Source organism: Bradyrhizobium sp. SZCCHNRI1009 (assembly GCF_032487575.1).
Taxonomy (GTDB): domain Bacteria; phylum Pseudomonadota; class Alphaproteobacteria; order Rhizobiales; family Xanthobacteraceae; genus Bradyrhizobium.
This window is the reverse complement of the sequence record NZ_JAUEUL010000013.1, coordinates 1-57,549: the sequence shown is the minus strand read 5'-3', so window position 1 is coordinate 57,549 and position 57,549 is coordinate 1. Positions and strand designations below refer to the sequence as shown.

The 57,549-nt window shown below is 66.4% G+C and carries 48 protein-coding genes and 2 pseudogenes; 16 read left to right on the top strand and 34 right to left on the bottom strand.

The features are described 5' to 3' along the window. The first annotated feature begins 132 nt into the window (after positions 1-132). The 5 genes from QX010_RS21895 to QX010_RS21875 all read left to right on the top strand — a co-directional run bounded on the left by QX010_RS21895 (position 133) and on the right by QX010_RS21875 (position 3,973). Complete coding sequence (locus QX010_RS21895; RefSeq protein WP_316181824.1) at positions 133-1,089, top strand: helix-turn-helix domain-containing protein; 957 nt, start codon at positions 133-135, stop codon at positions 1,087-1,089. Between the two features lie 64 nt (positions 1,090-1,153). Next, the gene (locus QX010_RS21890; RefSeq protein ID WP_315804132.1) at positions 1,154-1,315 is read left to right on the top strand and encodes a hypothetical protein; all 162 of its coding nucleotides are present in this window, start codon (positions 1,154-1,156) and stop codon (positions 1,313-1,315) included. A gap of 25 nt (positions 1,316-1,340) precedes the next feature. After that, positions 1,341-1,679 (top strand): cytochrome c, encoded by a 339-nt coding sequence (locus QX010_RS21885; protein ID WP_315804133.1) that lies wholly within the window; start codon positions 1,341-1,343, stop codon positions 1,677-1,679. 99 nt (positions 1,680-1,778) lie between these two features. Next, on the top strand, positions 1,779-3,203 hold the full coding sequence (locus QX010_RS21880) for an MFS transporter (protein ID WP_316181822.1): 1,425 nt from the start codon (positions 1,779-1,781) through the stop codon (positions 3,201-3,203). 8 nt (positions 3,204-3,211) lie between these two features. After that, positions 3,212-3,973 (top strand): sulfite exporter TauE/SafE family protein, encoded by a 762-nt coding sequence (locus QX010_RS21875; protein WP_315804134.1) that lies wholly within the window; start codon positions 3,212-3,214, stop codon positions 3,971-3,973. 86 nt (positions 3,974-4,059) lie between these two features. On the opposite strand, the gene clpA is transcribed toward QX010_RS21875, so the two are convergent. Together clpA and clpS are read right to left on the bottom strand one after the other, a co-directional pair. Then, positions 4,060-6,447 carry an ATP-dependent Clp protease ATP-binding subunit ClpA gene (clpA, locus tag QX010_RS21870; protein WP_315804135.1) on the bottom strand — a complete coding sequence of 796 codons (2,388 nt, stop codon included), beginning with the start codon at positions 6,445-6,447 and terminating at the stop codon, positions 4,060-4,062. Between the two features lie 422 nt (positions 6,448-6,869). Continuing rightward, the gene (gene clpS, locus QX010_RS21865) at positions 6,870-7,202 is read right to left on the bottom strand and encodes an ATP-dependent Clp protease adapter ClpS (protein ID WP_008960690.1); all 333 of its coding nucleotides are present in this window, start codon (positions 7,200-7,202) and stop codon (positions 6,870-6,872) included. Between the two features lie 487 nt (positions 7,203-7,689). Between clpS and QX010_RS21860 the strand changes: the two genes are divergently transcribed. Then, positions 7,690-9,465 (top strand): pilus assembly protein, encoded by a 1,776-nt coding sequence (locus tag QX010_RS21860; protein ID WP_315804136.1) that lies wholly within the window; start codon positions 7,690-7,692, stop codon positions 9,463-9,465. Positions 9,466-9,557: 92 nt separating this feature from the next. Here QX010_RS21860 and QX010_RS21855 read toward each other — a convergent pair whose 3' ends face one another. Beyond that, positions 9,558-9,899 (bottom strand): phasin family protein, encoded by a 342-nt coding sequence (locus QX010_RS21855; protein ID WP_315718372.1) that lies wholly within the window; start codon positions 9,897-9,899, stop codon positions 9,558-9,560. 429 nt (positions 9,900-10,328) lie between these two features. Between QX010_RS21855 and QX010_RS21850 the strand changes: the two genes are divergently transcribed. Beyond that, positions 10,329-12,068, top strand: coding sequence for a serine hydrolase (locus tag QX010_RS21850; RefSeq protein WP_315804137.1), 1,740 nt, complete (start codon positions 10,329-10,331; stop codon positions 12,066-12,068). Between the two features lie 231 nt (positions 12,069-12,299). Here QX010_RS21850 and QX010_RS21845 read toward each other — a convergent pair whose 3' ends face one another. From QX010_RS21845 to QX010_RS21830, 4 genes are all read right to left on the bottom strand, one after another. Next, entirely contained in the window at positions 12,300-13,016 is a 717-nt protein-coding gene (locus QX010_RS21845) for a DnaJ domain-containing protein (RefSeq protein ID WP_316181819.1), read from the bottom strand. A gap of 105 nt (positions 13,017-13,121) precedes the next feature. After that, a complete protein-coding gene (locus QX010_RS21840; RefSeq protein ID WP_316181817.1) occupies positions 13,122-13,880 on the bottom strand; it encodes a VWA domain-containing protein in 759 nt (252 codons plus the stop codon). 148 nt (positions 13,881-14,028) lie between these two features. After that, positions 14,029-14,919: an alpha/beta fold hydrolase gene (locus QX010_RS21835; RefSeq protein ID WP_316181816.1), complete on the bottom strand. Its 891-nt coding sequence runs from the start codon at positions 14,917-14,919 to the stop codon at positions 14,029-14,031. A 408-nt stretch (positions 14,920-15,327) separates the two neighbouring features. Then, positions 15,328-16,251, bottom strand: coding sequence for a division plane positioning ATPase MipZ (locus QX010_RS21830; RefSeq protein ID WP_316181814.1), 924 nt, complete (start codon positions 16,249-16,251; stop codon positions 15,328-15,330). Positions 16,252-16,514: 263 nt separating this feature from the next. Between QX010_RS21830 and panC the strand changes: the two genes are divergently transcribed. Next, on the top strand, positions 16,515-17,366 hold the full coding sequence (panC, locus tag QX010_RS21825) for a pantoate--beta-alanine ligase (RefSeq protein ID WP_316181812.1): 852 nt from the start codon (positions 16,515-16,517) through the stop codon (positions 17,364-17,366). A gap of 172 nt (positions 17,367-17,538) precedes the next feature. Here panC and QX010_RS21820 read toward each other — a convergent pair whose 3' ends face one another. From QX010_RS21820 to mgtE, 8 genes are all read right to left on the bottom strand, one after another. Further along, positions 17,539-17,979: a DUF1489 domain-containing protein gene (locus QX010_RS21820; RefSeq protein WP_315804143.1), complete on the bottom strand. Its 441-nt coding sequence runs from the start codon at positions 17,977-17,979 to the stop codon at positions 17,539-17,541. Between the two features lie 23 nt (positions 17,980-18,002). Then, entirely contained in the window at positions 18,003-18,995 is a 993-nt protein-coding gene (locus QX010_RS21815; RefSeq protein WP_316181809.1) for a hypothetical protein, read from the bottom strand. A 299-nt stretch (positions 18,996-19,294) separates the two neighbouring features. Further along, on the bottom strand, positions 19,295-19,486 hold the full coding sequence (locus QX010_RS21810; protein WP_315718364.1) for a hypothetical protein: 192 nt from the start codon (positions 19,484-19,486) through the stop codon (positions 19,295-19,297). 239 nt (positions 19,487-19,725) lie between these two features. Then, a complete protein-coding gene (locus tag QX010_RS21805; protein ID WP_316181807.1) occupies positions 19,726-20,385 on the bottom strand; it encodes a glutathione S-transferase family protein in 660 nt (219 codons plus the stop codon). Between the two features lie 150 nt (positions 20,386-20,535). Next, positions 20,536-21,408: a hypothetical protein gene (locus tag QX010_RS21800; RefSeq protein WP_316181805.1), complete on the bottom strand. Its 873-nt coding sequence runs from the start codon at positions 21,406-21,408 to the stop codon at positions 20,536-20,538. A gap of 145 nt (positions 21,409-21,553) precedes the next feature. Further along, complete coding sequence (locus QX010_RS21795; RefSeq protein WP_316181804.1) at positions 21,554-22,372, bottom strand: aldo/keto reductase; 819 nt, start codon at positions 22,370-22,372, stop codon at positions 21,554-21,556. Between the two features lie 76 nt (positions 22,373-22,448). Continuing rightward, positions 22,449-22,724: a helix-turn-helix domain-containing protein gene (locus QX010_RS21790; protein WP_315718360.1), complete on the bottom strand. Its 276-nt coding sequence runs from the start codon at positions 22,722-22,724 to the stop codon at positions 22,449-22,451. An 81-nt stretch (positions 22,725-22,805) separates the two neighbouring features. Continuing rightward, positions 22,806-24,224, bottom strand: a complete 1,419-nt coding sequence (gene mgtE, locus QX010_RS21785) for a magnesium transporter (RefSeq protein WP_316181803.1) — start codon at positions 24,222-24,224, stop codon at positions 22,806-22,808. Between the two features lie 109 nt (positions 24,225-24,333). Between mgtE and QX010_RS21780 the strand changes: the two genes are divergently transcribed. Beyond that, entirely contained in the window at positions 24,334-25,170 is an 837-nt protein-coding gene (locus tag QX010_RS21780) for a polysaccharide deacetylase family protein (RefSeq protein ID WP_316181801.1), read from the top strand. Between the two features lie 240 nt (positions 25,171-25,410). Then, positions 25,411-26,604 carry a polysaccharide deacetylase family protein gene (locus QX010_RS21775; RefSeq protein ID WP_316181799.1) on the top strand — a complete coding sequence of 398 codons (1,194 nt, stop codon included), beginning with the start codon at positions 25,411-25,413 and terminating at the stop codon, positions 26,602-26,604. A gap of 57 nt (positions 26,605-26,661) precedes the next feature. Here the strand turns inward: QX010_RS21775 and QX010_RS21770 are convergent, their stop codons facing one another. The 4 genes from QX010_RS21770 to QX010_RS21755 all read right to left on the bottom strand — a co-directional run bounded on the left by QX010_RS21770 (position 26,662) and on the right by QX010_RS21755 (position 30,400). Beyond that, positions 26,662-27,036 (bottom strand): hypothetical protein, encoded by a 375-nt coding sequence (locus QX010_RS21770; protein ID WP_315804151.1) that lies wholly within the window; start codon positions 27,034-27,036, stop codon positions 26,662-26,664. A 222-nt stretch (positions 27,037-27,258) separates the two neighbouring features. Continuing rightward, positions 27,259-28,497: an FAD-binding oxidoreductase gene (locus tag QX010_RS21765; protein ID WP_315804152.1), complete on the bottom strand. Its 1,239-nt coding sequence runs from the start codon at positions 28,495-28,497 to the stop codon at positions 27,259-27,261. Positions 28,498-28,513: 16 nt separating this feature from the next. Next, positions 28,514-28,864, bottom strand: coding sequence for a RidA family protein (locus QX010_RS21760; protein ID WP_315804153.1), 351 nt, complete (start codon positions 28,862-28,864; stop codon positions 28,514-28,516). A 39-nt stretch (positions 28,865-28,903) separates the two neighbouring features. Next, positions 28,904-30,400, bottom strand: a complete 1,497-nt coding sequence (locus tag QX010_RS21755; protein WP_316181796.1) for an amidase — start codon at positions 30,398-30,400, stop codon at positions 28,904-28,906. A gap of 207 nt (positions 30,401-30,607) precedes the next feature. Here QX010_RS21755 and QX010_RS21750 point away from each other — a divergent pair, with 207 nt between their 5' ends. From QX010_RS21750 to QX010_RS21740, 3 genes are all read left to right on the top strand, one after another. Next, the gene (locus tag QX010_RS21750) at positions 30,608-31,273 is read left to right on the top strand and encodes an XRE family transcriptional regulator (RefSeq protein ID WP_316181795.1); all 666 of its coding nucleotides are present in this window, start codon (positions 30,608-30,610) and stop codon (positions 31,271-31,273) included. Positions 31,274-31,364: 91 nt separating this feature from the next. Then, positions 31,365-31,718, top strand: a complete 354-nt coding sequence (locus QX010_RS21745; RefSeq protein WP_316181794.1) for a hypothetical protein — start codon at positions 31,365-31,367, stop codon at positions 31,716-31,718. 1 nt (position 31,719) lies between these two features. Further along, positions 31,720-32,292 (top strand): DNA-binding protein, encoded by a 573-nt coding sequence (locus QX010_RS21740; protein ID WP_315804157.1) that lies wholly within the window; start codon positions 31,720-31,722, stop codon positions 32,290-32,292. Between the two features lie 281 nt (positions 32,293-32,573). On the opposite strand, the gene QX010_RS21735 is transcribed toward QX010_RS21740, so the two are convergent. The 12 genes from QX010_RS21735 to QX010_RS21680 all read right to left on the bottom strand — a co-directional run bounded on the left by QX010_RS21735 (position 32,574) and on the right by QX010_RS21680 (position 47,732). Further along, positions 32,574-32,786: a hypothetical protein gene (locus QX010_RS21735; RefSeq protein WP_316181793.1), complete on the bottom strand. Its 213-nt coding sequence runs from the start codon at positions 32,784-32,786 to the stop codon at positions 32,574-32,576. 655 nt (positions 32,787-33,441) lie between these two features. Continuing rightward, positions 33,442-36,030, bottom strand: coding sequence for an ATP-binding protein (locus QX010_RS21730; RefSeq protein WP_410051970.1), 2,589 nt, complete (start codon positions 36,028-36,030; stop codon positions 33,442-33,444). Positions 36,031-36,243: 213 nt separating this feature from the next. Next, positions 36,244-37,752: a glycerol-3-phosphate dehydrogenase gene (locus QX010_RS21725; protein WP_316181792.1), complete on the bottom strand. Its 1,509-nt coding sequence runs from the start codon at positions 37,750-37,752 to the stop codon at positions 36,244-36,246. Next, positions 37,749-38,495, bottom strand: a complete 747-nt coding sequence (locus tag QX010_RS21720; protein WP_316181791.1) for a class II aldolase/adducin family protein — start codon at positions 38,493-38,495, stop codon at positions 37,749-37,751. The genes QX010_RS21725 and QX010_RS21720 overlap by 4 nt, the downstream gene beginning before the upstream one ends. Positions 38,496-38,513: 18 nt before the next feature. Next, positions 38,514-39,554 (bottom strand): 2-hydroxyacid dehydrogenase, encoded by a 1,041-nt coding sequence (locus tag QX010_RS21715; RefSeq protein ID WP_316181789.1) that lies wholly within the window; start codon positions 39,552-39,554, stop codon positions 38,514-38,516. Beyond that, entirely contained in the window at positions 39,547-41,127 is a 1,581-nt protein-coding gene (locus QX010_RS21710) for an FGGY-family carbohydrate kinase (protein WP_316181788.1), read from the bottom strand. The genes QX010_RS21715 and QX010_RS21710 overlap by 8 nt, the downstream gene beginning before the upstream one ends. A gap of 2 nt (positions 41,128-41,129) precedes the next feature. Next, positions 41,130-42,239 carry an ABC transporter ATP-binding protein gene (locus QX010_RS21705; protein WP_316181919.1) on the bottom strand — a complete coding sequence of 370 codons (1,110 nt, stop codon included), beginning with the start codon at positions 42,237-42,239 and terminating at the stop codon, positions 41,130-41,132. Between the two features lie 15 nt (positions 42,240-42,254). Then, positions 42,255-43,358: an ABC transporter ATP-binding protein gene (locus QX010_RS21700; RefSeq protein ID WP_316181786.1), complete on the bottom strand. Its 1,104-nt coding sequence runs from the start codon at positions 43,356-43,358 to the stop codon at positions 42,255-42,257. A gap of 6 nt (positions 43,359-43,364) precedes the next feature. After that, positions 43,365-44,222 carry a carbohydrate ABC transporter permease gene (locus tag QX010_RS21695; protein ID WP_316181785.1) on the bottom strand — a complete coding sequence of 286 codons (858 nt, stop codon included), beginning with the start codon at positions 44,220-44,222 and terminating at the stop codon, positions 43,365-43,367. Positions 44,223-44,233: 11 nt separating this feature from the next. Further along, positions 44,234-45,160, bottom strand: coding sequence for a sugar ABC transporter permease (locus QX010_RS21690; protein ID WP_316181783.1), 927 nt, complete (start codon positions 45,158-45,160; stop codon positions 44,234-44,236). A gap of 104 nt (positions 45,161-45,264) precedes the next feature. Further along, the gene (locus QX010_RS21685; RefSeq protein WP_315804166.1) at positions 45,265-46,704 is read right to left on the bottom strand and encodes an extracellular solute-binding protein; all 1,440 of its coding nucleotides are present in this window, start codon (positions 46,702-46,704) and stop codon (positions 45,265-45,267) included. Positions 46,705-46,742: 38 nt separating this feature from the next. After that, entirely contained in the window at positions 46,743-47,732 is a 990-nt protein-coding gene (locus tag QX010_RS21680; protein WP_316181781.1) for a sugar-binding transcriptional regulator, read from the bottom strand. 180 nt (positions 47,733-47,912) lie between these two features. Here QX010_RS21680 and QX010_RS21675 point away from each other — a divergent pair, with 180 nt between their 5' ends. From QX010_RS21675 to QX010_RS21665, 3 genes are read left to right on the top strand one after another with little or no spacing between them, the layout of a single operon-like run. Continuing rightward, on the top strand, positions 47,913-49,187 hold the full coding sequence (locus QX010_RS21675) for an FGGY-family carbohydrate kinase (RefSeq protein WP_316181779.1): 1,275 nt from the start codon (positions 47,913-47,915) through the stop codon (positions 49,185-49,187). Then, entirely contained in the window at positions 49,184-50,053 is an 870-nt protein-coding gene (locus tag QX010_RS21670; RefSeq protein WP_316181778.1) for a TIGR01459 family HAD-type hydrolase, read from the top strand. The genes QX010_RS21675 and QX010_RS21670 overlap by 4 nt, the downstream gene beginning before the upstream one ends. Positions 50,054-50,067: 14 nt before the next feature. Continuing rightward, positions 50,068-51,102: a class II aldolase/adducin family protein gene (locus QX010_RS21665; RefSeq protein WP_316181776.1), complete on the top strand. Its 1,035-nt coding sequence runs from the start codon at positions 50,068-50,070 to the stop codon at positions 51,100-51,102. Positions 51,103-51,289: 187 nt separating this feature from the next. Here the strand turns inward: QX010_RS21665 and QX010_RS21660 are convergent. The 3 genes and pseudogenes from QX010_RS21660 to QX010_RS21650 all read right to left on the bottom strand — a co-directional run. Beyond that, positions 51,290-51,436 (bottom strand): annotated as a pseudogene (locus QX010_RS21660) (glycosyltransferase family 9 protein); the annotation flags it as partial. 559 nt (positions 51,437-51,995) lie between these two features. Further along, positions 51,996-55,262: a hypothetical protein gene (locus QX010_RS21655; RefSeq protein ID WP_316181775.1), complete on the bottom strand. Its 3,267-nt coding sequence runs from the start codon at positions 55,260-55,262 to the stop codon at positions 51,996-51,998. Continuing rightward, positions 55,262-57,549 (bottom strand): annotated as a pseudogene (locus tag QX010_RS21650) (hypothetical protein); the annotation flags it as partial. The gene QX010_RS21655 and the pseudogene QX010_RS21650, both read right to left, overlap by 1 nt.

Below are 57,549 nucleotides of genomic sequence, written 5' to 3'. Positions count from 1 at the left end.
GCCAGCCGGCTTTCGCGCTCGTCTCCCAGGGAACGAACATTCGACTGCGGCCGCGACGAAGGGCCCCGCCGGCCCGGAATTTGTTGCACTGCCACAGATCAAGCCGACACAGGTGCAGGGGGAGACGGAGCGATGCCGATCCTGTTCACCACCGACGAAAGCCCGGGCCACCGCCGGCTGGCGCGGTGGCAGGACATCGTCTGCGACGTCTATGTCGGGCTCGATTGCACGTCCGATCTCGGCAGCGCGTTTCGCGGCTCGGTGACCCACACCGCGTTGGGACGGGCCGTCTGCTCCGAGGTTGCCTCGGACCGCCAGCGCGTGCACCGGACCTCGCAGCGGATCTCCCGGGCGGATGCCGATTTCATCCTCGTCGCGCTCGGGCGCGAGGGAGTTGGCGGCGTCGTCCAGGATGGCCGCGACACCGTGATCCGGCCCGGGGAGTTCGCGATCTACGACACGACCCGCCCGTACGAGCTGCAGTTCGACGCCGCGTTCAAGCAGATCGTGTTCAAGCTCCCGCGCGAGATGCTGCAGCGCCGGATCGGCCCGACGGAGACCGTGACGGCGATCAGCTTCGGCCCCGATAGCCCGCTCCAGCCCCTCACCCATGAGTTCATCGTCAGGCTCTGCGAGCGCGCCGAGCACATCGGCCCCGAGCATGCCGAACCTCTCGCCAACCAGGCCGCCGACCTGCTCGCCATGACCCTGGCCGAGCGGCTGCGCACACAGCCCCTGCCCGCCTCGAGCCATCGCGCGACGCTGCTCTATCGGATCAAGGCGCACATCCGGAGCCGGCTATCCGACACCGGCCTCTCGCTGCCGGAGATCGCACGCGAGCTCGGGCTATCGACGCGCTACGTCAACGATCTGTTCTCGGACGAGGAGACGTCGTTCCAGCGTTTCGTTCTGGCTGAGCGCCTCAAGCAGTGCCGGCGCGATCTCGGCTCGCCGATGCTGGCGCATCGTCAGATCAGCGAGATCGCCTTTTCCTGGGGCTTCAATGACCTTTCGCATTTCGGCCGCGTGTTCCGCGAGCAGTTCGGCCTGTCGCCGCGCGAGTGGCGGCGCAGCACCTCGAAGCGCTAAACTGCCTTGAAACTCCCTTGCAACGCGCCGGTCGCATACGCTGGTCGGCCGGGCTGGATCTGCGATGCGCCGTTTTGCCTTGAAGGCTCTGTTTACCCTGCTGACGTTGAACCGGGATGATGACGATCCTCCCCGTTGGGATCTGATCATCCTGATCGGCTCGACGATCGTGAGCATTGGCCTGATCGGGCTTTACGCCTATGGAAAGGCCACCGGCCGCTGGTAGGCCGGATAAGTCGGGTGAACGTGACATGATCATGCGAGCAGGGCTTGGGTTGGCTTTGACGTGCCTGCTCACAGGCCCAAGCCATGCGCTGGACAGCGAGCAGAAGCGTGGAAAAGCGCTCTTGCAAAGCCTTTGCAGCCGATGCCATGCCGTAGGTCTCACGGGCGCCAGCCCGCACCCCGACGCGCCCCCGTTCAGGACCTTCGGTGACAGCAAGCTCTACGACGAGGATTTCGCCCAGCGGCTGCAGGCCGGCCTGTCGACCATTCACAAGGACATGCCGAGCTTCCAGTTCGACCGGCCCGAGGCGGAAGCCGCGGCCAACTATCTCAAGGCGATTCAGGTCCGCCCCAAACGGCGGTGACGCGTCGGCGCGCTCCGCCGGCGTGGAACGGGATATGTACCGCCGTGTTGCCCGTTCCCGTCCATTGTCCGCGGCGCGGCAGCGGCCGGAGCCCGCATGATGACGCCGACGACCCCAGGTCTGCACGCCGACGGACTGCCGCTGCCGCAGCGCACCTGGGCGATCGTGACGATCGCGCTCGGCATCGTGCTGGCCGTGGTCGACGGCGCCATCGCCAATGTGGCGCTGCCGACGATCGCCCGCGACCTGAACGCCAGCCCGGCGTTCTCCATCTGGATCGTCAACGGCTACCAGCTCGCGGTCACGATCTCGCTGCTGCCGCTGGCCTCGCTTGGCGAGATCATCGGCTATCGGCGGGTCTATCTCACCGGCCTCGTGCTGTTCACGGCGGCCTCCGCGTTCTGCGCGCTCGCCGACAGCCTGCTGCTGCTGACGCTCGCGCGCATCCTGCAGGGCTTTGGCGCCGCCGGCATCCTCAGCGTCAACTCGGCGCTGGTACGTTTCACCTACCCGCACGCTCTGCTCGGCCGCGGCATCGGCATCAATGCGATGGTGGTCGCAGTGTCCGCCGCGGTCGGTCCGACCATCGCCGCCGGCATTCTCGCCGTCGGCAGCTGGCCGTGGCTGTTCGCGATCAACGTGCCGCTCGGCATCGTCACCTTCGTCTTCGGCTTCCGCTTCCTGCCGCATACGCCGCGCGCCCCGCACATGTTCGACTGGCAGAGCGCGGCGCTGAGCGCGGTCGCCTTCGGCTTCCTGATCGCCGCCGTGGACAGCCTCGGCCATGGCGAGGCGCTGGTGACCTGCGCGATCGAGTTCGTCGTCGCCATCACGGCCGGCGTGTGGCTGGTCTGGCGCCAGACCCACATGGCCTCGCCGCTGCTGCCGCTCGACCTCTTGCGCATCCCGGTGTTCGCGCTGTCGATTGCGACCTCGATCTCGTCGTTCTGCGGCCAGATGCTCGCCTTCGTCGCCATCCCCTTCTATCTCGAAAGCCATTTCGGCTATTCGCCGGTGCAGATGGGTCTCCTGATCACGCCGTGGCCGATCGCGGTCGGCCTGACCGCGCCACTGGCGGGCCGGCTGGTCGAGCGCGTGCCGGCCGGCCTGCTTGGTGGGATCGGATTGGTGATCTTCGCCTGCGGGCTCGGTGCGCTCGGCCTGCTGCCGCGCGAGCCGTCGGCATGGGACGTCGTCTGGCGCATGGCGCTGGCGGGCTGCGGCTTCGGGCTGTTTCAGACGCCCAACAACCGCACGATGATCGCGGCCGCCCCGCGCGAGCGCGCGGGCGGCGCCAGCGGCATGCTCGGGACGGCGCGGCTGCTCGGCCAGACCACGGGCGCAGCCCTGGTCGCGATGTTCCTGGCGATCGACACGACCGACGGCACGCGGCTGTCACTCTTGACCGGCGTCGGTTTCGCGCTGGTCGGCGCATTCCTGAGCATGCTCAGGCTGTCGCCGGCCGGCGCCCGCGGCGCCGAGCGCGTCCGCGTCCAGGACGGCCAGCGGCTGAAGGGCGAGTAGCGACAGCGATGACGGACTGGACGATGCTGGCCCTGCTCGCCCTCGCCGCCTTCGGCTCGGGTATCGTCAATGCGCTGGCCGGCGGCGGCGCGTTCCTGACCTTCCCGACGCTGCTTGCGGCCGGCATCCCGGCCATCGACGCCAACGCCTCCAGCACCGTCGCGCTGTGCCCCGGCCAGTTCGTCAGCGCCTGGGCCTCCCGTGAGATCTTGAACGACGCAAAGGCGCCGTGGCGTCACGACCTCGTGCGGCTGTCGATCATCAGCCTGCTCGGCGGCACGCTCGGCGCCGTGCTGCTCCTGGTCACACCGTCGGCCGCCTTCAGCCGGCTGGTGCCCTGGCTGTTGCTGTTCGCCACGATGGTGTTCGCATTCGGCATGCGCTTTACGCCGAAGGATGGCGCGCGCTGGTTCGGGCCGCGGACCATCCAGGCGGTGCAGTTCGTGATCGCGATCTATGGCGGCTATTTCGGCGGCGGCATCGGCATCCTGATGCTGGCCGCGCTGGTGTTCTATGGCCTGCGCGACATCCGCGCCATGAACGGCATGAAGGTGCTGCTCGCCGCGCTCATGAATATGACGGCCTCCGCCATCTTTGCGTTCTCGGGCCGCGTGCATTGGCTGGAGACGCTGACGATGATGGGCGCTGCCATGGTCGGCGGCTTCGTCGGCGCGCGGCTCAGCCAGATCATCCCGCCGGCCCATGTGCGCCGCTTCATCATCGCCGTCGGCTGCGGCCTGACGGTGTATTTCTTCGTCAAGCCGGCCTGAGCCGGACGTCGCATCAAAGCACCTCCCGTCAACGAAAAAGGCCGGCGCGACGGCCGGCCTTTCGTACTCATCTCGTCGCGTCAGGCTTACGCCTTGACCAGCGGTCCCTTCGGCGCCGGCCCCTTCGAGCCGCCGCCGGATTTCGGCTTGCGCTTGCGCGCCGCCGGAACTTCGGACTTCGGCGTGACCGGGCCCTCGACGAACTCGAAGCCGATCTTCTCCTCGACGCCGGACTCGTCCTTGACGAGCACGACGCGGACGTGGCCGCCGCCCTTCAGCTTGCCGAACAGCACCTCATCAGCAAGCGGCTTCTTGATGTGCTCCTGGATCACGCGGCCCATCGGCCGCGCGCCCATCTGCTCGTCATAGCCGTGCTGGATCAGCCAGCTCTTCGCCGGCTCCGACAGCTCGATCGTGACGTCGCGATCGGCGAGCTGGGCCTCGAGCTGCAGCACGAACTTCTCGACGACCATTCCGATCACCTCGACGTTGAGGTGCGCGAACGAGACGATGGAGTCGAGCCGGTTGCGGAATTCCGGCGCGAACTGCCGGTTGATCGCCTCGTGATCGTCACCTTCCCGCTTCGAGCGATGGAAGCCGAACGCCTGCTTGGCCATGTCGGCCGCGCCTGCATTCGTGGTCATGATCAGGATCACGTTGCGGAAGTTGACCTGCTTGCCGTTGTGGTCGGTGAGCCGGCCGTGATCCATGATCTGCAGCAGCACATTGTAGAGATCCGGATGCGCCTTCTCGATCTCGTCCAGCAGCACCACGCAATGCGGATGCTGGTCGACGCCATCGGTCAGGAGGCCGCCCTGGTCGAAGCCGACATAGCCGGGAGGCGCGCCGATCAGGCGCGACACCGTGTGCCGCTCCATGTACTCCGACATGTCGAAGCGCAGCAGCTCGACGCCGAGGGTCGACGCGAGCTGCTTGGCGACCTCGGTCTTGCCGACGCCGGTCGGACCCGAGAACAGGTAGCAGCCGATCGGCTTCTCCGGCTCGCGCAGGCCGGCCCGCGCCAGCTTGATCGAGGCCGACAGCGAGTCGATCGCCTTGTCCTGGCCGAACACCACGCGCTTGAGGGTCTGCTCGAGATGCTTGAGCACCTCGGCATCGTCCTTCGACACGCTCTTCGGCGGGATCCGCGCCATCGTGGCGATCGTGGTCTCGATCTCCTTGATGCCGATCGTCTTCTTGCGCTTGTTCTCGGCCAGCAGCATCTGCGCCGCACCGGATTCGTCGATCACGTCGATCGCCTTGTCCGGCAGCTTGCGGTCATGGATGTAGCGCGACGACAGCTGCACCGCGGCCTCGATGGCCTCGTTGGTGTATTTCAGCCGGTGATAGTCCTCGAAGTACGGCTTCAGCCCCTTCAGGATCGCGATCGCATCCTCGACCGACGGCTCGTTGACGTCGATCTTCTGGAACCGGCGCACCAGCGCACGGTCCTTCTCGAAATGCTGGCGATACTCCTTGTAGGTCGTCGAGCCCATGCAGCGGATCGAGCCCGAGGCCAGCGCCGGCTTGAGCAGGTTGGACGCATCCATCGCGCCGCCCGACGTCGCACCGGCACCGATCACGGTGTGGATCTCGTCGATGAACAGGATCGCGTTCGGATGCGCCTCGAGCTCCTTCAGCACCTGCTTCAGGCGCTCCTCGAAGTCGCCGCGATAGCGCGTGCCCGCGAGCAAGGTGCCCATGTCGAGCGAGAACACGGTCGCGGCCGACAGCACCTCGGGAACTTCGCTGTCGACGATGCGCTTGGCGAGGCCCTCGGCGATCGCCGTCTTGCCGACGCCGGCTTCGCCGACGAACAGCGGGTTGTTCTTCTGGCGCCGGCACAGCACCTGGATGGCGCGGTTGATCTCGGAGTTGCGGCCGATCACCGGATCGATCTTGCCGTCACGCGCCTTCTTGTTGAGATTGACGCAATAGGTTTCCAGCGCCTCGCCCTTTTTCTTGGAGTCCTCGTTGCCCTTGGCTTCGGTCTCCTCGTCGACGCCACGAACCGGGCGCGCTTCGGAGACACCAGGACGCTTGGCGATGCCGTGGCTGATGTAGTTCACGGCATCGTAGCGCGTCATGTCCTGCTCCTGCAGGAAGTACGCGGCGTGGCTCTCACGCTCGGCGAAGATCGCGATCAGCACGTTGGCGCCGGTGACCTCTTCGCGGCCCGACGACTGAACGTGAATCACGGCGCGCTGGATCACACGCTGGAAACCTGCGGTCGGCTTGGCGTCGTCGCTGCCGTCGGTGACCAGATTTTCGAACTCGGTTTCGAGGTAGTTCACGAGACTGCCGCGCAGCTTGTCGAGGTCGACGCTGCATGCGCGCATCACGGCCGCGGCATCGCTGTCATCGATCAAGGACAGAAGGAGATGTTCCAGTGTCGCGTATTGATGATGACGCTCGTTGGCGATCGCCAGCGCACGATGCAGGGATTGTTCAAGGCTTTGAGAAAAAGTCGGCATGCGCGTCCTCTGTGGCCCCTTGCCATCATGATCGCCGCCGCCCGGTCAGGCAACAACAACCTTCGTCAAATATAGTTATAACCGAGTGCGACAAAAGACCGGCCGAGCCGCTCGATTACGGGTTCACCGGATCGTCAATGCAAAACCCGTTCCCATTGCGGCAAATCGGGCTTGCGCCAACCGAACGTCGCAGGCCGCCGAGCGGGAAGAGATAAGGACCGGAGCGGCCGTAATTCTTCGGGCGAAACGTGAAACCTGCCGGATCGCGCTGACCTCGTCTGCAGCAATCTGCGGCCTTCGAGGATCCTTCGTCCGACGCCGATTCGCGGCGATCAGTCGGGCAGCCCCCCGAGCAGCCGGAGCCCCCGCCCCCCTGGCTCGCAGACGCGCGCGTCGGCGGCTCTCTTCGCGGAGGGAGCCGGCTATTTCTTCTCCATCACACACTGCAACGGATGCTGGTGCTTGCGGGCGAAGTCCATCACCTGCGTCACCTTGGTCTCGGCGATCTCGTAGGTGAAGACGCCGCACTCCCCGATGCCGTGATGGTGCACGTGGAGCATGATCTTGGTCGCGGCCTCGACGTCCTTGTTGAAGAACTTCTCCAGGACGTGAACGACGAATTCCATCGGCGTGTAATCGTCGTTCAGGATCAGGACGCGGTAGAGGTTGGGGCGCTTGGTCTTCGGCTTGACCTTGGTGATCACGGACGTGACCGGGCCACCGGTGCCACCGGACTTGTTGTCGTTATTGCTCATCCTGGGCGCGGATCGGTTCAATCTGGAAGTTGGCTGCGACATCTTGCACGCGTTAGATATGGCTGCGAGGCTCCCAATAAAGAGTTTCCCTCGGAGGGTTGCTCTCATAAGGGGCGCCCCGACCTGTCCCCTGCCGGGCCGCTTTCCGCCACCCGGTCCTGCTTTCCAGATCGCCTGTCCCAGCCGACCGGTCCGGTCGGACCGACACCAGGAATATGGGTCAGCGACCGGTTTGCCGCAAGCGCAGGCCCAGGACGGACCGACGCTCCGGCAGGACCGATTCCCTGCCCCGGCGATGAGGCGCAAGGTTAATCAAACCGGTCGCATTTTACAAAGCCCATTCAGCGGGCATTGACAGGGAACCAGCTCGGTTGCGGGCGCGGCGCCAGGCTGCGGGCATTGGCCCGGTGTTTCGCGGTTTCGATTTACCCGGCCTTGACGAAGCTGAACCGAAAACACCTGCAGAAAACCATAATTGGTGAGCGACATGACCGATGTCTCCTTCATTCGTTTCTGCCGCCGCGCCGTCCGACGGTTCGCCTGCGACCGCGGTGGCAACATCTCCATGCTATTCGCCATCTCGCTCGTCCCCATCCTGGCCTTCGTCGGCGCAGGCGTCGACTACAGCCGGCTGAACGCCGCGCGGTCGTCGATGCAGGCTGCGCTCGACGCCACCTCGCTGATGCTGTCGCGCGACCTGGCGCAGGGCACCATCAGCGCAACCGACATCGGAACCAAGGCAAGCGCCTATTTCAAGGCGCTCTACACCAGCACGGACGCGCAGAACGTCACCGTGACGGCCAGCTATACCGCCTCGACCACAACGTCGGCCTCCAACATCCAATTGTCGGCCTCCGGCCAGATCGTCACCCAGTTCATGAGGATTGCCGGCTTTCCGACCATGGACTTCGGCGTCAAAACGACATCGACCTGGGGCGACGTGAAGATGCGAGTGGCGCTCGCGCTCGACAATACCGGCTCGATGGCGTCCAGCGGCAAGATGTCCGCGCTGCAGAACGCCGTGGCCGGCAGCGGCGGGCTGATCGACCAGCTCAGCGCGCTGGCCAAGACCCCGGGCGACGTCTACATCTCGGTCGTTCCATTCGCCAAGGTCGTCAACGTCGGCGCCAGCAATTACGCCAAGGACTGGATCGACTGGACCGACTGGCAGAATCCGCCCACGATCCAGCCTGCCAATGGTTCCTATCAGGCCGCAATCCCGAACGGCAGCTACACGCAATCGCAATGGGACATGGTGGGACCGGGATCCTCCTGTCCGTTCAAGTCCGGCAACGGCTTTCCCTACTTCTCCTGCACCAGCGACCCGGCGACCGGGAGTTCGAGCGCCTCGAGGATTCCGTCGAGCGGGAGCTACACCGGCTACGTCTGCCCGGGCTATGATTCAGCCTCGCACAGCTACTACAATGGCTGCTGGAACAGCGTTCAGACCAGCACGCGGGTGAACTGGTGCACCGGCAGCTATTGCAGCTGCCCGACCAGCGGCAGCAATCTTCCGAACAACACGTGCAGCTGCACGGGAAGCGGATCCAGCACGGTGTGCAAGGTCAACACCTTCACCCACACCTGGGTCGCCAACACCAAGAGCACCTGGACCGGATGCGTCGCCGACCGCACCCAGCCGAACGACGCGAATGCCGTGTCGCCGGCGACCTCCGACGTGACGACGCTGTTCCCGGCCAACCAGCACATGGAGAACAACATCCAGTACTGCAGCAGCACGGCCTCGACGAAACTCGCGGAGATCGTGCCGCTCAGCTACAGCTGGAGCTCGCTGAAGAGCGCCGTCAACGCCATGCAGCCGACCGGCGGCACCAACCAGGCGATCGGACTTGCCTGGGCCGTGCAGTCGCTGATTCCGAACGGCGTGCTGGGCGCGCCGGCGGAGGACGTCAACACCACCTATAATCGCGTCATCATCCTGCTGTCGGACGGCCTGAACACCGAGGACCGCTGGCCCGAATACGGCAACGGCTCGTCGCAAGCCTCGGGCAACCCGATCGACGCGCGCCAGGCCCTGCTCTGCTCGAACCTGAAGAACACCAAGGATTCGAAGGGCAACGCGATGTACACGATCTACACGATCCAGGTGAACACGAGCTCGCCCGCCGACCCGACCTCGACCGTGCTGCAGAACTGCGCCAGCAGTCCCGACAAATTCTACATGCTGACGAGTTCGAGCCAGATCGTGACCACGTTCAACTCGATCGGCACCGCATTGTCGAAGCTGCGGGTCGCCAAATAGCAGAAGCGCCGGGCCCCCGACAGCGCTCTGCCTTCAGCCAACAAAAAAGCCCGGCGCAAGCCGGGCTTTGTGCTCCCTGCGGGCGCGAACGGTCAGTGCGCGGCCGGCGGGGTGAACTTGGCGGCGATGCCTTCCAGCGGCTTGAACGCCTGCTTGGCGAGATCCGAATACAGCCCGGCGATCTTCTGCGAATCGGCGACGAAGGTCTCGTAGGCCGACTTGGCGAACTCGGTCTGCACCTCGAGCACCTTGTCGAGCGACTTCACGCCCTGGAGCTTCTCGACGAACGACTTGGTGTCCTCGAACGACTTCTTGGTGTAGTCGCCATAGGCGGTTGCGATGGCTTGGAGGCCGTTCTGCACGGTCGTCGCGGAGTTCACGACGGTCTCGAACTGCTCTTTGCCGTAGTTCTGAAAGTCTTCAACCTTAAACATGTGGCATTCCTTTCCCTGACTTTGAGCGCCCTCAGGGAAGCCCCGGCTCCCTGACGCGATCACAATATAGTGCAGCGCACAAAATCAATCAAGAATCTTGTGCAATGCACCATCCCGGGCATTGCTCCCCGATCCACCGTCAGGCGCTCCAACCCGGGTCAGTTCGGCAGAAATACCGGCCATCGCCGCAAGGTTTCTTTAATCCTTTGGCAACTCGACCGTCCTAACCTCTCCGGTGGTCCCGGCCAGCGTCGGCCGAACCGTAAAGCTGTTCTAAAACAGCGTCTTAACAAAACCTCAGTTCGGGCCCTTCGATGCTAGGCAGCGTCACGGCACGATCGGGAGGTCCGACAGGCACGGTCAAAGGGGCGTTCGGCACAATTTCGCCTTACGAGCCGGTGATCACGTCAGAAATTGGACGGGGATTTCATGCTTCGCAAAAAAATGGCTTCCTCGCGCCTGTTGCGAGTTGGCGTCTACGGACTGATCACCCTCGCGACGGCAGCAGTGGTCACGGTCGACAGCGCAGAAGCGCGCCGGCGTCATCGGCACCACCACGCGCGTCACTCGCCCCATACCGACGAAGGCAGCTACAGCCCGGCCTTCGCCTCGATCATCGTCGACGGCAATTCGGGCGCGACCCTGACCGCGACCAACCCGGACGCATTGCGGCATCCCGCGTCGCTCACCAAGATCATGACTCTCTATCTGCTGTTCGAGCGCCTGGAGTCGGGCAAGATGAAGCTCGACACCGAGATGCCGGTGTCCGAGCACGCCTCCGAGCAGTCGCCGACCAAGCTCGGCCTGCGCCCCGGCCAGACCATCCGCGTCGAGGACGCGATTAAGGGCCTGGTGACGCGCTCGGCCAACGACGCTGCGGTGGTCATTGCCGAGGCGATCGGCGGCGACGAGGATGATTTCGCCAAGATGATGACGCGCAAGGCGCGCTCGCTCGGCATGAGCCGCACCACTTATGTCAACGCCTCGGGCCTGCCCGCCGACGAGCAGATCACGACGGCACGCGACCAGTCGATTCTCGGCCGCGCCATCCAGGACCGCTTCCCGCGCTACTATCGCTACTTTTCGACCGAGGTCTTCAATTATCGCGGCCAGTCGATCCGCAACCACAATCACCTGCTCGGCAGCGTCGAGGGCGTCGACGGTATCAAGACCGGGTACACGCGCGCGTCCGGATTCAATCTCGTGACCTCGCTGCGCCGCGGCAACCGCCATCTGATCGGCGTCGTGTTGGGCGGCCGCAGCGGCGGTTCGCGCGACGCGATCATGCGCAATTTGCTCGCCGAGAACCTCGAGAAGGGCGCGACCAAGCGCACCGTCGCGGCGATCGGCGAGCGCGGCGGCTCCGATGCCGGCGACGACCGGGGCACGGTCCAGCTCGCCTCGGCGGCGCCAGAGGCCCCGGCCCCGAGCCGCGCCGCCAAGCTGATCTCGACCCTGTCGGAAGCCACCGCGGCCCTGCCGCCGGCCGCGCCGAAGGAAGCGAAGGTCGAGCCCGCGCCGATGACATCGGGTGTGATCCAGACCCAGCCGATGTCGATCGTTCCCGGTTCGACCGAGCCGATGAAGCCCGTCAAGGTCAGGACCGTTCAGGTCAAGGCCGGCGCGGTCAAGCTCGCCACGGCGGCCCCGCAGCCGGTGGCGCCACCGCCTGCCCCGATTGCACAGCGCATCGAAGCGATCGAGCCGGCGCCGCCGATGGTGCGCGCCGAAGCCGCCCGCCCCGAGATGCCGCCGCAGCCGCCGGGCCATGGCACCGGCAACGGCATTCTCGGCGTGCTGCCCGCCTCCAGCCTGCCGGCAGGCTCGTCGCAGGCCATGGCCTATGCCGCGCCTCCGGCCCAGCCGACGCAGATCGCCTCCGCGAGCGCTGCGCCGGAGCTCCCGAGCAAGTCGTCCGTCACGCGGAGCGGCTGGATCATTCAGGTCGGAGCGCTGGACAACGAGGCCGAGGCCCAGAAGCGGATCGAGGCGGCCCGCAGCTCGGCACAAGGTCTCCTCAGCAAGGCCGATCCCTTCACCGAGACGGTCGCGAAGGGCGACAAGACCCTCATCCGCGCCCGCTTCGCCGGCCTCGATCGTGATCAGGCCGAGGCCGTCTGCAAGAAGCTGAAGCGCGCCGACATCTCCTGCATGACCGTGCACAACTAACGCACCGACATCACGACATATGAGGCCCGCGCGACACACGCGCGGGCCTTTTTCTTTGCGCGCGTGCGACACCGCCGCGAACGCGCTCGCGCAAACCACTCGTCAAGGAATTGCCGCTAGAACTTTTTCACCATGTCGCACGATCGCGCCTGACAGAGCCGGGAGCCGCTGATGTCGACATGGCTGTGATGGAAGCAGTTTCGATCTGTGGCGTTGGTGGCGTTGCCGGAGTTAGCCGTGATGCGTACGAAGCAGAGTATCCTTGGCCTCGTTCACCCGGGCGGCGAGATACGTCGACCCCCCTTGGTCGGGATGCAGTTTCTTCATGAGCGCACGGTGGGCACGCCCGATCTCGTCTCGCCCCGCGCCCGGCTGCAGGCCAAGGATCTGATAGGCCTCCTCTTCCGTCATTTTGGAGCTCGACGCCGCGCGGCGCTGCCGCCCTGCCGCATCGCCTTGCGCGTGCTGACGCCAAGTGGGAAACCGGCGGTCCAGATAAGTTTCAAGTAGAGCGACGCTGTCGGCATCGAGGCTCGGTGCCATCGCCGCGAGCTGCGGCAGATCGAACTCGTCGAGCGACCGGCCGGCATGGATGCCGGCGACGAAGCGGCCCAGCATCTGGCCACTGTCGTGATCGAGCACCATCTCGATGAACTGCGAGCGCACCCGCGAGCTCTGACCGGACGAGCGCTGCCCACCCAGCCCGAACATGCTGCCGAGATTGCCGAGCCCGCCGGGTGACCAGCCGAGCAGCCCCGCCCCGAACAACCCGATCGGGATCGCCACCACCAGCTCGCCGCGAAGGCCGGTGAAAGCTGCCACCGCAAGGCAGCCGATGCCGCCGGCAACCTTGATCGTGCGCGCCAGCGCCGCCGGATTGGCGTTCCGGAACATCTGCAGCAACAGATAAAGGGTGATGACGGCGACGGCGCCAGCGATCAGTGTCATGGGCCGAATATAGAGCGTGTCGGCACAAAAAGCATGATCGGCTGCGTCCCCGACCGGCAGGCTCGAGCCGGTGCGCTTGATGTTGGCGGCGGCCGAAATCGATCTCTACTTCATCTGCCCGATCAGGCGTGCCGCGCCCGCTTCGGAGCCGGCGAGCCGGAGCAGCGCCGCGCGACCGCCCGCAGCGTAGGCCGCGGCGGCGCGCAGGAGCTCGCGCAACTGCGCGGAGGCGCCCGGATCGAACCTGCACCACGCTCCTCCCGAGAGCCGCGCCATCTCGCGAAACGCCTGCTCGGCCGCGGGCTCATGGCCCTCCTGGAACATGAACAGCGGGACCTTCAACAGCCCGAGCTCGCCGGCCTTCGCACAGAGCTCGTCGACATTCTCCTCCATCGCGTCGCCAACGAACACAACGGCGCGGATTCCGGACGCTGTCGCATGGCGCCGCGCCTCGGCAAGAACCTTGCCGATCTGGGTCTTGCCGCCGCGGCAATCGATCTTGCCCATCAGCCGGGCGAGCTCAGCGCTGTCGGAGATCCAGCCCGTGGCGCGACATTCGTTGAAGCCCCTGTAGTACACCAGCCGGATATCGAGGCTGCCGAGGGCTGCGGCCTCGCGAAACATGTCGGCCTGCAGGGCGCAGGCCATGTCCCAGGTCGGCTGGCGGCTCAGGGTCGCATCGAGCGCGAAGACGAGGCGGCCTCTGGTCCCCAGAGCCGCGGGAGCCATGGCCTTGGCCTGCGCGACGAATGCCGCAATCGCGTCTGCCGTGGAATGCTCATTGTCCGGCAAGCGCTGCTGACGCGAGCCATCGTCGGGCGAGGTGATCGGGGCAGAACCGGGCTTCGAACGATGATCGACCATGCACGCACCTTGCTCGGACGCGCATCATGTGGGCAGGCGGATGGACAGCTTCAATGACGGCAGTGACATCTGCCGGATACGCCGTTCGTTCCCGTCGCAAGGGCCGCAAGGATCAGGCGAGACCGGCGTGCGCCCCGCCCCTGCCCCCTCAATGCGTCAGCGGCTTGGCCGGCGTCGCGGTCTTGCCGACCGGCGCATAAGGCGCGACGGGACCCGGATCGAGCAACGGGGTATTGGTCTTGACCGGCCCGATGTCGCTGGTGCTGCTGTCGCTGTCGGCGAGGAATTTGTCCAGCATGGCCTGGATCGACGACTTGGCGTCGTCGGGTCCGGTGTCGCGCATGTCGTTGTGCTGGAAGTCCGTCTTGACGACGGTGATGCCTTCCTTCTCGCAGATGTCGTCGCTCGGGATCACGCCGGGATCGGTCTTGAACTGCGGGTCCTTCGAGCGGAACGACAGGATCTTGAACCTGCCGTCGGTGACGAACGGGACGCGGAGGTTGTCGAGCGTGACCACCTTCCGGACGTCCTCGGGATACTGCTTGGCGAAATACATCGAGATGTCGCCGCCCATCGAATGACCAACAATCGTCAGATGATCATAGTCGGCATTCGGCTGCACCTGGTGCATCTGCTCGACGGCGAATCGGATGTTGGCCACACCGCGCTGGATCTGCGGCAGCCGGCCGACATAGGGCTCGCCGATCTTCGTCACCATCGGCGCATCGGTCGGCAGGTCGTGCTGGATGCTGACCGCCATGTAGCCGCGCGCAGCAAATACGTTGGCCAGGAACGAGTACTCGGTGAACTTGACGGTGTTGCCGTGATTGAGGATCGCGACCGGCAGCTTGATCATGCCGGCTTCGGCCTGCATCTCCTTGTCGCGGCGGACGGCCACGGCGACTTCGACCAGACGGTTGTCGCGCGAGGCGTCATAGAACCTGATGGTCTCGTGCCGGATCGCCCACTTGCTCGCGGTGAAGTAGCCGACGGCCGCCAGCACGCTGACAGACACAAGAACGGTTATTCCACGCTTCATGTTCGTCCCTCGGGAGCACAATCAAAGGTAGTTTTGAACCTGTAAGACTCTCGCGACCCGTTCTGTTTAATATATGTAACGGCGCTGTGACAGGAAGACCAAATGTTGTGTATCCGTCGCCCGTTCGTTGTGCGCCGCACCTAGTTGCTGTGCAGCAGAGCGGGTTCCACCGCCCCCTCTTGTGACTTGAGCCCTGAACGTCAGGTTCAAATCAGTCATGAATTTGACGGTAATCTAGCGAAATTGGCGGCTGCGGCCTTGACCTGAGAAAATCTTCTTCCGTCCGGCCCAAACAGGCTGAACGCGCCGTTACTCGCCACCGCTGTCAGGAGATTGTTTAACCAGGCCGCGGGCACGTTCAACGCGCACAATGTCTCAGGCGAGGTCTCGCCTGAATGCGGACGGTATTCAGGCGCTGATGATGTCGTGCAGGTCGAGCGGCTTGTCGACCTGGGCGAACCATTCGGCGCGGTTTGCGGCGCGGCGGCGGCCGCGCTCGTCCAGCGGCAGCTTGAGCTGGCGCAACAGGCTGGTGACCTCCTCCCGGGCCGTGACGTGGCCGAGATTGGGGCGGGTGCCCAGGGTCGCCTCGTCGATGTCGTCGAGCGCGGTCAGTCCGCGCGGGAAGAACTCGCGATAGACGACGCGTTCGGCAAAGCCGTCGATGGCGCGAAAGCCGAGCCGCAGCGACAGGTCCTTGAGGCCGTCGGCGACCAGTTGCTTGTTGCGCGAGCCGAGCATCGACAGCCGGTTGCGGACCACGATCCAGTCGGTCATCGCACCGTCCACCTGGCGGCGCTTGCGCCGGACGTCGCGCACCATCTCCGCATAATGGCTCTCGCCGGTCACGGCATAGGTCGCGGGATCGACCGTTCCCAGCACGTCGAAGTCGAGGAAGCTGTCGTTGATCGGCGTGACCAGCGTATCCGCCATCGAATGCGCCAGGCGCATCAGGTAGTTGTCATTGCCGGGCGTATCGATGACGATGAAGTCGAACGAGCGTTCGACCGCGCTCACGGCCTCCATGAACTGCTGGAACTCGGTGTTCTCGTTCTCGTCGATCTGCAACGTCCGGCCGAGCTGGATGCAGTAGTGCGTCGGCAGCTCGAGGCGCAGGCCGGTGCGGCGCGCCCAGGCGCTGCGGTTGTTGATGTAGTGGGTGAAGCTCTGCTGGCGGCAATCGAGATCGATCGTGGCGACGCGCTGGCCGGCCTTCAGGAGTGCCACGGCAATGTGCAGGGCGGTGGTCGACTTGCCCGACCCGCCCTTCTCGTTCCCAAGCACAACCACGTGGGCCGAGCCCGATTGTCCTTGGCTAGTCTGCACCAGCATGTTGTCGACCTCTTACGATCATCTTCGAGTCACGGTCGTCTGCGGTCAAGTGAAATGCATCGTCATCGTGAATCCCACGGGGAGACGCATCCTCCGCTACTACTTGACGCGCGCGTTTACCAACTCCGCATCGGACGCGGAGACGTGCTAACAGGCGTATTCAAGTATGCTGAGCGGCGTGCCGCGTCCTTGTTAAGGGCGGTCGCCCGAGCGTCAAGGCCGAACAGAGCAACCGCAATTTTTCGCTGTGAGATCGAGCAAAAATGTCACGAAGCCCGCGCGTCGCCCGCACCGTTTCCGCCCTCCGCCGCGAGCTCGACAGCTTGCGCGCGAGAAAAGCCAGCATCGCGCTCGTGCCGACCATGGGCGCGCTGCATGAAGGGCACATCTCGCTGGTCCGGCAGGCGAAGCGCCGCGCCGACAAGGTGGTCGTCTCGATCTTCGTCAACCCGACTCAGTTCGCGCCGACGGAGGATTTCGGGTCCTACCCCCGGACCTGGAAGGAGGATGTTGCGAAACTTGCGGCCGAGCGCGTCGATCTGATCTGGCATCCCGACGCGAAGGCGATGTATCCGGACGGCTTCGCGACGCGGATCGTGCCGGAAGGCGCGGCGTTGGCCGGGCTGGAGGACCGCTTCCGTCCGCATTTCTTCGGCGGGGTGGCGACCGTGGTCGCCAAGCTGTTCACGCAATGTCGGCCGGACGTCGCGATCTTCGGCGAGAAGGACTATCAGCAGCTCCGCGTCGTCGCCCAGATGGCGCGCGACCTCGATCTCGGCGTCCGCGTCGTCGGATCGCGTACGGTGCGCGAACGCGACGGACTCGCGATGTCGTCGCGCAATGTCTACCTCTCGGCAGATGAGCGGCGGGCGGCGCCGACGCTGCACCGTGTCCTGAAGGAGCTGGCAGCCCGGCTGCGCGCCGGCGACGACATGCAGGCGGCGGTTGATGATGGCGCCGCCGCAATCACCGAAGCCGGCTTCGCCTTGGACTATCTCGAGGTCCGCCACGCCGAGACGCTGGCGCCCATCGCCCCGAACGAGTCGGGACCCAAGCGCATCCTGGTCGCAGCGAAGATCGGAACCACGCGACTGATCGACAATATCGCGGCGTGAGGCGCCGGGAGACCGGCGGTCCGCCAAGACACCGTGAGCGGCTCCCTCGCCCGCAAGGCAGAGGCAACGGCAGCCGCCGCCGCCTCGAACGTACGCCCTGCCCTTGCGAGCGAGGCTGAACTTCCGCCGCGCGTGAGATGCTCACGCGCAACACCACCGGCACGTCGAGGTGCTACAGCAACCCGAGATCGCGCAGCTCGCGGCGCAGCGGCTCGGGCATGGCTTCGACGCCCGCCGCACTGGCCTTGCCGAGATCGGCCGGCGCATCCTCGGCGGTCAGATAGCGCCACCCCTGGAACGGACGCATCGGCCGCGGCGACACCGCGATCACCTTCGGCTGCATGATGATGCGGCACCGCCCGATGCCGTCGCCGTCGCGGAACGGCTCGATGCCGACGATCTTCTCGCGCGCGGCGACCTCACCGCGAATCACCCAGTACAGCGAGCCGCCGGCGAGGATGTCCTCGACCCGTTTCGGCGTCATCCGCGTGACATGGACGTGCTGCTGCGGCAGGCCCTTCTTCTTGGCCGCGAGCATGCGCTCGGCGATCCACTCCTTCAGCTCTTTCACGGACTCGCAGCCGACGGCGAGCTTGATCAGGTGCAGAGGCATGATGGCGGTTCAACCAGCGGGATCTATTCGTTGTTGGCGGCCGGCTCGGCGGGCTCAGGCGCCGCTTGAGGCGCCGCAGCGGCCGGCTTCGGCTTCGGCGCGGCCCTCTTGGCCGCCGGCGCCTGGGCGTGGCTGGCAGCCACGCTCGGTGGGGCTGCGGGCGACGGCGTAAGCTGCGTCGGCGGTTTCGGCGCCGCGGCTGCCGGGGCGGCCGAGCGCGTCGAGGCCGTCGGCTCGGGATTCATGATGCTGACCGGCGGGGTGTTCGCCGAGCTGGGAAATTCCGCGGTCGTCGGCTTGCCGCTCGGCGCCGACGGCGCCACCCCTGGAGGCGCCAATCCCGCAAAGGTTCCAGCGACGGGCTGGCCCGGCGCCGCATTCCACTGCGAGGCGTAGCGCGTCACCAGGCCCTCATAGGTCCGCCCTTCCATGTTGTTCATCAGTTGCTGGCGATCGCCCACGGCACGGAACATCACGCAATCGCTCGGCGTGCAGCGGTCGCGTGTCAGCAGCACATAGGCCATCAGGCCATAGCGATCGCGCTCGACGGCACGGCGCAGCGCCAGCAGCTCCGCGGTCATCACCTTGTTGGCGCTGGCGACGTCGCCCACCTGGGACAGCCGGCTCAGCATGCCCGCCGCATAGCTGACGGCAGCGGCCGTCATCTCGGCCGATCCGAACAGGCTCTTCTCGCAATTCGCGAGCACCAGATCGCCGGCGAGATCATCCACGCAGGCCAGCGCGGGCGGCGAGAGGCCGACGGAGGCGGTCACAGCAGGATCGCCATTGGCGCCACGCGGGGTCGCATCCTGGCTCCGCATCATCGACGCCACCGCAATCCCGACCGCCAGCAGCGTGATCACCGTCAGCGCGCCGTTGGCGACCGATTTCTCGGCCCTGAGCAGCGTCGTCAGGACGACCAGCGCAAAGAAACCCGCCGCGGCAACGGTGAGCCACATCGGGAACGCCGGTGAGTTCAAGAGCTGATCCAACGAGGAAGGCCAGGTCGAGTTCATGCGCGCTTGTTCCTGACGTGGGCCAGCGAAAGCGGCCCCGATGGCGTCCCTACATGGGACGGCCGTGAAACGATCATCAAATTCAAATGATCACCCGATCGATTGCGGCCCCACCAAGACAATAAGACGATTCCATGCGCCTGCGGGCGCCGGATGGTGTGGAGCTACCCGCTATCCCCAAAAGGGATCGCGCAGCAATCGTCATCGTCTCGCGCCACGGCTCCCGAACGCGTGGCAACTCTCCCTCTCGCTTCGGCTACGTCTCCGGCGGCCGCGTCCGCCGACGCGGCACGTGGTTCTCAAGACAAGGCCAATTGGCTCTCTCTGGCAACCCGCTCAAAGGCTTCCGTCGAGCTTTTGATCCGATACTGGCAGTCGTCGTCTTCCGTCGGAAGCTGGCGGATGATCTCGTAGGTGCCTGTGGCCGCCGGACGCGAGACGTTGCTCGCGGTGAAATAGACGGTCGCCCCAATGGGGAACTTGTGTTTCAACGCCCTCTCCTGCTCGCATGCCGGCAAGAGCCCCTGGTCCCGCTGCCCGAGCCGGCGTGTCTTTATAAATATCGCGCTTATATCACGCCGCCGCCCGCCCTGACCAGCGACCTCACGACGTGGCAAACGCGGAGATTGCGAGATTCTTCAACGGGATGGGTCCGCAAACGGTATTCCTGGACGAGCGGCTCGGGGCGCGCTCGTCCACCACGGACCAAATCGCGAACAGACGAGACCGTTCAGACGTTCTCGACCCGCTCGATGACCCAGTCCTCCGCGAGGCCGTCCTTCACCCAGGCCGCGAAAGCCGGCATCGCCATCATCATGTCCATGTAGGCGCGGGTCTCAGCGGCGACCGGAATGGCGAAGCTGTGGAAGCGCGTGACCACCGGGGCGAACATGGCGTCGGCGGCACCGAAGCGGCCGAACAGGAACGGCCCGCCATGGCCGTAGCGGGCACGGCAGTCGCGCCAGATGTCCTCGATCCGCGCGATGTTGGCCTTGGCATCGGCTGACAGTTCCACCGGCCGCACCGGCCGGTGGAGATTCATCGGGCATTCGTTGCGCAAGGCCGGAAAGCCGGAGTGCATCTCGGCGCAGACCGATCGCGCATGGGCGCGGGCAGCGGCATCGGCGGGCCACAGCCCCGCCTGCGGGAAGCGCTCGGCGAGATATTCGATGATCGCGAGCGAATCCCACACGCTGATCGCGCCATCGATCAGGATCGGCACCTTGCCGGCCGGGGAATGCTTGAGGATGCGCGCCTTGTCGGCGGGATCGTCGGTGTAGAGCGGGATCACGATCTCATCGAAGGCGATGTCGCATCCGCGCAGCGCCAGCCAGGGCCGCATCGACCATGAGGAATAGTTCTTGTTGCCGATCACCAGCTTCAGCGTCATGTCGCACCGTCTCCGTGTTGGGCGTGGACGGCCCGCGCAGCCGCGCCGTCGACGCTCATGCTATCGGCGACGCATACAGGATGATCGGCCGTTGCGTCGACACACAAGCGCCCGACCACGCGCCCGCCTTCATGCGTCGCCGGCCGCAGATCAGCGGGCGAAATCTTGCGGCGTGAACGACATCTCGATCACCTTCCACTCGTCGTAGCGATCGGGAGGCAACATCGCGTAGGGCTGGCAGGCATTCAACGCCTGGACCGCGCTCTCCTTGAGCTGGATCGCCTTGGAGGCCGCGACGACCTCTATCACCTCCGGCTCTGTCGCCAGCCGTCCATCGGGTGTCATGCCGAAGCGCAGCCTGATGAGCACGTTGTCCGACAGCGACAGCGAGGCCGGCAGCCGCGCGCAGCTCCTGACCTTCTGCCGCAGGGCCGCTTCCAGATTGGCGGCGAGGTTCGTCGTCGCGGTCGGCCCGGTGTCCTTGCCGTCCTCCGGGCCGCCGGGACGCGGCAACGGAGACAATGGCTCGGGCAGACCGAGCATGACCCCATACTTCACCGTGAGATCCGGTTCGGGAGGCACATAGGTCGGCGCGGGTGCCGGCACGGGTGGCGGCGCCGGCTTGACGGCGGATCTGCTCTCCGCCTTTGCGGCCGTCTTCACCGCTTTGGGCGATGCTGCCGGCGCCGGCTGTTTCGCCGCCGGCGCGGCCGGCATCGGAGGATTGGGGGTCTCCTTGGCGTCCTGCGGGGGACTGGGCGGTGGCGGTGCGGCGGCCGCCGGCGAGGCGCTCGGGTCCGGCTGCGGCAGCACCAGATCCGGCGTCGGGGATGGCGATGGCGTGGCGACGGGCTCGGGCGTCTTCTGCGGCTCGTCGGCGTCGACGATGTTGACCTCGATCTCGTCGCTCTTGGGCAGCTCATAAGGCCGGACCGTGGTCGAGACCACGACCCCACCGGCGATCAGGAGATGCGCGAGCACGGACGCGGCGATGCCCCAACGGATGAACTGCCAACGTTCCATGCTGCTTCACTACGCCCGCGCATGAGCGAAGGCGCGGCGCGCCATCGCTCCGATCATCGGCAGGGAATGCGGCAGCCGCCGTCGTGCGGCCCGCCGGCCGCGCCCTGTCATGTCAGGCTTTAGCATAAATGCGCGGGCGCCGCCCTCAATCCCATTTCGGCGCAAAGGCGAAGTTGGTCATCCGCCCCTCGGGACTGCCCATCGCGAAGATGTCGGCCATGTCCTGCTCGGACAGCTCGAAATCGAACACGTCGAGGTTCTCGGACAGCCGTTCGATCTTGGAGGTGCGCGGGATCGCCACGACGCTCTGCTGCACCAGCCAGCGCAGGCAGATCTGCGCCGGGCTCTTGCCATGGGCGCGGCCGATCCGCGTCAAGGTCGGATCGTTCTTGATCTTGCCCTTGGCGATCGGGCTGTAGGCGACGAGCGCGACGCCATGGCGCGCGCAGGCCTCGCGGACCTTGGTCTGATCGAGATAGGGATGATACTCGACCTGGTTGCACACCAGCGGCTCCGGCGATGCCGCCACCGCCTCGTCGAGCAGACCGACCGTGAAATTGGACACGCCGATATGGCGTGCGAGCCCGAGCGTCTTGGCATGCGCCAGCGCGCCGAGCGTCTCGGTCAGCGGCACGTGCGGATTGGGCCAGTGCAGCAGCAACAGGTCGACCTCGGAGACGCGCAGCCGGACCAGACTCTCCTTGGCCGAGCGCTCGAGATCGTGCGGCGCGAAATGCGTGGTCCACACCTTGGTGGTCAGGAACACCTCGTTGCGCCGGACGCGGGACGCACGCAGGCCCTCGCCGACCTCTTGCTCGTTCTCATAGACTTGCGCGGTGTCGATGTGCCGGTAGCCGAGGGTGAGCGCCTGCTCGACGATGCGGCTGCAGGCGCGCCCGCGCAGCTCCCAGGTTCCGAGACCCAAAGCGGGAATCCTGGCACCGTTGGCCTCGATCATCAGCATGGCCGTGCACTCCAGAGCGCGTGCAACATTATGTAGGCACACGCCGAGCGTTGCCAACGCACGACCCGTGGTTGGCTTAAGTCTTGGCTAAGGCGGCAAACACCGTCTCGGGCGCATGCGCGATGACGGTGAGCAGCGCGCGCGCCGGGCCGCGCGGCATGCGCTTGCCCTGCTCCCAATTGCGGATGGTCTCGACGGGCACACCGAGCTTGGCGGCGAATTCCTGCTGGGTCAGATGCACCCGCCGCCTGAGATCGCGCACTTCGAGCGGAGCCGCGGGCGCCAGCGGAATCTCCTCGCCGTCGCGCAGCTCCACGATCCGTCCATCTGCCTTCAGCCGCAAGCGTTGCATCGTCCGACTCCGTGTCGAGCGACAGTCTCGCCGAACCGCGTTAAGGCCGGATTAACGATATAAGTCGTTCAGGCGCAGCGGTTATTTCAGGCCGAACCAGAGCGTGGCGATGCCCAGAAACGAGAAGAAGCCGACCACGTCGGTCACCGTCGTGACGAAGGTTCCGGAGGCCACCGCCGGGTCGGCGCGGACCCGTTCGAGCACCATCGGGATCAGGATGCCGCCCAGCGCACCCGCGACGAGATTCGAGATCATCGCAAGCCCGATCACGATGCCGAGCCCGGGCATCTTGAACCACGCCACGGCGGCGATGCCGGTGACGAGCGCGAAGGCCAGGCCATTGACGAGCCCGACCAGCCCCTCGCGCATCACCACCCGCATCGCATTGTTCGGCCCGAGTTCGCGCGTCGCCAGCGCGCGCACTGCGACCGTCATGGTCTGGGTCGCGGCGTTGCCGCCCTGGCTGGCGACGATCGGCGCCAGCACGGCGAGCGCGACCATCTGCTGCAACTGGCCCTCGAACAGGCCGAGCACCGAGGACGCCAGGAACGCGGTGGCAAGATTGATCAGCAGCCAGTTGAAGCGGCCCTTGGCGATGGTCCAGACGCTGTCGGACAGCTCCTCGTCGCCGGACACGCCGCCGAGCGCCTTGAAATCCTCGTCGGCCTCCTCCTCGATGACGTCGACCACGTCGTCGATGGTGATGACGCCGGCCAGCCGGTTCTCGGCGTCGACCACGGGGGCTGCGACCAGATTGTACTTGCCGAACAGCCGCGCCACCTCGGCGAGATCGTCGGTGACGGTGACGCGACGGCGGTCCTCGTCGATCAGATCGGCCAGCGGAACCGGACGGCGGGCGCGCAGCAGCGCATCGAGCGACACCGCGCCCTGCCAATGCCGTGCGTCGTCGACCGCATAGATCTCGTAGAACCGCTCGGGCAGATCCCGCGTCTCGCGCATGTAGTCGATGGCTTCGCCGACCGTCCAGCCCAGCGGAACCGCGATGAACTCGCGCTGCATGCGGCGGCCGGCCGAGCCCTCGGGATAATCGAGGCTGCGCGCGAGCGCGTCGCGCTCGGACGGCGGCAGGCGTTCGAGGATCTCCTCCTTGTCCTCCTCGTCGAGGCTTTCCAACAGCTCGACGGCGTCGTCGGATTCGAGCTCGCGCACGCCCTCCGCGACGGTCTCGGGCTCGAGCTCCTCGAGGATCTCCTCGCGGACCGCGTCGTCGACCTCGTTCAGCGCGGAGAAGTCGAAATCGGTGCCGGTCAGCTCGACCAGCCGGACACGGTCGTCCGGCGCGAGCGCCGCGATCAGGTCGCCGAGATCGGCCTCGTGCAGCTCGGCGACCTCGGCGCGCAGGAACGCCTCGTCCTCGGCGGCGATGGCCGCCGCGATGGCGGCGATGAATTCGGCGCTAATCTCGCCGGATTCGGTGCGCATCGGCGCGCGATCGCGTAGAGTTGCATCAGCATGGGCAACGTCCGATGTCTCGTTCATGACGTGCCTCACGCGCTTGATTTCAGAGCAAATGGTCTGATTTGTGCTTCACGCATTACATAATCGGCAACAGCGAACGCAACGGGAAAAGATGCGGCCTTGGCGATCGATGACGGGATGGGTAAACGCGGCCGGCGTCGTGGCGGCGCTGCTCGCGGCTGACGTCGCCGCGGCCGCGCCTGCCGCATGCCCGCGCGAAGGTACGCTCGGCACGTCGCGCATTCTCACCGTCGACGCCGCGACACATCCGCGCGTCGGCCTGAAGAGCTTCCCGGACACGCTGCCGCTGCATGACGGCGAGGTGGTGTTGACCTTCGACGACGGCCCGTCGCCGCCGATGACCGACAAGGTGCTCGCCGCGCTCGCCAGGGAATGCGTGCGCGCGACCTTCTTCCTGGTCGGCCAGCCCGCGTCGGGCCGCGCCGCGCTGGTGCGGAAGATCGCGGCCGAAGGCCACACCGTCGGTCATCACACCTTCACGCATGCGCATCTCGCGCACATCACGCCGGAACAGGCCGTCGCTGAGATCGATCGCGGCATCGCCGCCGACGAGAAGGCGCTCAACGGCGTCGAGACGACCACGCCGTCGACGCCATTCTTTCGCTTCCCCTATTTCGAATCGACACCGGCGACGCTCGACCTGCTGCAGTCACGCGGCATCGTCGTGTTCGGCGCCGACTTCTGGGCCGGCGACTGGAACCCGCTGTCGCCGCAGCAGACTCTCCACCGGTTGACCAGCCGGCTGAACCAGGCGCGCAAAGGCATCATCCTGCTGCACGACCCGCAGCCGCGCACGGTGGCCATGCTGCCGGCGTTCCTGCGCTACCTGAAGACACACGGCTATCGCGTGGTCCATGTGGTGCCGAAGCCGCCGGAGGATTTGCATCACGAGGAGCATAGCGAGCGTCCTTCAGCCGCGCCGACGCCGCCGCACGAAGGTGGTTAATCCGCCGTTCAGGACCGCCGTCTACGCTCGACTGCCGTGATTGCGGCGATTTCTGCCGCTTGCAATCCGGCAACAGCCGCGGGCAAACCGGAACCCGGAACGATGTCATCTCGCGACAGCCGCACATCCCTGCTATGTCTTGGCGGTCGCTTGCCTGCCCCCCGCGGCTGCGACACATCATCGACCGTGGAAGACCCTGGCCGAAGGAGCCGGGACGGTGAAGGGAATGTGAGCAGCGTGATGCGTGATCGTCGGTGGGCTTGCGTCGGACGGCCAATATGGCTCGCAGTGCTGTTGGGCACCGTCGCCTGCTTCGCCTCCAGTGTCGGATCGTCGGCCGCACCGGTGGCCGATTGTCCCGGGCATCCGAACGCGCTCGGCACGTCGCGCGTCCTGGTGGTTGATCCGCGCGAGCATCCGCGCATCGGCGCGATGCAGTACAAGGAGACGCTGCCGCTTCGGGATCACGAGGTCGTCATCACCTTCGACGACGGCCCGCTGCCGAAATACAGCAATCAGGTGCTGCAGATCCTCGCCGACCAGTGCGTCAAGGCGACGTTCTTCACCATTGGCCGCCAGGCCAAGGCCGATCCCGAGGGCGTGCGGAAGCTTGCGGCCGCCGGCCACACCATCGGCACCCACAGCCAGAACCATCCGCTGAGCTTCAACAAGATGACGCTCGACCAGGTCAAGCCCGAGGTCGACCAGGGCATCGCCTGGACGACGGCGGCGCTGACCGATCCGTCGGCGCTGTCGCCGTTCTTCCGCGTGCCCGGCCTGCTGCGCGGCGACGCCGTGGAGAGCTACGCCGCCTCGCTCGGCCTGCAGGTCTGGAGCGCCGACTTCCTCGCTGACGACTGGCGCAACATCTCCGGCGCCAAGGTCTACGAGCTCGCGATGAAGCGGCTGGAGGCGCGCGGCAAGGGCATCCTGCTGCTGCACGACATCCATGCGCGCACCGTGACGGCGCTGCCGAAGATCCTCGCCGAGCTCAAGGCCAAGAACTACCGCGTCGTCCACGTCGTGGCGGCGACGCCGGACCTTCCGGCGACGCCGACCGAGCCCGAGGATTGGCTGGTGCACCGCCCGTCGGACGAGACCCCGGTGGCGCATTGGCCGAGGATAGCGCCCGTCGATCTCGCTGGCGCCGATACGGGGGCCCGCGCCAGGCTGGATGATTTCGGCATTCTCGACGTGCCGGCGGCCGTCGGACGTGTCGCGCAGAAGCCGGCATGGCCACGTCCGCCGCTCGCGCGGCGGCTTGCGGCGCCGGCCTTGGCAGCGCCGGCGTCCGATCTGTTCGCATGGCCGCCTGTCGCGCCGCTGTCGGCGCAGCGGCGCCAGCTGGCCCGGCTCGAAAGCCCGGCCCCGAAGGCTGTGGCCGCCAAGCCGGCGCCGCGCCCGGTGCGCCTCGCCAGCCTCAGGCGGCGCTGAACATTCGCAGATGTTGCAGGTGAGGACGCTAAGACGATTCGCCCGCGCCGCGCGCGATCAGTTCGAGACCAGCTTGCTGACGCAGAGGATGACGGCGGCCGCCAGGAAGAACAGGTCCATGTAGGACTTCTTCTCGCCGTCCTTGCGCAGCGATCCGACGTCGGACACCACCTGCCTGCTGACCACCTGCCCGACCGGCCCGTCGCCGAGCATGCCGGCCAGACGGCGAACGTCCGACTCCATCTTCTCGATCCGTCCGAAGAAGTGGAAGGTGCGCACCACCGTGACGGCGCGCATGCCGGCATAGATCAGCACCACCAGCGCCAGCACGGCGCGGTTCTGGTACTTCTCGACGTAGTTCAGGCTGAGATAGACGGCCGCGAGAAATACGAAATTCGAGACGAAGCGGTACACGAGGCCCGTGAAGTTCATCTGCTCCCCCACATGATGTTCGGATCACTGGCCGACGACAGAACTCACGAAACGCGTTTCGCCCCCGCGTCCTGGTCCAACCGGCGTCACCCTAGGAGAGCGGGCTTGCGAATTCGTGAAGTGGAGATTTTGCAGCGCCAGAACAGGCCCGCTTGGTAAACAAGGGACTGCCCGGCGGGCGCCGCTGCAGCCTGCAATTGCAGGGCTGTAGCGGCTCCCGCACTATGCGCCGAACCGGGCCGGCGCGCAGGCGGCGACGTCGACGCTCGGCGCCTCGCCGCTCATCAGCTCGGCGAGGATGCGGCCGGTCGCAGGCCCCAGCGTGAAGCCCTGGTGGCCGTGGCCGAAATGCAGCCACAGGCCCTTGTGACGCGCCGCCTGGCCGACCACCGGCAGCATGTCGGGCATGCACGGCCGCGTGCCGATCCACGGCTCGGGCTCGACCGGCTTGCCGAGATCGATGAGCTGGCGCGCGGCAGCCTCGGCCTTGCCGAGCTGAACCGGGGTCGATTTCGCATTCGGCGATGACAGCTCGGCGCCGGTCGTGATGCGCACGCCGAGCGCCATCGGGTTCATCAGATAGCCGCGCGCCGCATCGCGCAGCGGCAGATCGAGCGGCGCGCCGCCGGTGTAGTGACGGTGATAGCCGCGCTTGCGCACCATCGGGATGTCGTAGCCGAACCGCGTCAGGAACTCCGGCGACCACGGCCCGAGCGCGACCACCACGGCCTCGGCCTCGATGCGTCCCTCCGCGGTGGTGACGGCCCAGCCGCTGCCCGCCTGCGCGAGCGTGGTCGCGTCACCGCGCAGCAGCTTGCCGCCGCGGCGCGTGAACAGCTCGGCATAGGAGGCGACGAGGCTGCCGGGATCGGACACGGTCCACGGCTCCTGCCAGTGCAGGCCGCCGATGCCGCTGTCGATCAGCCCGGGCTCGGCCTGCTTGAGCTGCTGCGCGCTCAAGAGCTTGAACTTGACGCCGAACGCCTTGCCGACCGCCTCGGCCTCCCGGGCCTCCTTGTCGAACTGCGCTTGAGTCCGATGCAGCACGCGAAAACCGTCGCGGCGCACGAGGTTGCCGGCGCCGGCCGCGAGGATCAGCGGCTCGTGCTCGGGCGCGGCGCGCGCGATCAGTTGCGCATAGGTGCGCGTCAGCACCTCGTGGCGGGCGGGAAACGAATTCCACCAATATTGCAGCAGCGGCCGGACGTGATAGGGCAGCGCCGCGAGGCTGTAGTGCACGTCGTTGGTGCGCGCCAGCGCGATGTCGAGCACGCCGGCGAGATCATAGGGCATCGCGTAGGGCCGGACGGCCTCGCTCTGGATGATGCCGGCATTGCCATAGCTGGTCTCGCGGCCCGGCTCCCTGCGGTCGACCAGCGCCACTGACCAGCCGCGGCTCTGCAGATGCAGCGCCGTGCCGACGCCAACCATGCCGCCACCGAGAACGATCGCGCTTCGCATCGTCATCACTCCTACCTCAGGTCCGCGCCGCCGCGACGACGGTAACCTCGATCTTCACATCCGCGATCATCTGCGCCTGCACCGTGGTACGGACCGGCAGCGGATCCTTGAAGTGCCTGCGATAGGCTTCGTTGTAGGCGGCGAAATCCGCCTTGTCGGCGAGGTGCACCATGCAGGACACGATGTCGTCGAGCGTCAGGCCTTCGCCGGCCAGCGTTTCCGCGATGTGCTTGAAGACGAGGTCGGTCTGCGCCGCGATCCCTTCGGGAATGCTGCCGTCATCGGCGACCGGCACTTCGCCGGACAGGAACACCAGGCCGCCGGCGCGGCGCACCAGCGAGAACGGCCATGAGGGGGCGTCGGACATCGTTAGTCGCTCCAGGATGTAGTGATCATGAGGGCCGCCTCAATCCCACGCCATGAAGCCCGGCGTCTGCGCCAGCGGCGGCAGCGACGCGAGCCTTGCGAGATCCGGCCGCGGACGGCGAAGCTCGGCGTCATCGGCAAAGGCGGCTTCCAGCGCCGCGGCCACGCCGAGCACCAGCGCATCGCCGCCGCGCGGGCCGACGATCTGCAGGCCGAACGGCAGGCCGTTGTCGTCGAGGCCGAGCGGCAGGCTGAGCGCGGGATGCCCGGCCAGGGTCACCGCATAGGCGAGCGCCAGCCAGTGGAAGTAGGACCGCGTCGGCACGCCGTCGATCTCGGCCGGATAGAGCTCTGCCCAGGGCCGCGGGCTCAAGGTGATGGTCGGGCTGATCAGCACGTCGTGGCTGGTGAAGAAGCTCTGATAGGCGCGATAGATCCGGGTCTGGTTGGCGCTCGCGCGCGAGAAATCCTCGAGGCTGTAGCCGAGCCCCTCCTCGACATTGGCGCGCACGTTCGGCCCGAGCATGTCGGGCCTTTCGCGAAAATTCCTGCCGTGCTGGGTGAGGAACAGCGAGGCGCGCAGCACCGCAAAGGTCTCGTCGGCCCCGCTGCAATCCGGCGCGCCCTCGTGCGTCTCGGCAAACAGCGGCGCGATGCGCGACACGCGCGCACGGAAGGCGCGGCGGATCAGTTGTTCGGTCGGCGCGAAGCCGAAATCCTCGGTGAAGGCGAGCCTGAGCTTGTTCAGTTCCACCGCTGGCGGCACCGCCCAGCGCGCTGGCGCGCCGCGCACGGCCTCGCCGGGCAAGGTGTAGGCGAGCGGATCGCGCGCATCGTCGCTTGCCATCACCGACAGCATCAGCGCGGTGTCGGCGACGTCGCGCGCCATCGGCCCGTCGGTCGACAGGCACGACCAGCCATGGGCGCGCTTCTCGCTGGCGACGAGGCCGTAGGACGGCCGCATCCCAACAATGCCAGAGAAGCCGGCCGGATTGCGCAAGGACCCGCCGGTGTCGGAGCCGGAGGCCAGCGGGGCCATGCCGCAGGCGAGCGCGACCGCCGAACCGCCGGAGGAGCCGGCGGCCGAGCGCGTGGGATCGAACGGGTTTCCGGTGGCGCCGAACACGGGATTGCGGGTGTTGCCCCCCGCCGCCCATTCCGGCGTGTTGGTCTTGCCGAAGATGATCGCGCCGGCCGCGCGCAGCCGGCCCACCGAGGCCTGGTCGACGGCCGGGACATTATCGGCCAGGATCGGGCTGCCATAGGTCGAGCGCATCCCGGCGGTGTCCTGGGTGTCCTTGATCAGCACGGGCAGGCCGTGCAGCGGCCCCCTGTCCTCGCCCCTGACGATCTCGGCCTCGGCGCGCTTGGCGGCCGCCCGGGCGCCAGATTCATCCAGGGTCACCACCGCGTTGACCGCCGGGTTCACCGCCGCGATCCGTTCCAGACACGAGTCGAGCAGCGCAACCGGGGAGATCGCCTTTGTTTTCAGCAGCTTGACCAGCTCGACGGCGGTCTCGTCGCAAATCGATTCCACAGGGCTTCTCTTTTCCGTTTCGGAAAACTATTTAGCATATAAGAAATCGAATGCACGACCTGAAAACGCATTGTTCCACCGCTGTCCACGCATGACCTTCGGACGTCGGAGCACACAATTGAATTTCCTGCGCTTTGGGGCGAGATTGCCCGAACTGCCCCGGCCATCGGCACGCCTGATCCGCTAACGGATTTTCCGGAGATCGCTTTGACAGACACTGCCATCAGCGTTTCAGCCGAAGGCCCGCACTCCCAGCTCGGCCAGTGCCTGAAGGCGGCCCGGCAGGCGCGCGGCCTGACGCTGAAGCAGGTCGCCGAGAAAACGGGGATGGCGCTGTCGACGCTGTCCAAGGTCGAGAACGGCCTGATGTCGCTGACCTATGACAAGCTGCTGCAGCTCACCTCGGGCTTGCAGATGGACATCGCCGAGCTGTTCAGCCCTGCTTCGCCGCGCCCCGAGCCGGGCCGCCCGGTGACCGCCCGCCGCAGCGTCAGCCGCGCCGGCCAGGGCCAGATCGTCAACACCCGATTCTACACCTACACCTATCAGTGCACCGACCTGATCGGAAAGCGCATGGTGCCGATGATCGCCGAGGTGCGCGCCCGCACGCTCGAGGAGTTCGGCCCCCTGCTCCGCCACAGCGGCGAGGAGTATTTCCTCGTCACCCGCGGCACCATCGCCGTGCACACCGAGTTCTACGCCCCGGAGATCCTCAACGAAGGCGACGGCATCTACATCGACAGCACCATGGGCCACGCCTACCTCAACGCCGGCGAAGCGGCGTCGGCGCAGGGCGTGTGCCTGTGTACGAGCGAGCAGTCGGATCTGTTCGAGCAACTGCACAGGATCGCTAAGAAAGATGCGGTGGAGTGAGGGCGGAGCGGTCTGCTGCTCCGTTGATATCCGTGTGGTGAAGTGCTACGTTGAACAACAGCAGCTTTTGTCTAACATGATCGAAGCGTCCATGACCAAATCCCCCGCAGGCAAATCACCAACCCGCCGAGATAAGGGCGCGGCAGGCAGCAGTTCGCGGATTCACCGCGAAGCGGCAACTGGCCAGTTCGCCGGGAGCGAGACGCGGTTCGAGGCGGTGATGCGGGCAGCCGAGCGGTCGGGTCTGCTGAAAGACAAACAAGGTCGTATCGGCGGCCGGGTGAGTTCTGCACTTGTCCGCCAAGCGAAGCGGCAAACGGGCATCGAGACGGATACGGACTTGATCGAATTTGCCCTCGCAACGGTCGCGCTTGAGGACAACTTCGCAGATGTGTTCAAACGGTCGCGTGGTACGGCGGATCCGAAGCTGAAGCTCGGTTTTTGACGTGGCGGCGTTCGATTTCGATGCCGCACGACGATGGGCGCGGTTCGACCCGTGGAAAACGCTGCCCCGAAGAAGTGATGACCAACTACCATTTGTTGACGCGACCCTGATCGCTGGACAGGGGCTTTTGCTCGACACCTGCGTCTACATCGACCAGATGCAGGATCGATCACCTCCGATTCTCGACGATCTGATCGCACATCGGCAAGTGAATCACTCAACAGTTGCGATTCAAGAGTTGATGCACACGGTCGGCGTATTGAACCCCTCTGATCCGCGCACAGCCCCGGTCATCGATGTGATCGGAAAGCACATCAAAGCGATGCCACCCCATCGCACCTTTGCACCTGATGGCGACACGCTCGGGCGCGCAGCACTCCTTTCGGGTATCCTTTGCCGTCTTCAGAGTTACGAACGAGACGGTAAGCTGCGCGCACTTCAGGACAGTGTGCTGTTTCTTCAGGCCCAGAAGCTCGGTTTGGTCGTCCTTACCGCGAACGTCGCGGATTACGACCTTCTGCTGCAACTCGTCCCCGCGGGTCGAGCGCTGCTTTACAGACGGCGTGAACCATAGTGGAGGCCTTCAGGACATCGCGCCAGTAGCCGGCCTTCATGGCTGAAAGGTTGCGCACGACCAGCGGCAGAGCTTCCGCGCCAGGCGGGCGCAGACTGGATGACCAGTTGATAACCTGGCCAGGCGCGATCAGCAGAGCAACAAAGAGTGCGACCTGCGCCGCGATGAGCAGGACAAGCATGAGACACTGGGCGCGTGTCAGCGGCGCCGCAAACAATGCGGTGATCACGGTCGCTCCTTTCGCGAGTGAATGGTTCAGGTGATGGGCACGAGTGCCGCCCTCACCGCATCATCGAGGGGCGTATGCGACTCGCGCCGAGCAGGCTGGCCAGCCTGCCATTGTCCAGCGCGAGGCTCTGCTTCCACAGCCAGCGCATTTCGATCGCCTCGCGCATGAAGCGCACGAACGACGCCGCGAACCAGAGCGTGATCCACGGGAACGGCTTCACCGGCAGGTCGGGACGGCCGACGACGCGGCGGACGGCGTCGATCATCTCGCGGCCGGTCGCATCGTAATTAGACGGAAGTCCGGCTGGTTTCGCGGTGGGGGTCGCCTGCGCCGAAATTCTCTTTTCATCCGCCGGCTCAATTACATCACCCCTGTCCAGTCCCCGCGCGAAAAATATTCCTCTTTCGCTTTATCGGAAATCATGATTGTATCTCCCCATCCCGCCTCGGCACGAGGGGCGTATCGCGATCGTCACGGCACGCGGGGTGGGATGCGGTGGGCGCAGCGGCTCGCAGCGTGACGAAGGTCATGCGGACGAACGAAGCCGTTGCGCCGGCGAAATCGTAGGGTCCTGGCCTCCCGGTGCTGAGGCCAAGCGCGCGACAACGCGTTCGCGTTGCGCGGGCGACGGGGGCAAGACAGCCGGTCCCCGGGGAGAGGACGTATAAGCCGTCAAAACCATCGCGCGGGGAATGCCGGGATGCCTCGGCTGAACCTGTGGTTCCTGCCGCCTGCATTCTTGTTCGCAGGCGGGCCATGGGTGCGGCCAGCACCCGGCATTCCCCGCGCCCTCGGCTTTCGAGGGCGAAACGACCGGCACAGCTCGGACGCATCGCGCGCCGCGAGGCGGAGACGACTTGCCCGGACGGCGCCGACGATCGGACGAATGATGGATCGCTCCCCGCATGATCGCCGCGGGCTCAGATCGCCTTCCGGCCGGCCAGGGCCGACACGATCGCTTCCGACAATTGGCCGAGCCGGAACGGCTTGGCGAGCAGCGCGGTCGTCGCCCGGAGTTCCTCCGGCACCAGCGAGGGATCGGCGAAGCCGGACATGAAGACGATCGGCAGCTCCGGCCATCTGCGGCGCACCTCGCGCGCGAGGTCGATGCCGGTCATGGCATCCGGCAGCAGAATGTCGGTCAGCAGCAGCGCGAACGGATCCGGCCGCTCCAGCGCGGTGATCGCGGCCATCGCATGGGTGACGACAACCGGGCCGTAGCCCATCGAGGTCAGCATGGTCGATGCCATCGCGCCGACCAGCGGATTGTCCTCGACGACGAGGATCCGTTCGCCGGTCTGCGGCCGCGCCAGCCGCGCCGCACCGGCGCGCGCGCGACTGCCGACGCCCGGCCCCGCGCTCGGCAGATACAGCGTGACGCAGGTGCCTTCCGCCACCCGGCTGTCGATCAGCACCGTGCCGCCCGACTGCCGCGCAAAGCCATAGACCATGCTGAGGCCGAGGCCGCTGCCCTTGCCGAACTCCTTGGTGGTGAAGAACGGCTCGAAGGCGCGGCGCGCGATCTCGGGCGGCATGCCGGCTCCCATGTCCGACACCGCGATCGTCACGTAGTCGCCGGGCATGATGCGCTCGTCGCCGTCGTCGAGCGGCTGGTCGAGCACGGCATTCGTCGTCGTGATCGTCAGGCGCCCGCCGCCGTCCATCGCATCCCGCGCATTGAGCGCCAGATTGAGCAGCGCGTTCTGCAATTGGGTCGGGTCGATCAGGCAGTGCCACAGCAGCGGGTCCTGCGCCAATGCGATCTCGATGTTCTCGCCGAGCGTCCGCTGCAGGATGGTCGTCATCCCGCTGACGAGCTGGTTCACGTCGGTGACCTGCGGCTGCAGCGCCTGCTTGCGGGCGAAGGCCAGCAGGCGGCGGTTGAGATCGGCGACCCGCTCCGCCGCCTCGATCGCCCGCTCGACCATGCTGCGGCGCGAGCTCTCGCCGGGCGGGAGCGCGTCGAGCAGCAGATCGAGATTGCCGAGCGTCGCCGCCAGCATGTTGTTGGAGTCGTGCGCGATGCCGCCCGCCAACTGGCCAATGGCCTCCATCTTCTGCGCCTGCCGCAGCTCGTCCTCGATGCGCTTGCGCTCGGTGATGTCGACCGACAGCACGAAATAGCCGCGCACCGTGCCGTCCTGGCTGCGATCCGGCACCCGGATGGTCTCGCACCAGCGTTCGCGGCCGTCGGGAAACGCGATCTTCTCCTCGCCGCCCGCGGTCCGGCCGGCCAGCGCGGCCTCGATCTTCGGCCTCACCTCGCCGCGCCGGGCCGGATCGATGTAGTCGTCGATCCGGCGGCTGCGGCCGATCCCGCTGGGCGGCTGCGCATACCATTCGCGCGCGACGCGGTTGGCATAGCGGATGTCACCATCGGCGCCGACCTGGACGATCAGCGCGGGCACGTTCTCCGTCACCAGCAGATGCTGCTCGAAATTGTCGCGCAGCGCCTGCTCGGAGGCCGCGCGCAGCCGCCATTGCCGCGCCAGGACGAGGCCGAACCCCGCGATCAGCAGATTGAGCCCGGCGGCGATGGCGCTGTAGTACAGCGCATTGTTCTTCCAGCCGGCCAGATATTCGATCGGGTCGCGCGCCACGGTCACCACCAACGGCAGGCCGGCGACGCGGCGATAGCTGATGCTCCGCGACGTTCCGTCCGTCATGCCGCTGCCCTCGAAGCTGCCGTGAGGCGCCCGCGGCAGATAGAGACTGAACAGGCGATTGGACCGGACGTTGCGGCCGGCGAAATCGTCGGCATGCGGCGTGCGCAGCAGGATCGTGCCGTCGTCGCGATAGAGCGTCACCGTTCCGCGCTGCCCGACGTTCAGCGACAGGAAGAACTGCCGCAGATTCTCGTAGTCGACAGCCACGACGATCACGCCGGCAAATCGTCCGTCCGGCATCATAAAGGCGCGGCTGACCGCGATGAACAGACCCCTGTTCACGCGCGAGGCCACCGGCACGTCGATGAACAGACCGCTGCCGGGGTCATCGCGCTGGACCTTGTAATAGGCCCGATCGGCGAAATTGTTCTCGCGGCCGGGAACTCCGTTGCCGGCGCTGTCGCCGAGCAGATTGCCGTCCGCATCCAGCACGACGATGCCGCCCGCGGCGGGGTACGGCACCACCCTGCGCTTCAACTCGTTGATCAGGGCCGGATTGCCGGCGGTGAGCAGCGATGGGTCCTGCTTGAGACTGTCGATCGTCGTGTTCAAGAGCACGTCGACGCCCTGGATGTTGCGCAACATGTATTCTTCGAGCGCGCGGGCGAGATCGCCGTTGGCGGCCTCGGTCGTCCGATAGGTCTCCCGATAGTTGACGGAAAGCATGTGCGCCACGAAGGCATCACACAGCAGCGCCAGCACGAGGCCACTCAGCACGATGATCCAGGGAGTCCAGCGCCGGTCCATCCAGGAGCCGGACGCGAACCTCGTCCAGGCGTCGACGATGCCTGCCTGCCGCGGACCGCGCCGATGGTCGGCTCTCGCTTTGATCTGGTCCGGCATGGCGTCGCATTCAGGAGGTCGTCGGGCGGTTTGATTGTGAATCGATCGGCGCGTCAAGCATCGGCGAAGGTCCGGATTGTGCCGAATTCCGCGTCTCCAGGCGCGTCGCGATCCATATCGCGGGCGCTCGATAGCACGGTTTGCCGGGGCGTGTCATCGGCACCCGCCAGGGGCTGCGGCGGTCGCGGAGAGGCTCGACGCGTCAAGACACGATCAAAGCTGGAGCTCGAACGCCTCGCGCTCGGCGCGGCTCAGATGCAGGCCATGCTTGGTACGCCGGTCCAGGATGTCGGCGGCCGTGACGGCCCACTCCTGCTCGCGCAGGAAAACGAGCTCGCGCTCATAGAAGGAGGCACCGAAATGGCGGCCGAGATCGCCTACGTTGCGGGACGCTCCGAGCAGATCGCGCGCACGGGTGCCGTAGAGCCGCGCATAATGTGCTACCACATCGCGCGGCAATCCCGGATACGCGCCGGCGAGATCGGCAAGGAACCGATCGAACGGCGCGCCGAGATCGCCGCCCGGAAGCCGCGCGCCCGCCGTCCATGCCGGCGCCATCTGCGGAAACCACGGCGCGAGGCGTTCCATCGCCTGCTCGGCGAGCCGGCGAAACGTCGTGATCTTGCCGCCGAAGATCGACAGCAGCGGCGGCTGCCCGGGTGCACCGTGCACCTCGAACACGTAGTCGCGCGTCACTGCCGACGGATTGTCGGCGTTGTCATCGTAGAGCGGCCGCACCCCGGAGAAGGCGTGAATGATATCACCCTTGCCCGGCGCGGCCCGGAAATAGCGATCGAGCACCGCGAGCAGATAGTCGATCTCAGCACCATCGACAGCGACGTCGTCTGCGCGGCCATCATGCACGATGTCGGTGGTCCCAATCAGCGCCAGATCGGTCTCATAGGGATTGACGAAGATGACGCGGCGGTCGGTGTTCTGCAGCAGATAGGCCTGCGATCCGCTCCAGAATTTTGGCACCACGAGATGGCTGCCTTTGACAAGCCGCACATTGTGCGCGGAGTTGAGCCCGGCGACACCCTGCACTACATCCTGCACCCATGGCCCCGCGGCGTTGACCAGCGCCCGCGCGCGGACGATCTGCACCTCGCCATTCTCGGAGCGCATCTCCAGCCGCCAGGCATCGCCCTCACGCCGCGCGCTCACGGCGCGGGTGCGCGGCAGGATGATGGCGCCCTTGCGCGCAGCATCGACGAGATTGAGGATCACCAGCCGGGCATCGTCGACCCAGCAATCCGAATATTCAAAACCGCGCCGGAACTCGGGGCGCAGCGGCGCACCCTCAGGCTCATGCGCGAGATCGAGGTTGCGGCTGGCCGGCAGCTGCTTGCGGCCGCCGAGATGGTCATAGAGGAACAGCCCGGTGCGCACCAGCCAGGCGGGACGCTGCTCCGGCGAGTGCGGCAGCACGAAGCGCATCGGCCAGATGATGTGCGGCGCCGAGGCCAGCAGCACCTCGCGCTCGATCAGCGCTTCGCGCACCAGGCGGAATTCGTAGTACTCAAGATAGCGCAGACCGCCATGGATCAGCTTGCCCGAACGGGACGAGGTGCCCTGGGCAAAATCGTCCTTCTCGCACAGCAGCACCTTCAGGCCGCGGCCGGCGGCATCACGGGCGATACCAGCGCCATTGATGCCGCCGCCGATCACGGCGAGGTCCAACAGACCGTGATCGGATCCGCTGCGTGAGCCCGTCGCATTCATCGCTTGCTGCTGCGCTTCTTCTCTGGCTTGCTGCGCGCGGCCGCGCGCGCCTTCGTCGCGGTCTTGGCCGGCTTCGCCGCTTTCGCCTTGGGCTCCTGCAGGCCATAGGTGGAAAAGCCCTGCGCGGTCTCGGCGATCTCCGCGTCGCCGAGGATGTGCGGCTGGCCGAGCGCGAGCGACAGATAGTACTGCTTCGCGATGGTCTCGAGCTCGACCGCAAGCCACATCGCCTTGTCGAGATTGGCGCCGACCGCGATCATGCCGTGATTGGCCAGCAGGCAGCCGTTGCGGCCTTCCAGCGCCTCCAGCGCAAGCTCGGACAATTCGGCCGTGCCGAACCGCGCATAGCCGGCGCAGCGAATGTCGGTGCCGCCGAACGCCGCCATCATGTAGTGGCAGGCCGGGATCGGCTTGCGCGCGATGGCGAGCACGGTGGCGTAGGTCGAATGGGTGTGCACGACGCCGCCGACATCCGGACGGGCGCGCATGATGTCGAGATGAAAGCGCCATTCCGTCGAGGGCTTCAACGGCCCCTCCCAGGAACCGTAGTCCCCCTCGAGCGGCATCGCCGCGATCATCTCCGGCTTCATCGAGTCATAGGGCGTCGCCGATGGCGTGATCAGCATGCGGTCCTTGTAGCGGGCGGAAATGTTGCCCGAAGTGCCCTGGTTCAGCCCCGACGCATTCATCCATCGGCATTTGGCGATGATGGTCTCGCGGATCAGCCGTTCCTCGCGATTCATGTCGAAAACCTTTCGTCGTCAGCAGGGATTGAGCGGCGGCTCGCCGGCCAGATAGCGGCGAACCTCTTCGGCCGCCTGGTCGGCGGCAAAGGTGACGGTGCGCACGGAGGCGCCGGCGATGTGCGGCGTCAGCGTGACGTTGGGGAGCTGCAGCAGCGGCCAGTCCGGCGGGACCGGCTCGACCGCAAAGGTGTCGAGCATCGCGCCCGCCAGCCGCTGCGAGCTGAGCGCGTCATGGAGCGCGTGATAGTCGACCAGGGGCCCGCGGGCCGTATTGATCAGGATCGCACCCGGCTTGATTCTCGCCAGCGCGTCGCGATCGATGAAGCCGGTGGTCTCCGCGGTCACGCGGGCATGCAGGCTGATGACGTCGGCGCGCGACAGCAGCTCGGCCAGCGCGACATGCTCGACCCCGTCGTTGCGGTCCTGCGCGCTGAGCTGGACGTAAGGGTCGGTCACCAGGATCTTGCAGCCAAACGCCTTCAACAGCTTCACCACGCGGGTGCCGATCGCGCCATAGCCCACGATGCCGACTGTCATCTCGCCGAGCTCACGTCCCGTGCGATCGGCGCGGTAGAGATCGCCGCGCCACTCGCCGCCCCGCATCGACTCGTGGCCGCTGCGGATCAGCCGGGTCTCCGCGAGCATCGCGCCGATGGTGAATTCCGCCACCGCGCTGGCGTTGCGTCCGGGCGTATTGACGACGAGCACGCCGTGATCGCGCGCCGCCTGCATGTCGATATTGACCGGGCCGCCGCGCGACACCGCGATGAATTTCAGGCTCGGCAGCCGCCGCAGCATCGCGCGCGAGATCGGCGCGAGATGCGTGACCAGCAGGGGCGCCTCGCCGATGAACTCAGCGAGCTCATCAGGATCGCCCATGAACTCCTTGAGCCCGTCGAGCTTCGAGCCGGCATAGCCGTGCTCCATCGGCTCGTCCGGCCAGGGCTGCTCGAGCATGCGGATGTCGATGCCATCGCCGCAGATGGCGGTGATGCGCTCGGCAAACACCGAGGGCAGCATGAAGCGGTCGCCGATGATGGCGATGGAGCTAGACATGATCGGCACCCGTGCGCTGCGCGGCGAGCTGCTTCCAGACCGGCCGTGCCGCAAGACGGGCGTCGACATAGGCCGGGAACAATTGCGCATAACGTTCCGCCAGCGCCGCATCCGGCGCTTGCGGCTCATCCAGATACGGTCTCACCCACTCCTCCGCGCAATCCATCATGTCCGGGTAGAGCCCGGTCGCGACCGCCGCGATCATCGCCGCGCCCGATGCGCCGGCCTCCTCGCGACGGCAGACTCGAATCGTGCTGCCAAGTGCCGCACCAAGAATGGCGCCGAGCGCGCGGCTGCGCGCCGCGCCCCCGGTCAGGCGAATTTCCCTCGGCAGCGGTCCCATCGCCGCGTAGCAGTCGCGTGCGGCGAAGGCCAGTCCCTCCATCACGGCGCGCATCAGATCCCAGTAGCCGTGGCGGATGCGCAGGCCGACCAGTTGGGCGGACGCCTCGTGGGACACGAAGGGGCCGCGTTCGCCGGCGTCGGAGATGAACGGATGATACAGCAGCTCACCCACTTTCGCCGCGAGTACGTGCTCGTCGAGGCGCCGGATCAGATCATTGCGCGACCTCGCGATGCCTTCCATGGCGAGCACGCCGCGCGCGACGTCGAGCAGCCAGTCGATGTTCAAGGTCGCGGCCATGGTCGACTGCATCTGCGCATAGTGACCGGGCACCGGGAAGGGCATCGTATAGCCGGTCGCCTCGGCGTTCAGCTTGACCGCATCGGCGCCATTCACCAGCCGCATGTGCATGCCGGTCGAGCCGATGATGGTGCAGCCGACGTCGGGTGCGGGATCATACAGCCCGCCGCCAAGCGCATTGCAGATGACGTCGACATAGCCGAGCGACACCGGCACGCCATCGGGCAAGCCCGTCTCTGCCGCAGCCGCCGCGGTCAAGCCATGCGTCGTCATGACACCATCGACGACATCTGGAAACAGGCGCGCGGAATCGGCAATGCCGACGAGACGCGCGGCTTCGCCGTCGAAGCCGCGCCTGCGAAAGTCACCGCAGGAGAACGTCGCTTCGGACGGATCGGTCGCCCTCTTGCCGGTCAGCTTGAAGTAGAGCCAATCCTTGCAGTGGAACGCCGTGCCCGCGCGTCCCAGCAGCTCCGCGTCATGCGCCTGCAGCCAGGCCAGTTGCGGCCCCTGCTGGCAGGCGTTGAGCCCCGATCCGGTGCGCAGGTAATGCGCGGCGTTGCGCTCGCCGCCCCGGAAGGTCTCAACGAAGCCTGCCGCGCGCGAGTCGAGCCAAAGCAGCGCGGGCGCGACTGGACGGCCGTCCGCGTCGATCAGCCAGGTGCCGTCGCCCTGCCCGGTCACGGCGATCGCGGCGACGCGACGGGACAGGTCCGGCAGCGCGCCGCCCAGGCCGCGCAACGCCGCGACAGTGTCGGTCCACGTCCGCTCCATGTCCTGCTCGACACGACCACCGGGCAAGGTGGTGTAGCTGTTCGGAATCGCGAACTCGCCAAGCTGGCGGCCATCCCGCGCAAACGCGACCGCCTTGATCACCGAGGTCCCGGCGTCGATGCCGATGATCACGTCGCGGGTCGCAGCCGAGGTCATGGTCAGCGCGCCTCCGCGTGGCGGACGCAGATGCCGTCGGCGCCGAATATGTGGAGATGGCGTGACTCCAGCGCGCAGGGCACGACGTCGCCCGGCCGCGCCGCCACCCTGCTCGATGTCACCGCGACCAGCAGATGACCGGCGCACTCGCCCGCAATGTGCGACTGATCGCCGAGCCACTGGTTGGAGACCACGCGCAGCCTCGCCTCGCCGCTGCCGATCGCGATCCGCTGCGGCCGGATGCCGACCTTGATCCGATCGGCCTGCGCCAATGCCTTTTGTCCCGTCACGTCCAGCGTCTGCCGGGGAATTTCAAACGCCATCTCGGAACCCACCGCCAGGCGAAACCTCGCTTCGTCCTGCGTGACCACAGTCTCCAGCAGATTCATCGGCGGCTCGCCGATGAAGCTCGCGACGAACAGATTGGCCGGACGGTTCTTCAGCTCGCGTTCCCCAGCGAACTGCTGCAGCACGCCATCCTCCATGACGGCGATGCGATCAGCGAGCGCGCTCGCCTCGGTCTGGTCATGGGTCACGAAGATCGCGGTCATGCAGCGCTCGGCGAGCAGGCCCTTGATGCGGCCGCGCAGCACCGCGCGCAATTGCGGCTCCAACTGGCCCATCGGCTCGTCGAGCAGATAAAGGTCGGCATCGCGCACCAGCGCCCGCGCCAGCGACACCCGCTGCTGCTGGCCGCCGGAGAGCGCGCGCGGATGATGATCGAGAATGTCCTCGATCTCGACCAGGCGGGCGATGCTGTCGACGCGGTGGGCGATCTCGACGCGCGACAACTGCTGCGCCTTCAGGGCGAAGGCGATATTCTCGCGCACCGTCAGCGGCGGATACAGCGAATAGCCTTCGAACGCCATCGCGACCCTGCGCTTCGCCGGCGCCAGATCATGGATCGGCCGCTGCGCCAGCGCGATCGATCCAGAGCTCACACTCTCGAAGCCGGCGATCATGCGCAAGGTCGAGGTCTTGCCGCAGCCGGACGAGCCGAGCAGCGCGACGATCTCGCCGGCCTTCACCTCCATGTCGAGCGCGCGCACCGCGTGAACCGGCGCCTTGCCTCGGCTGTGATAGACCTTGTCGACGTTGCGGATCTCGAGCATGCCCATCTCACATCCTCACGCCGCCTGCCGACGCGGCAAGACACCAATACGGTCTCCCGTCGCATGGTCGAACAGCAGCGCCGCTTCAGGCACGAACCGCACGAACACGTCCTCGTCGGCGCCGGCTTCCAGCGCCTCGGGCGCCAGCGCCGCCAGCCACTCGGATCCGTCAGCAAAGCGCAGCAGCACCACGGCACGCTCATGAATCGGAGTGACGGCGACGGTGCGCGCGGGGATCGCGCCTTCACCGCCATGGCGCGTCACCGCGACATCGTCCGGCCGCACGCCCAGCCAGCAGCGCTCCCGCGCATCCGCCGGCAAATCGTCGACGTCGAGCCGGACCTGCGTCCCGGCGATAGCCGCTATCAACCGGCCCTGCTCCACCACCGGCACGACCTCCGAGAGATTGATGCTGGGATCGCCGAACAGGCACGCCACCGCAACCGACGCCGGCCGCGCATAGATCTCCTCCGGACGCGCCACCTGCACCAGGCGGCCATTGATCAGCACGGCAATGCGATCGGCGATCGCCATCGCCTCGCGATAATCCTGCGTCACATAAAGCACCGCCGCAGAGCTCCGGCGCAGCAGGCTCGGCAGCTCCAGCCGCATCTCGTAGCGCAGCTTGGCATCGACGTTGCGCAAGGGATCGTCGAGCAGCAGCACCTCAGGATTGCCGATCAAGGCGCGCGCCAGCGCGGTGCGCTGCTTCTGGCCGTTGGACAGTTCGCGCGGCTTGTGGCCGAGCACGTGCTCGATCTTCAGGAGCCGGCTCATCGCCGCAACTTTCGCGGCGACGTCGGCGCTCCCCGTCGCGCGCAGGCCGCTGGCGATGTTGTCGCGGGCGCTCATATGCGGAAACAGCGCAAAGTTCTGGAACGCCATGCCGATGCCGCGCTGCTCCGGCGCCGCATCGACGATCGAACGGCCCCCGACCAGGATGTCGCCCGCATCAGGCTCGAACATGCCGGCGATCATGCGCAGCAGCACGGTCTTGCCGCTCCCGGACGGGCCGAACACCGCGACGATCTCGCCGGGCTCGACCGCGAGCGACACGCCCTTGGCGCAGCTTGCGGCGCCGAAGCTCTTGTCGACCGATTGGAGTTCGAGACGGGCCATGTATCCTCAACCCTTCACTGCACCGAGCGAGAGACCTTCGACCAGATAGCGCTGCGCATAGAGCGCGAGCAGCAAGGTCGGCGTCACCGACAGCACGATTGCGGCTGCGATCTGGCCATACTGGATGCCGGACGCCGTCACGAAGGCGAGCGCGCCCACCGTCACCGGCTGCTTGTCGGCCGAGGCCAGGATCAGCGCGAACACGAAATTGTTCCAGCAGAAGATGAAGGACAGCAAGCCCGCAGCCGCGATCCCGGGTCCCGCCAGCGGGACGGCGATCCGGGTGAACGCCTCGCGCCAGGAATGCCCCGCCAGCCGGTAGGCGTGCTCGATGTCGGGGCTGATGTCCTCGAAATAGCCGCGCACGATCCACAGGATCAGCGGCAGCGCGATCAGCTGATAGACCCAGACGATCCCGAAATAGGTGTCGTTCAATCCGAGCTGCTGGTAGTACAGCGACAACGGCAGCAGCACCAAGAGCGGCGGCGCGAAGCGGAACGAGAGCAGCGTGAAGGCGATGGTCTCGCCGAGCCGGAACTTGAACCGCGCGAACGCATAGGCCGCGGGCACGCCGAGCAGCAGCGCCAGGATCACCGAGGCGCTCGACAGGATGAAGCTGTTCATGAGGTTACGCATGAACGAGATCTGCAGATTGCCGGCGGCCGTACGCAACTGGCCGGAGATCAGCGCCTCGTAATTGGCGAGCGTCGGCTCGAAGAATATGCGCGGCGGGATACGCAGGATCTGCTCGTTGCTCTGGAACGACATCATGAGGATCCAGACGATCGGGAACATGAAGAAGACGAGCACCAGCGAGAGCGCAATGCCGCGGAAGATGCGCCCGGCGAGACTGGAATGATCCATCGGCGGCCTCCTCAGGCGTGACCGTGGGCGCGTTCGCGCAGCCGCAGCCAGTTCTTGATGAAGATGTTCGACAGGATGTTGGTGATCAGCCACAGGATCATCAAAAGCGCCGCCGAGCGTCCGACATTGGTGTACTGGAAAAATTCCAGATAGGCCTGCACCTGGAACACCATCAGCCGGTCGCCGGGGCCGCCTTGGGTCATCGCATAGACGATGTCGAACTGCTGGATGGAGTCGAGCAGCCGGAACAGCGACGCCGTGATGATGTAGGGCGCGAGCATGGGCAGGGTGATGCGGAAGAACACGAAGCTCGCCGGCACGCCGTCGAGCGCCGCCGCCTCGAACGGCTGCCGCGGCAGCGAGCGCAGGCCGGCCAAGAGCAGGATCATGATAAAGGGCGTGTAGACCCAGACGTCGACCAGCACGACGGTGAACAGCGCGGTCGACGGATCGGACGCCCACTTGAAGTCGTGCGCGCCGAACAGGCCGACAAGATAGGACAGGATGCCGAAGCTCGGATTGGTCATCAGCTTCCACATCAGCGCCGCGATCGCCGGCGCCGTCATCAGCGGCAGCAGCAGCATGATCGAGACAGCGTTGTGGAAGCGCGTCGGCCGCCGCAGCAGCAGCGCGATGCCGAGGCCGAGCAGCAGCTCGGCGATCCCGGTCACCGCGGTGTAGACGAGCGAGATCCGCAGCGTATTCCAGAACGCCGGATCGGACAGGAAGTCGATGTAGTTGTCGACGCCGATGAAGCCGCGTAAGTAAGGCAGGTTGAGCCGGTAGCGCTGCAGCGAATAGATCGCCGCGGTCACGAACGGCACCAGGATGGCGATGCAGACCAGCAGCGCCGGCAGGCTCAAGAGATACGGCAGCAACCGCCCGCGCCAGCGTTTCGTGCGGCGCGGCACCGCCGGGGTCTCGATAACTTCAGCCATGCTCATGACAGACGTGATCACACATTCGCGGTGATGGGCCGGTCCGGACGCCCGTGGGGGAGCGGCCGGACCGGCGGGTGGTCGTGGAGAGTCCGCGTCCAGCCTCAGCCGAGGCCGGCCTGCTTCAACTGACGGTTGATGCTCTCGGCCAGCTTGTCGAGGCCCTCGTCGACGCTGATCTCCTTGGCCACCATCTTCTGCAGCGACGCCGCCCACTCCGTGGTGAGGTCGAAGAACAACGGCTGCGCCGTGAAGTAGATCTTCGCACCGGGGGCCGAGAGGTCATGCTGCTCGAGATAGCCGGGATAGGACTTGGCGATGCGGTCGCGGAATTCGCTGTCCTTCCACACAGAGGCGCGGACCGGATTGACGAAGTCCATCTTGCGGGCGCCGAACAGATCATGCTCGACGGAGGCCGCCCACTGCATGAACGTCCAGGCCGCATCCTTCTGCTTGGAGAAGCTCGACATCGCCAGCGACCAGATCCAGACGTTCGGCGTCGGCGCCTTGGCGGCCGGATTGGCTGCAAACGGCGCGTAGCCGAGATTGCCGCGCTCCTTGTTCTCGCCGCCGTTCATGAAGTAGCCGAGAATGTCGGCGTCGAAGATCATGCCGGAGGCGCCGGCGCCCAGATCAGTGCCGACCTGGTACCAGGTGTAGGTCGACCAGTTCTTCGGACCCGAGCCCTGGATCATCCTGACCCACTTCTCGTGGAAGTCCTTCGAGGCCTTTGTATTCATCGCGGCCTTGAGCTTGCCGCCCTCCATCACGAAATCCTTCTGGCCGAAATTGGCGTAGGCCGACAGGAAGCCCGGATGGATGGTGGCCCAGGAGCGCGAGCCGCGCACACCGACGCCGTAGGGACCGCCGGCATCCTTGGTGATCTTGGCCGCGACGTCGAGCATCTCGTCGAGGTTCTTCGGCGGCTTGACGCCGACCTTGTCGAATATCTTGCGGTTATAGGTGATGTTGTTGAGCTCGTAGCCCCACGGGATGCACCACTGCTTGGCCTTGCCGGAGCCGAGCTCGGAGCCGGCGACGCCATCCCAGGCCGTCGACGACCGCAGTCCGGGCAGCACGTCGTCCCAGGCGAACGCCGGATTGGTCTTGGCGGGATCCTTGATGTAGGTGTTGAGGTCCTCGATCCAGCCGGCCGGACCATAGGTCCAGGTCATGTAGGCGCCGGTCATGAAGGCGTCGTACTGGTCGGACTTCGACGACAGCGCCGCCGTCACCTTGTCGAAATAGACGTCCTCCGGGAAGATGTCGTAGGTGACGTTCATGCCGGTGAGGCTCTTGAACGCCTCGATGTCGCCGATCATCGCATCGACGTAAGGATGCTTGTTCAAGAGCAGCTTGACGGTCTTGCCGCTATGCGCCTTCCAATTGAAGTCAGCGGCCATCGCCTTCGACATCGCGGACGCAAAGGCGGCATTGGCGGCGACACCGGCGATGCCGAGCTTGGCGGCACCGTCGAGCAGATCACGCCGGCTGATGCGCTTGCCGGCATAGGACGCAAAGAGATTCTTCTCCCGATCGTACATTCAACCCTCCCTTTGTTTTTTGTAGAGACGTGTTCGCGTTACCTGCCCTTCCGACTCCTGTTCTTGGAGTTGCCGGATGTTTTCTCCGGCTTGTCAGTCGCCAATGCCTGAGCGGTCGCCTCGTCGATGATGAGGCCATTCAGGAAGCCGCTGCGCAGCACCGCGCGCAGGGCCGTGATCTTCGCCTCGCCGCCGCCGATGGCGACGATGCGGTGTTTCTTCAGATCGGCAGCGGCCATCGAGGTGGCCCGCGCCGAAAGATCGAGATCGAGCAGCTCGCCCTGGGCGTTGAAGAAATGCCCGAGCAGGTCGGCGCAGGCGCCGGCGCGCTTCAGGTCGACGACCTCGTCCGGCTTGATCATGCCGCTCGACACCAGGAAGCCGTCGGCATGGATCTGGCCGATGCCGACGAATAGCAGCGATGCCTTCTGCGCGAGAGCAAACACGTCGGCAATGCCGAACTGCTGCATCAGCACGCGGCGGTCGGCGACGGAGTTGGCGAACACGGGCACCGGCAGCAGATAGGCTTCGGCGCCGGTGCGCTCGGCCAGGCGATGGATCACGTCGAACGGATTGGCGGCGAATTTGCGCGTCAGGCCGCCGAGCAGCGACACGAACTGCACGTCGCGCGCCGGCGTCTGCGGCAGTTGCGCGACGACGGCCGCGAGCGTGCGGCCATGGCCGACGCCGATGATCTTGTCGTCGCCGCGCTCCAGCACCTGGCGCAGGAAGCTCGCGCCCTCCAGCGCCAGCGCCTTCAGCGGCAGGTCGCCCTCGCCGAGATCCGGCGCGACACGGCAGAAGTCGAGCCCGTAGCGTTCGGCCAGCGCGTTCTCGAGTGCGACGCATTCGGCGACGGGCCCCTCGACGAAGACGCGGATCATGCCCTCGCGGCTGGCGCGCGCGATCAGGCGATGCGCCTTGGTGCTCTGGATGTTGAGCCGGTCGGCGACCTCCGACTGCGTCAGCCCGGCTGCGAAATACAGCCAGGCGGCGCGCGTCGCCAGCGAGGCCTCGCCGTCCACCATGGGCGCCCTGTCGGAAGCTGTCGTCACGCCTGAATGCCTGCTTGCAAATTTCTTCACACCTTGCAAAAAATTGCAGACACCGATCCGGCCGTCAATCCCCCAAACGTGCTGCAGCGCGTCAGGGATGACGCGCCGGGCAAGCACAGGCATGCTCGCCGGCGCATAACGGGATGAGGTCGCATGACGGAGTTGTTTGTCGGCATCGACGTGGGCACGAGCGGTGTGCGCGCCTGTGCCATCGACGCGCGCCGCGAGATCAAGGGCGCAGCCGCCGTTCCGCTCGCCGCGCCGCGCCAGGATGGCAACGCCATCGACCAGGATCCCGAACCGTGGTGGCAGGCGACGGTCGCGGCGCTCGACAAGCTCGGCAGGATCGTCGATCTCGGCGCCATCGCGCGCATCGCGGTCGACGGCACCTCGGGCACCTTGCTGCTGATCGACGCCGACGGGCGGCCCCGCTCGCTCGGACTGATGTACAACGATGCGCGCGCGGTCGACGAAGCCAGGCGGATCGCCGCGGTGGCGCCGCCCGAAAGCGGCGCGCATGGCACGAGCAGCCCGCTCGCCAAGCTCATGCATCTGCTCGCCTCGACGGACGGCGCGCGGCACGCCGTGCACCAGGCCGACTGGATCGCCGGACGCCTCGCCGGTCGTCACGGCGTCAGCGACGAGAACAACGCACTGAAGCTCGGCTATGACCCCGTCAGGCGTGAGTGGCCGCGCTGGATCGATCGCCTCGGCGTTCCCCGCGACGTGCTGCCGAGCGTTCTGGTGCCGGGCACGCCGTTCGCCGAAGTGGATCCGTCGACCGCACGCGCGCTCGGTCTGTCGCCGTCTGCGCGCATCGTCGCCGGCACCACCGACGGCGTCGCCGCCTTCATCGCCACCGGCGCCGATACGCCGGGCGATGCGGTGACGTCGCTCGGCACCACGCTGGTGGTGAAGCTGGTCGCGACGCAGCCGATCTTCGCCGCCGATCAAGGCGTCTACTCGCACCGGCTCGGCGACAAATGGCTCGCCGGCGGCGCATCGAACTCCGGGGGCGCCGCGCTGCTCGCCCATTTCACCGCCGCCGACATGGACCGCATGACCCCGCTGCTGCGCCCGGACAAGCCCACCGGGCTCGACTACTATCCGCTGCCCAAACCCGGCGAGCGCTTCCCCATCGCCGACCCCGCCCTCGCACCAAAGATCACGCCGCGCCCGGCCGAGGATCACCGCTTCTTCCAGGCGCTGCTCGAAGGCATCGCAAGCGTCGAGGCGATGGCCTATCAGCGTCTCCAGGCGCTCGGCGCGCCGGCGCTGCGGCGCGTGATCAGCATCGGCGGTGGCGCCCGGAACGACGCCTGGACCGCTATCCGCCGGCGCATCATCGGCGTGCCCGTCAGCGTTGCCGCGCAGACCGAAGCGAGCTACGGCACGGCGCTGCTGGCGCTGCAGGGACCGCCACGATGACGGCGGCAGCGTGCGAGATCAGCGGCCTGTCCGCCATCGCCGACCGTTTCGATCACGTGCTGCTCGATCAATGGGGCACGCTGCATGACGGCCGGACGGTGCTTCCGGCGGCTCACGACTGCGTCCTGCGGCTGCGCGAGGCCGGCAAGCAGATCCTGGTGCTGTCGAACTCCGGCAAGCGCGCGAGCGCCAATGCCGAGCGCCTTGCCCGGCTCGGCCTGCCGCGCTCGACCTATGACGGCATTCTCACCTCGGGCGAGGTGACCTGGAGCGGCCTGCGCGACCGGACGCGCGCGCCGTTCACCGATTGCGGCAGCGCCTGCTTCCTGATCACCAGGGGCGGCGACTGCTCGCTGATCGACGGGCTCGATCTCGTCCTCGTGACGGATATGCGGGACGCCGACTTCATCCTGCTCGGCGGCCTCGATGACGACCTCGCCGAGCCGGACCTCTGGCGCGACCGCTTCACCGGAGCAGCGGCACGGGGCGTGCCGATGATCTGTGCCAATCCCGACCTGATGATGTTCGGTGCAGCCGGCCTCGTGCCGGCACCCGGCACGCTGGCCCGCGCCTATGAGTGGCTCGGCGGCCCGGTGAGCTTCGTCGGCAAGCCGTATCAGCCGATCTTCGCGGCTGCGCTGGAGCAGCTCGGCGATCCGGATCCGCACCGCGTGCTGATGATCGGCGACTCGCTCGACCATGACGTCGCCGGCGCCCGCGCCGCAGGCCTGCAGAGCCTGCTGCTCGGCGATGGCGTGCATCGCACGACCTTGGCCGGCGCGCCCGACCTCGCTGCGGCGACGCGCAAGCTCGCGGCTTCGCCCGGCCGCATGCCGAACTGGACGATGCAGCACCTGTCGTGGTGAGAAGGAGACGCGAGATGCGCCAGCCTGCCGAGCTTCATGAGTTGCGCCGGATGTCGGCGCGGGTCGGCCGCAACATCGAGCTGGTGCAAGGCGCCGGCGGCAACTCCTCGCTCAAGCGGGATGACGTGCTGTGGGTGAAGGCGTCCGGCACCTGGCTTGCCGACGCCGACGCGAAGGACATCTTCGTGCCTGTTCTGCTGCCTGCGGCGCGCGATGCGCTCGCCGCTGACGACGAGCGCATTCCGCTGGCCGCTCCCGGCCACTTGCGCGCCTCGATCGAGACGGCGCTGCACGCGCTGCTGCCGCACCGGGTCGTGCTGCACGTCCATGCCGTCAACACCATCGCCTGGGCGGCGCGGCGCGATGCGCGCGATGATTTTGCGGCCCGGCTGGACGGGCTCGCCTGGCGCCATCTCGACTACTTTCATCCCGGGCTGCCGTTGGCGCGCGCGGTGAGCGCCGTCGTCGCGCGCGACCGCATCGACGTGCTGATCCTCGGCAATCACGGCCTCGTCGTCGGCGCCGAAAGCTGCGATGAGGCCGAGGCGCTGGTCCATGACGTGGAGCGCCGGCTGGCGCTGCCGGTGCGCCCGGCGCCTCCCGCCGACGCAGCGGCCTTGCGCCGTCTGTGCGCCGGCACCGCCTATCGCCTGCCGCATGACGCTGCCGGCCACGGCATCGCGACCGATCCGTTCAGCCGCGCCATCGCGACCGGCGGCTCATTGTATCCGGACCACGTCGTGTTTCTCGGCCCGGGCCTGCCGACGGTCGAGGGCGCCGGCGGCCTCGCCACGCTGCTCGCGCGCGCGGACGCGAGCCGCCTGCCCGCGCCCGTCGCAGCGCTCGCGCCGGGTCTCGGTGCCATCATCCGCAGCGACGCCAGCCCGGGCGCCGAGGCCATGCTGAGCTGCCTCGCGCTCGTGACCAGCCGCCTGCCGCTATCGGCCGATATCGGCTATCTCTCCTCGCAGCACGAGCAGTTGCTGCACAACTGGGACGCCGAACGTTACCGCCAGCAACTGACGGCAAGCCGCCAGTCGTCGAATTGAAGCGGCGAAGGATCACGCGATCATCGCTCGAGACCGGCGGGGACGACGCCCTCGCCACGATCCTTTGGCGAAGTGCATCTCCGACCTGATCGATGACCTCGCGCCAATCGCGCCTTTCGCGCTGAGGGAACAGGCGAATGCGCGGATACCAGACGCTGTCGTCACGATCGAGCAGCCAGCGATAGTCCGGCGTGTACGACAGGAGCGTCCAGGTCGGACAGCCAAGCGTGCCGGCGAGATGAGCGACACTGGTATCGACCGTGATCACGAGATCCAGACATGAGATCAGCGCGGCGTTATCGGCGAAATCGGCAAGTTGACCCGTCAGGTCCATGATCCCGCTCGTCTCCTGGAGCACGGCCTTGTCTTCGGCCTTCGGCTCCTTCTGCAGGCTGATGAACGCCGCATCCTCGCGGAGCAGGCGGGAAAACATGCGCAAGGGGATGGAACGATTGTGGTCGTCGAGGTGGTTGGGATTGCCTGACCAGACCAGGCTGATCCGCAATTTCTCCGGGATGCCAAGGCGCTCCTGCCAGAGTTGGATCCGATCCGGATCAGGCGCCGGCAAATAGGACACCGGCGCTGGAATCGTGGCCAGTGTCGTCCGAAAGGCAAGCGACAAGCTCATGATCGGACACTGGACATCCACTCCCGCAAGGTCGCTGGCCTCCGCGACCGGAACACACTGCGAAATTCCTGGCATGTTCGACAACAGCGGAAGCAACGGCTCTTGAACGGCGAGGATCACGCGCGCGCCCAGCGCTGCGACCATCGGGACGTAGCGGACGAACTGGATCATATCGCCCAGTCCTTCATCGGCGGCGATGATGATGGTTTGTCCCGCGAAGGCCGGATGGCCGTCCGGTCGTTCATGATTGGACGCCTCCGGCCGGCTATTTTGCCCGATTGAACTGGTAGGAGCCCTGGAGGAAGACGCCATAGCGCTCCGTCGTATATCTCAGGACCTGGTTGAACGAATCGACAGCGTTGGTGCTGAGATGCCACCAGCGTCCACCGATGCCGATGCGGAAATTGTCGGTCAACTGGTAGTTCAGCACGGTCTCGGCCTGGAAGCCGCTTCCTTGCCCCGAGGCGGGATCACGCCCGAACGTGAAATAGTGCGTGTCGATCGCGTTCTGCGTGGTCCAGACATAGGCGGCCTCCGCCTGCCAGCTCAGCCGGTCCGACAGCCGCGTGTCGAGGGAGACACCGGCCCGTCCGCTATGCCAGCGATCCTGCTCGGTCACCACCTTGACGCCCGGCCCCAGCGCAGGAGCGCAGATCGTCGGATTGCCGCCCACCTGGGTGCAGCCGCGAGCATCCACCGTCTCCGTCCAATATTGATAGCCGACGAAGGCGCCGAGCCGGAAGCGTTCGGTCTCCAGCAGGTTGAAACCGACATCGAGATTTGCATATTGCAGCCCCCCGCCCACGCTGCTGACGGTCTTGGACGACGGATTGACGAACGGAGCGAAGTCCTCGTCGACGAGCGTACCCGAGCTGATCTTGCCCGCCCCTATATAGCCCTTCAGAAACATGTTGGTGAACGGACCGTCGAGCGCATCGATCCTGAAGAACATCTCGCCGCTGTGCCCGGTCATGCCGCCATAGGCGAGCCGGGAGACCTGAAGCGTCGCAGCCTGATCGGCGAAATAGCGGTAGCGATTCTGCCCGGAGCTGAACCAGTAGCGCACACCGGTCTCCAGCATGTAGGACGGCAGGATCGACGCGCGCGATTGCAGCGGCATGTCGCCCGAGCCTGCCCCCTGCCCGCCCTGCAACGCTGCAGGCCTGGCCCAGGCGCAACTGACGACCGAGGCGTTGCACTTGGTGACACCGTCGGCGTTGAAATCGCGCCGCAACGTGACCGTCGCGAACAGGTCCTTGGTCGTCGTCTTGACGTTGGCGAGCGTGCTGTCGACGAACCGATAGCCGATCTCCGTTTCCAGGCTGATCTCCTTCGACCAGAGATAGCTGACCAGCAGCGACGGCAGAACCGTGTACTCCTTCAGGTCGGTCCGTGTCCCGGACCTGTACCCCGCCCGCAGCCGCGGGCTGATGGCGAGATCGGGCGTGATCGGATAGCGCGTGGCAAGATCGAGAACGTAGAACTTGGAGTCCGCCAGGCTCGCGTAGCGCAGCGCACCCATGAACAGATCGCCCGGCTTGATGATGCCGTTCCCGGTCAGCTGGGCCGACAGATAATATTCGAGGCCGCTCGCCGGCGTGCCGTCGACGCCGCCGGACGGCAGCGTGCCGGTGAGATTGGTCACCGTGGCATCGGCAGCAACCTGCCAAGTCTCATTCAATGGCCGCGAGTAGCTCACCATCGCCGACTGGAACGTCGGCGTACGGTCGATCGCGAGCTGCCTGATCTCGCCCGCGGTATTGAACTTCATCATGTCGTAGAGGGTGAGGAAGGGTTGCCCCTGCAGCGCATTCCAGGTCGAGAGAAATGGCACTCTTCGATAGTCGAACGAGGCGTTGATGACCGACTTGTCCTCGAACGTATACGTTCCCGAGAACACGGCGGCGTTGAGCGCGCGGAAATGCGTGTCGTAGTCGATCAGGCCGAGCAGCGACTTGTTGGCGTCGAAATAGCGGAATTCGGCGCCGATGGCCTGGCGGTCGACGATGTTGCGGTCGTATTGCGTGATCAGGTAGACCGTGGTCTCGAGGCCACCCAGGATCTTGCCGAAGTCGATGCTTGCGCCATAGAGCGTCTTGCCATCCTTGAACGGTGCGTCGAAGCGGCTCCAGTTCGGCGAGCCCGCGAGCACGTTCAAGCGCAGCCCCGGGCTCTTCTGCCAGCTCAGCACCGCGCCGTCGAAGCGGCCGATCACGCCGCCGGTGTTGCGGGATTGCCGTCCGACGCGCAGCGTCACGTCGGCCTCCTTCAGCGTGTAATCGACCTGCGCGGTCGAGACGCCGTATTTGTCGTTCCCGGTATCGAACTGGCGCTCATGGGTGAACGCCAGCCTGAACTTGGTCCTGATGCGATCGTTATCGGCGGTGCCGAGAAAGTCGAAATTGGTCAGCAGCGTGTTCTGATGCACGCGGTGCGCGTCGGGATCCGCATTCGGATTCGGCGCAATCGCCCTGTCCTTGACGGCGCTGGTCGTGTCGTTGGTGATGAAGGTGGTCGAGAGGCTGCCCGACATCGACCAGCGGGTGTCGCCGTTCGGCCCTGCCGCCTTGGTCGGCATGCCTGCCCCCATGTCTCCGCCGTCGGGCGTGACGGAAGGCATGTCGCGCGGCCGCGCCGGCGCGCTGCTGGTTGCGGTGAGAAGCGCGGCGAGTCGCTGCCTCACCCGCTCGGCGCCCTCGCCAGTCGGATAGCGGCGCAGATAGTCTTCATACTCCGCCTGCGCGGCAGCGGTCTGGCCAGCCTTCTGCCGCGCCACGCCGAGCAGCTCCTGCGCCTCGGCGCTCGAGCCGTTCTCGGGGAGTTTCAGCACCTTCCTCAGGAGCTCGATCGCGGCGCTGAAATTACCTTTCTTGATCGACGCGCGAGCCTCGTCCATCGACGCCTCCGCAAACCGGATGTCCGCGGCGGAGGCCTGCTGCATCGTGCGATTGTCGTTGCGGACCGACGCCGCCGCACCGGGGACCGCAACCGGTTTCGGCGCATCCGGGGCGGCTACGCTCGGCACCAGGGCCTTCACCTTGCACGCCGACACCGGACCCTTTCGGGCCACCACGATCGCCACCTGCTCGAAGCTGCCGGATTGGACGATCTGATAGGTGAACTCGCCGGCAAACTGGACGACGAGGATCGGTCCCCTGTTCTGATCGAGCGTCAGATAGACGTCCTGGAGGCCGGAGCCCTGGGCATTGTCGACACGCACGCCTTCGCGCCTGACCAGGCGCCGCGCCATGATGGCGTCCCGGTCGACCAATTGCAGCGAGACGCTGAGCTGGCTGCCTTGGTCGAGCGGGAAATGCCCGGTGTAGCGGACACGAACGTGAAAATTGACCCGCAGAAGGCTGCAGTTTCCGATCGTCGTGGCATTTGCATTGGCGACGAACTGATCGATGACCGGCTGGGCCGGTGCAACGCCAAAGACCCCGTCGAGCAGGATTGCGAGCAAGCCGGCCAGCAGACCGATCAGCCATCCCGCCGACCTCGCTGCCGCGGCTTGTCTGAAGCAGCCGCGCATCACCAGCCACCTCCATTGACCCGGTGCTGCCGCTGGCGGCGGGTGACGATGGTGGTCTGCGACTTGTCAGCATAGATATGGCATGCGCCTGTGCAGTCCTTGAGCTCGGCGACGGTGTAGTCCATCGGCGCCGGCTTCATGAGCTTGGCGTGCTGCTGCGGGCGGAAATCACTGGCGTGGCAGGCGGCGCAGTCGGGCTTGTAGGCCGCGAACTTGAACAGAACGGCCTGCGAGTTGCCGCTGTGGCAGGCGGTGCAGCCGATGGCCGCGCTATGGTTCGGATAGCTCGCCGACATATGCCGGTAATTGACCGAGCTCCAGCTCACCGTCCGGTGGCAGCTCTCGCAGGGGACGTTGGTCACGAAGTGCTTCGGCGACTTTCCGGTGGCGTTGGAGCCGTTGTGACAGCTGGCACATGGCGCCGTCAGGCTGGTGTGATCCATCCGCGCGCCCGAGAACGACACGGTGTTCTTGTGGCAGCTTTCGCATGGCGCGCTGGTGACCACGTGCTTCTGGGGCTTGCCGCCCGCGGCCATGCCGTTGTGGCAGCTCGCACAGGCCGCCATCGTGCCGGTGTGGCTGAAGCGGGCGCCGCTGAACGTCGCCGTGCTCTTGTGGCAGGTCTCGCACGGCGCATTCGTCGTGACGTGCTTCTGCGGCTTGCCCGTCGCGGCCATGCCGTTGTGGCAGCTCGCGCAGGCCGCCATCGTGCCGGTGTGGCTGAAGCGGGCGCCGCTGAACGTCGTCGTGCTCTTGTGGCAGGTCTCACAGGGCGCGCTGGTGACCACGTGCTTCTGCGGCTTCCCGCTCGCGGCCATGCCGTTGTGACAGCTCGCGCAGGCCGCCATCGTGCCGGTGTGGCTGAAGCGGGCACCGCTGAACGTCGTCGTGCTCTTGTGGCAGGTCTCACACGGCGCAGTGGTCGCGACATGCTTCGGCGGCTTGCCGGTCGCGGCCATGCCGTTGTGACAGCTCGCGCAGGCCGCCGTCGTTCCAGTATGGCTGAACCGGGCGCCGCTGAACGTCGTCGTGCTCTTGTGACAGGTCTCACACGGCGCAGCGGTTGCGACGTGCTTCGGCGGCTTGCCAGGCGCGGTCATTCCGTTATGGCAGGATGCGCATGGCCCTTGCGCCGTCATGTGATTGAATCTGGAACCGGCCTCCGTGGTGCTCGATCCGGCAAGCCCTGCCCTCGGATTGAACGTCGGCAGCAGCGACGGAAGCCGACCGGCATTCTTCGCTTCCGGCGAGTCGCTGCCCGTATCGGTTGGAGGCAAGAGCCTACCGCGGGGATCATTCGGCGAGAGCGGTGATGTCGCGGATGTCATTCGGGGCGGCGTCCCCGACGGCTGCGGCACGGACGCCACCGCGCCGCCAGCTTTGGCCGAACTGTCGGGATTGGAGGAACCGGACGAACTGGCGGAGGCCCCTGCTTCGGATCCCGCTGTCGGGGCCGTCGACGTCGCAGCCGTGTTCGCCAGCGGCTTGCTGCTGAACAGGAGCGTCGAACTGGATGGCGCCGCAGGCTTGGCGGCAGCGCCGGCCTGAGATGCAGCCGGTGCAGCGTTCGTACCGGGTGCTGCATCGGGATTCGTTGCTGCCGTCATCGTCCGGTTGGCGGTCGAGGCCGGCGTCACCGCCTTGACGGCCGGGGCCTGAGCAGGAACCACCGACCGCGCCGTCGTGGAGCAGCCCGCTGCCGGCTTCTGCGGGTCGTCGTCCCAGGTGGAAAAGTTGGCGGCGGCGCGCACGTGGCAGCAGCCGCAATCCTGCGACTTCGCGCTATGATCCGGCCCCTGCGCACCCCTGCGGCCCTGGCTGCGATACGAGCCGTTGTGACAGCTGTCGCAGCGCGTGGCATGCACGGCAGCATGGCTCATGGTGTAGGTGGCGAAGCTCGCCGCGGTGTTGCTGTGGCAGTTCGAGCACTGCACACCCGTCACCGGAATATGCGGCGGGGTGGTCAGGCCTTTCGCGCTCGAACCATTGTGGCAGGCTGAGCAATTGGTGTTGGCCGCGGAGTGGGTGAACGCCGCGCCGCCCCAGCTCACATATCCGCCGCTGGCGGCCTTGCTGTGACAACTCACGCAATCGGCTCCGCCGGTCGCGACGTGGTTCGGGAACGACGCGGTGCCGAGCGCCCCCTTGGTGCCTTGGCCGGTGAAGCTGCCGTTGTGACAGCTGTCGCAGCGTGCCGTCGCCACCGCGGTGTGGTTCATGGTGTAGGTGGCAAAGCTCGCCGCGGTGTTGCTGTGGCAGTTCGAGCACTGCAGCGTCCCGGTCGGGA

What these genes read in the sequence shown, in the direction of transcription:
- QX010_RS21895 (WP_316181824.1), top strand. Translation starts at nt 133, where the DNA reads ATGCCGATCCTGTTCACCACCGACGAAAGCCCGGGCCACCGCCGGCTG.
- QX010_RS21890 (WP_315804132.1), top strand. Translation starts at nt 1,154, where the DNA reads ATGCGCCGTTTTGCCTTGAAGGCTCTGTTTACCCTGCTGACGTTGAAC.
- QX010_RS21885 (WP_315804133.1), top strand. Translation starts at nt 1,341, where the DNA reads ATGATCATGCGAGCAGGGCTTGGGTTGGCTTTGACGTGCCTGCTCACA.
- QX010_RS21880 (WP_316181822.1), top strand. Translation starts at nt 1,779, where the DNA reads ATGACGCCGACGACCCCAGGTCTGCACGCCGACGGACTGCCGCTGCCG.
- QX010_RS21875 (WP_315804134.1), top strand. Translation starts at nt 3,212, where the DNA reads ATGACGGACTGGACGATGCTGGCCCTGCTCGCCCTCGCCGCCTTCGGC.
- clpA (WP_315804135.1), bottom strand. Translation starts at nt 6,447, where the DNA reads ATGCCGACTTTTTCTCAAAGCCTTGAACAATCCCTGCATCGTGCGCTG.
- clpS (WP_008960690.1), bottom strand. Translation starts at nt 7,202, where the DNA reads ATGAGCAATAACGACAACAAGTCCGGTGGCACCGGTGGCCCGGTCACG.
- QX010_RS21860 (WP_315804136.1), top strand. Translation starts at nt 7,690, where the DNA reads ATGACCGATGTCTCCTTCATTCGTTTCTGCCGCCGCGCCGTCCGACGG.
- QX010_RS21855 (WP_315718372.1), bottom strand. Translation starts at nt 9,899, where the DNA reads ATGTTTAAGGTTGAAGACTTTCAGAACTACGGCAAAGAGCAGTTCGAG.
- QX010_RS21850 (WP_315804137.1), top strand. Translation starts at nt 10,329, where the DNA reads ATGCTTCGCAAAAAAATGGCTTCCTCGCGCCTGTTGCGAGTTGGCGTC.
- QX010_RS21845 (WP_316181819.1), bottom strand. Translation starts at nt 13,016, where the DNA reads ATGACACTGATCGCTGGCGCCGTCGCCGTCATCACCCTTTATCTGTTG.
- QX010_RS21840 (WP_316181817.1), bottom strand. Translation starts at nt 13,880, where the DNA reads ATGGTCGATCATCGTTCGAAGCCCGGTTCTGCCCCGATCACCTCGCCC.
- QX010_RS21835 (WP_316181816.1), bottom strand. Translation starts at nt 14,919, where the DNA reads ATGAAGCGTGGAATAACCGTTCTTGTGTCTGTCAGCGTGCTGGCGGCC.
- QX010_RS21830 (WP_316181814.1), bottom strand. Translation starts at nt 16,251, where the DNA reads ATGCTGGTGCAGACTAGCCAAGGACAATCGGGCTCGGCCCACGTGGTT.
- panC (WP_316181812.1), top strand. Translation starts at nt 16,515, where the DNA reads ATGTCACGAAGCCCGCGCGTCGCCCGCACCGTTTCCGCCCTCCGCCGC.
- QX010_RS21820 (WP_315804143.1), bottom strand. Translation starts at nt 17,979, where the DNA reads ATGCCTCTGCACCTGATCAAGCTCGCCGTCGGCTGCGAGTCCGTGAAA.
- QX010_RS21815 (WP_316181809.1), bottom strand. Translation starts at nt 18,995, where the DNA reads ATGAACTCGACCTGGCCTTCCTCGTTGGATCAGCTCTTGAACTCACCG.
- QX010_RS21805 (WP_316181807.1), bottom strand. Translation starts at nt 20,385, where the DNA reads ATGACGCTGAAGCTGGTGATCGGCAACAAGAACTATTCCTCATGGTCG.
- QX010_RS21800 (WP_316181805.1), bottom strand. Translation starts at nt 21,408, where the DNA reads ATGGAACGTTGGCAGTTCATCCGTTGGGGCATCGCCGCGTCCGTGCTC.
- QX010_RS21795 (WP_316181804.1), bottom strand. Translation starts at nt 22,372, where the DNA reads ATGCTGATGATCGAGGCCAACGGTGCCAGGATTCCCGCTTTGGGTCTC.
- QX010_RS21790 (WP_315718360.1), bottom strand. Translation starts at nt 22,724, where the DNA reads ATGCAACGCTTGCGGCTGAAGGCAGATGGACGGATCGTGGAGCTGCGC.
- mgtE (WP_316181803.1), bottom strand. Translation starts at nt 24,224, where the DNA reads ATGAACGAGACATCGGACGTTGCCCATGCTGATGCAACTCTACGCGAT.
- QX010_RS21780 (WP_316181801.1), top strand. Translation starts at nt 24,334, where the DNA reads ATGACGGGATGGGTAAACGCGGCCGGCGTCGTGGCGGCGCTGCTCGCG.
- QX010_RS21775 (WP_316181799.1), top strand. Translation starts at nt 25,411, where the DNA reads ATGCGTGATCGTCGGTGGGCTTGCGTCGGACGGCCAATATGGCTCGCA.
- QX010_RS21770 (WP_315804151.1), bottom strand. Translation starts at nt 27,036, where the DNA reads ATGAACTTCACGGGCCTCGTGTACCGCTTCGTCTCGAATTTCGTATTT.
- QX010_RS21765 (WP_315804152.1), bottom strand. Translation starts at nt 28,497, where the DNA reads ATGCGAAGCGCGATCGTTCTCGGTGGCGGCATGGTTGGCGTCGGCACG.
- QX010_RS21760 (WP_315804153.1), bottom strand. Translation starts at nt 28,864, where the DNA reads ATGTCCGACGCCCCCTCATGGCCGTTCTCGCTGGTGCGCCGCGCCGGC.
- QX010_RS21745 (WP_316181794.1), top strand. Translation starts at nt 31,365, where the DNA reads ATGACCAAATCCCCCGCAGGCAAATCACCAACCCGCCGAGATAAGGGC.
- QX010_RS21735 (WP_316181793.1), bottom strand. Translation starts at nt 32,786, where the DNA reads ATGATCGACGCCGTCCGCCGCGTCGTCGGCCGTCCCGACCTGCCGGTG.
- QX010_RS21730 (WP_410051970.1), bottom strand. Translation starts at nt 36,030, where the DNA reads ATGCCGGACCAGATCAAAGCGAGAGCCGACCATCGGCGCGGTCCGCGG.
- QX010_RS21725 (WP_316181792.1), bottom strand. Translation starts at nt 37,752, where the DNA reads ATGAATGCGACGGGCTCACGCAGCGGATCCGATCACGGTCTGTTGGAC.
- QX010_RS21720 (WP_316181791.1), bottom strand. Translation starts at nt 38,495, where the DNA reads ATGAATCGCGAGGAACGGCTGATCCGCGAGACCATCATCGCCAAATGC.
- QX010_RS21715 (WP_316181789.1), bottom strand. Translation starts at nt 39,554, where the DNA reads ATGTCTAGCTCCATCGCCATCATCGGCGACCGCTTCATGCTGCCCTCG.
- QX010_RS21710 (WP_316181788.1), bottom strand. Translation starts at nt 41,127, where the DNA reads ATGACCTCGGCTGCGACCCGCGACGTGATCATCGGCATCGACGCCGGG.
- QX010_RS21705 (WP_316181919.1), bottom strand. Translation starts at nt 42,239, where the DNA reads ATGCTCGAGATCCGCAACGTCGACAAGGTCTATCACAGCCGAGGCAAG.
- QX010_RS21700 (WP_316181786.1), bottom strand. Translation starts at nt 43,358, where the DNA reads ATGGCCCGTCTCGAACTCCAATCGGTCGACAAGAGCTTCGGCGCCGCA.
- QX010_RS21695 (WP_316181785.1), bottom strand. Translation starts at nt 44,222, where the DNA reads ATGGATCATTCCAGTCTCGCCGGGCGCATCTTCCGCGGCATTGCGCTC.
- QX010_RS21690 (WP_316181783.1), bottom strand. Translation starts at nt 45,160, where the DNA reads ATGGCTGAAGTTATCGAGACCCCGGCGGTGCCGCGCCGCACGAAACGC.
- QX010_RS21685 (WP_315804166.1), bottom strand. Translation starts at nt 46,704, where the DNA reads ATGTACGATCGGGAGAAGAATCTCTTTGCGTCCTATGCCGGCAAGCGC.
- QX010_RS21680 (WP_316181781.1), bottom strand. Translation starts at nt 47,732, where the DNA reads ATGGTGGACGGCGAGGCCTCGCTGGCGACGCGCGCCGCCTGGCTGTAT.
- QX010_RS21675 (WP_316181779.1), top strand. Translation starts at nt 47,913, where the DNA reads ATGACGGAGTTGTTTGTCGGCATCGACGTGGGCACGAGCGGTGTGCGC.
- QX010_RS21670 (WP_316181778.1), top strand. Translation starts at nt 49,184, where the DNA reads ATGACGGCGGCAGCGTGCGAGATCAGCGGCCTGTCCGCCATCGCCGAC.
- QX010_RS21665 (WP_316181776.1), top strand. Translation starts at nt 50,068, where the DNA reads ATGCGCCAGCCTGCCGAGCTTCATGAGTTGCGCCGGATGTCGGCGCGG.
- QX010_RS21655 (WP_316181775.1), bottom strand. Translation starts at nt 55,262, where the DNA reads ATGCGCGGCTGCTTCAGACAAGCCGCGGCAGCGAGGTCGGCGGGATGG.